Source organism: Proteus sp. G2673, assembly GCF_009915125.1.
Lineage (GTDB): Bacteria > Pseudomonadota > Gammaproteobacteria > Enterobacterales > Enterobacteriaceae > Proteus > Proteus penneri.
This window is the reverse complement of record NZ_JAABLT010000009.1, coordinates 1-57,671: the sequence shown is the minus strand read 5'-3', so window position 1 is coordinate 57,671 and position 57,671 is coordinate 1. Positions and strand designations below refer to the sequence as shown.

Genomic DNA, 57,671 nt, shown 5'->3' with positions numbered 1-57,671 from the left:
TTTGTCGAAGGCCAGCAGTGGAACAATGATTACACTGTTTTAGGAAAAACAGATGATAAAAATGTCTATATGTGGGAGTGCCCAGATTTCTTTCCTATTAGTCAAGAAAATGAATTTGCAATCGTCTTCTCACCACAAGGAAAACGTGCTGAAGGCTATCAATATCGCAACCTCTTTCAATCAGGTGCATTAATTGGCAAGTGGTCACCAAATCAACCGTTTAAACCACAAGGACACTTTATTGAACTTGATAATGGCCATGACTATTACGCGCCACAATCATTTATGACTCCTGATGGTCGTCGTGTTTCTATGGGCTGGATGGATATGTGGAATTCACCCATGCCATCAAAAGCAGAGTTTTGGGCTGGTTGCTTCACATTGCCTCGCGAAATTACCTTTGATAAGAGCAAAAATCGTTTACGTATGGTGCCAGTCAAAGAAATTGAATCATTACGCCAAGAAAAAAACACCATTAAACCTCTCACATTAAGCCATCAATCTATAGAGTTGATTGATAACACATCAGCTATCGAACTCGATTTAACATGGTCTTTAGACAGCCAAGCCGAGAAATTTGGCTTATGGCTAGGTGAAGGACTCGAGCTTTTTGTAGATAATCAATCAAATCGTTTAGTGCTTAATCGTCATTACCCTCAGCATAATATAAGTGGGGCTAGAAGCATTCCATTACCTGAAGGTTGTGAATTAAATTTACGTATTTTTATTGATCGCTCATCAATTGAAGCCTTTGTAAATAAAGGGGAATTCACCCTTAGTAGTCGATATTATGCTCAACAAGATATCCAAGCTTTACATCTTTTTGCTATGAATGGTGATGCAACACTGATTAATGGTGAATATTGGCAACTAAATAGTATTTACTGATATTGAGAAGATAAGTAAGACGTGAGTCTTTAAATAGACTCACGTTCAACTAATTGACAAGGTACGTGTACGATATCTCTATGGTTTCTTTCTTGAATGATATGCAATGTCGCTTCTTTACCTAATTCATAATGAGGAAGTTGTACTGTTGTTAATGGTGGATAAAACAACTCTCCTGTACCAATCATATTGTCGTATCCCAAAACAGCTACTTGCTCTGGAATACGTAACCCCATAGAAAGTAAAACTTGGTAAGCTAAAAATGCAATACGGTCATTACCACAAATGAGAATATCAAAGTCAGCTTTTTGATGAACACAATGCTTTTTCAATATTTCAATCACATCACGATAGTGCTCATCTCCAATTATCATCGTATATTGTTGCAGATCAGCCAATGGCAACCCAGCTTCTAGCCAAGCATCTTCGACCGCTTTACGACGAATAGGGCCTGCAACTGACTCTTCAGGTATATAAAAACACAAAGGACGGCGATACCCTTTTTCGATGACTTTTTTCATCGCAAAATACTGCCCATGATAATCATCGGGAATATAAGTTGGAAAAGCGTGCGTTTTATCCAAGCAGTTTGCTAGCACTAAATTCTTATCAAACAACTTTTCATGTACAGTGATTTCACGCAACCCCATAGTGGTATAGATGATACCATCTGGACGTTGAGCCAAAAGTTGCCAAATTGCATTTTCATAACAATCTTGTGCAGTCAAATTGACAACAAATGAACTCCAACCAAATTCTCTTGCAGTTTGTTCTATCGATAAAATCATTTCCACCGAAAATGGTGTCGTTGCGGTATCAATTGCTAGAACACCAATTGATGATACTTTTGTTCCTTGTCCACGAATTTTTCGTGCAGAATAATCTGGAACATAGTTAAGTTGATCAATCGCATCTTGGACTTGCTTCAGTGTTTCTGGTTTTAATAACTCAGGGTTATTAATCGCTCTTGAGACTGTCATCAAAGAAACGGATGCAAGTCGAGCTACATCTTTCAGTGACGCCATAGTATTGGCTCGATTGGTTTATTAAAAAGGGTCAATAGAAATAAAGTACTATTTTACAAGAAGTAAAGTCAAAAAGCCACAAAGGGAGTTGTATTGTAACCACCTGCGACTATTAATTAATTCATAAAAAGACACCTAAATATATTATTTTTTTACTTATCAATTGAGTTTAATATAGTTAAAATCACTTACTAGAAAAAACTTAGTTACAATTAATAATAGTTATTTCTCCCTTCATTATAGAAATTAATTATTCTTATCTATAAAATACAAATATTGAAACAAAACAAAGTTCTGATATTTTATCTATAATATAATACAGAAGTATTAACCATTTTTAATTTGATATATTCTGAATATAGCTCCGTTGCATGGATGTTACCCTACACAAAAAACTTATAAATTAGTCAAATTTCGTTACTCATTCACTTTTAGTGTAAGAGCAAAGTAAAATCAGGAGCAACATATGGAATCAATAATCCACTTAATCACTTTTGAAGAGGACAGTACAAAAGTTCAACTTAAAGCTGTTCTTTCTTCTTTAGCGGCTAATGTGAAAACCTATTCAAATGAACAGGCCTTCTTAAAATACTATTTTTCATCGACAAAAGGAGCTCATAAAGAGTGCATCATAATTAATACAAAAAGCAGTGCAGCCCCCTCAATTGCACTGATTAAAGAACTCAACAAATTGAAAAACATTATCCCTATAATTATTATTTCTGGGGATAGTTCCATTGAAAGTTGTCGTAACGCATTTAAATCAGGAGCTTTTGAATATTTAACTCGTCCTCTAAATGTGAATGAACTTCTTAATATTGTCTCGGAATCTTTTCTACATTATGAAAGTGAAGTTGAGCAATTCCGAACATATATATCTCTAAAAGATAAATTTAGTAAGTTATCTAATAGAGAAAAAGAGGTTATGGAGATGATCCTTGAAGGAAATACGAGTAAAGAAGCAGCAGAAAAACTTTCGCTATCGCCTCGAACAGTTGAAGTACATCGTTCAAACATGTATACAAAATTGAGAATAAGATCACTACCACAATTAGTTCAAGAATATGATTTCTTTAAGAAATATGACTTAAGAACAAACTAATTTACAATGTGACTTCTATTTATCAATAGGTTGTATTATCTAGCGATATAACGATATGACCTGTTTAACTTTCATTATCTTTTATTAATGAGAGAAAGCTGTACTTCTAAAAATATTCTATTTTGGATGAATTACACCTAATATGGGAATAATTAATACGTTAGACACCATTCTACGATATAAAGGGTGGCAACTTATTTTGATGCCCCCTTTCATTAGGGGTAGTTTAATTTCAATTTAAAACACTCGTATATCTCATTTTCATAATCTCTATTATTAATAACTATTATGATTTTCTTTATTAATAATAGAAACACAAGAAAAGATGAAAGCATTAATTTGATATAAATCATTTTTTACTTGTTATAAAGATGATTATTCTTATTTTTTAATTTCTCATTTTCTTTATTCTTATTTCACGAAGAAAATTATTAATGATTAAAAAATAACACAAAAGAAATCCTCGTCTCTTTTTTATACCCATTTAAAGACTATTTATGCGTTTTGATTTTAGCTCTAAAAAAGAGTTTCTTTATAAGAAAATTCTAACCAAAACGTTTTAATTGTAATTATTTAAACTGTAAAATAAGAAATAATAATAAGTATTTCCATTTATACTCAATTTTACTTAAGAAATTTATTCTCTTTATAGTTTAATTAATGTAATACATCATTTATTATTTTTACTTAATAACAGTCAAATAAAGAATATCATTAAATGATCGTCTTATGTAAGTATAATATACTAGTTGTGAACAAGTATTAACACCTATAAAAACAAATGAATATTAATGATTGTTTTATAATCTTAATAAGAGCATAACAAGAATAAATTAATCCACACAAAAAAACATAAGACAAACTTATACGTTTATTCTTATTCTCACTTTGTCCAAATGCCTTTATGCTATACCCTCCTAACTCGCTTTTTAAAAAGAAAAATGAACGCTCAAGATAAAAACCGCCGTCCTATAAAAGCAAGGCAAACAAACTGGGCCACAAAGTGTAGTCGCTACTTACAACAAAAAGGAGCAACCCCAAACGGTATTTCCGTATTTAGCGTCGTATTTGCATTACTTGCAGCCTTATCACTTTTTTGTGCTCTCTTTTACACATCTGGATTATTACGCTCAATCTTACTGATCCTTGGCGCGATCATGATCCAAGGTCGCCTCATTTGTAATTTATTAGATGGTATGGTTGCCGTCGAAGGAGGTATGAAAAGCCCTGTAGGTGCTGTTTATAATGAATTACCAGACAGAATTGCCGATACTTTAATTATTTTGGGTGTTGGTTATGGGTTATCTCCTGACTTTTCTATGGCCATTACGTTGAGTTGGGTGGGGGCTTTTTTTGCAGTAATGACCGCTTATGTTCGCGTATTAGGTGGAGCTTGTGGGTTAGAGCAACAATTTACAGGCCCAATGGCAAAACAACACCGAATGGCATTATTAACCTCTGTTGCTGTTATTGCTGCATTTATTCCCAGTCTTTGGGGAATATGGCTCTTTTTTATTTCATTATGGATTATTATTTTAGGTTCAACGCTGACCACAATTTTCAGAACCCGTCGAATTTTACGGGATTTAGCACAAGGTGTCTGATTAATGAAAAATGGAAAACTTGCTTTCGATGCAAAAGTGGTATCATCCGTCTTAGTCTCTATTTGTCGATTTTTAACAGGTATTCGCGCTAAACAAACCTCACCTATTGCAAAAGATACACCTTGCATTTATTACGCTAACCACTCTAGCCATCTTGATGGCTTAGTTATTTGGTCTTGTCTTTCGCCCAATATTCGCCCTTATGTTCATCCAGTTGCCGCTGAAGATTATTGGAATAAAAACCGCTTACGTCGTTATTTATCTCGTCGTATCTTTAGAGCCATTCTTATCCCTCGTCATGCTGCCAAAATGAATTTTCCACAAGAAGAAAATTCTTGCGAAGAGGTTGTAAAACAACCCGCTAATGACTCGGCATCATCTGCACCAAATAAAACCAATGCACTTGCTCTGATGCAAGAAATTTTAGACCGAGGGGATTCTTTAATTATTTTTCCAGAAGGTACTCGAGGTAATGGCGAATCAATTCAAGATTTTAAAGCGGGACTTTGGCATCTCTCTCGTAAAAATCCGAATGTGCAATTAGTCCCTATTTATCTGGAAAACTTAAATCGAGTCCTACCTAAAGGCTCTCGCTTAGTTGTTCCCGTTATTTGTAGTGCAATTTTTGGTGCCCCTATTGGATCAACTCATGAAAATGAAAGTAAACAAGAGTTTCTGGTAAGAGCAAAAAATGCGTTAGAGGAGCTACACAATGGAACGTATTAATAACGAAGTCCTCTGGATATTTATCGGACTCTTCTCTTTCTTAATTATCGCCAGCATTATTGGCGCTATTTTAGCGGCAGTAAAAGGCCCAACATCCACTATCAAAAATCTTAATTCAAGGATCAACGCATGGTGGGTAATGTGTATTATTGCAGGTGTTGCAATAGGGATTGGGGCAATCGGATCTGTCATCCTATTTGCTATTATCTCATGGCTTGCATTACGCGAACTTATCACCTTAACCCCCACACATCGTGGCGATCATGAAGCGCTCTTCTGGTGTTTCTTCGTTATATTGCCTCTCCAATACATTCTTGTTGGCGTGCAATGGTATAACTTAATGGCGGTATTTATCCCTGTTTACGCCTTCTTATTAATCCCAACACGCATGGCACTTTCAGGTGATACCCGCCATTTCTTAGAGCGTATGGCAAAAGTGCAATGGAGTGTAATGATAGCCATTTATTGCCTGAGTTATGCTCCTGCACTATTAATGTTGCCAATTGAAGGTTTTGAAGGTCGTAATATTAACCTACTGCTCTTTTTAATGATTGTGGTACAAGTTTCTGACGTACTCCAATATGTCTTTGGTAAATTATTTGGCAAACATCCTATCGTGCCTAAATTAAGCCCAAATAAAACAGTCGAAGGTTTTTTCGGCGGCATTATCTCGGCTAGTCTTATTGGTATGATGTTGTGGTGGGCAACGCCTTTCTCATGGTGGGCAGCATTTTTACTCTCTTTAGTTATTACATTGGCGGGTTTTGCTGGTGGTTTATGTATGTCAGCGATAAAAAGAGACAGTGGTGTAAAAGACTTTGGCACAATGATAGAAGGTCATGGTGGCATGATGGATAGAATGGATTCCCTCTGTTTTGCAGCCCCTATTTTCTTCCATGTTATTCGCTATTTTTACGTTTAGTTTTACTTTGTTTAATCAAAAGTAAACTATCCTATATAGACTAAAATGCCGATATTAAAACTATCGGCATTTTTATACTCATCTTTTTTCTCATACTAATTCAATATCACAAATTGACAATCATTATATAAATTAAACATTTGTTTTAATTTTAGATTAAAAATCAATACTAAGTATTTTACATATAAATCAAATAATTAAATAAAAACATTGTGAATAAAGAGGTCTGCTTTCTCTACTATTTTATTTATAATGATAGCCTAGAAGGCTGCTATCTTTTACCCTAGCGCTCCTTTTCATTTTAGCTCCTTTAAAATTATGATCACTTGGATACTTCTTGCTTTTTCTTTGTTATTTTTGGGTTTTAATCGCACTATTGCATTTATTACACTCATTTTTACAGCACTTAGCGCGTTTATAACAGATGTTATTACATGGCAAACTTTGCCGATTATCTTTAGTATTCTGTTATTAACATTTGCTTATTCCCGTTATAAAACACAACCACTGCTTCGGGCAATTATCATTTTTGCTCTTATTATCATTGCTAGTGGCTTAGCCTTTCATCTTATTCCTGGTTTTAACAATTTACGCTACCTTTCACATGCCATTATAGGGATGAAAAGCGCCCCTTTTTCTTTTTATTTCAATGCCGATAAAGCATTATTACCTTTTATTTTTCTGATCTTTATTCCTACGCTTTTTGTTTGCGAACCATTAAAAAAAGCAAATAAATTACAGTGGGCAATACTAATTATTGCTATTCCTGCATTGCTATTAATCGCTGTAAAACTGGGAGGATTAGCAATTGAATTGCATTTACCATCATGGTTACCTGCATTTATTCTCGCAAACCTCTTTTTTGTATCACTTGCTGAAGAAGCATTATTTAGAGGTGTTATTCAGCAAACCTTATCACGTTACCTTCCTCCTTATGTTGCGCTATTAATTGCAGCGATAATCTTTGGCCTTGCGCACATTGCAGGAGGAATACTATTAGTTATTTTCGCTTCGTTGGCAGGTGTTATTTATGGATTAGCTTGGATGTGGAGTGGTCGGCTTTGGGTTTCAACGCTATTTCACTTTGCGCTTAATCTGACTCACCTGCTCTTTTTTACTTACCCATTTAAAATAGCGTGATCTCTATTTTTTATTCTGATCTTCACTGCCTTTTACTGATATCTTAACTTCATCAGTAAAAGGATAAGTGAAACGTGAAAGCTATCACATAAATAGAACACAGATACTCTTATTTGCGCCCATCATCTGGTGAAATTTTTGTTAGTATGCTCTATCGCTTATCTATAAATAATCAAAACTTCATACGGCAAACAACAATAAGTCAAAAATAATAACATCCATTAACACGATAAGAAGTTGTCTTACTTTGCGGTATAGACCTAAGAAAAAATAGGTAAGCTTTGCTCTATTTGCTTTTTTAAATTCAGCATTCTCTGCTGATATTTTGCCTCTCTTATTACCAGGACAAAAGATATGTTAGACCAAGAAATGATCCGTACCTTTATTCAGGTTGCCGATTGCCAAAGTTTTACCAAAGCAGCAGATGTTCTTCACAAGACATCAGCTGCGATTAGTTACCGTATAAAAACATTAGAAGAAAATATCGGCACCCAACTTTTTAATCGCACCACAAGAACCGTGACACTCACGCCTGCGGGTGAATATCTATTAGAGAAATGTCGCCAATGGATTGTATGGTTAGAGTCAATGCCTGTGGAACTTCAGCAAATGAACGCAGGTGTCGAACATCAGGTCAATATTGTCATTAATAATCTTCTCTATGATCGCACTGCTGTTGCCAGTATGTTGGCTTGTCTTCATCAACGTTTTCCGTCTACCCAATTTCATATTACTCGCCAAGTCTATATGGGGGTTTGGGATGCGCTTATTAACGAAGATTATCATTTTGCTATCGGTGTGACGGGTAATGAATCCCTTAAGAATAATATTAACATATGTGCTATGGGCGAAATTCAATGGCAATTTGTTGTCGCGCCTAATCATCCTTTAGCCAATATCAGTGGTGTATTAAGTGATGATCAAATGCGTATGTATTCTGCAGTAAACGTCGAGGATACGTCTCGCCATCTTTCTAAACGTACAGCATGGCGCTTATCGGGTCAGCACGAAATTCGCGTTCCTGATTTACACACCAAATTAGCCTGTCATTTAAAAGGCGTCGGTATCGGATTTTTACCATTAAGTTTGTGCAAACCACTTATTGATAGTGGGCAGCTAATTGCCAAAGAAGTAAGAAATCGTCGTCATAATTCACCACTTTCTTTAGCTTGGTGTGAAGATAAAAAAGGTGCGGTAGTCAGTTATTTAGTGGAATTATTTAAGCAAAATCATCCCAGCGTGCAATCGTTTTACGATCCTTTAAATTAAAAGGGCAAACCGAAGTTTGCCCTTTTGCTGCTAATTCAGTAATTATCTGAATAAAGAATTACGCTTTTGCTTCTTCTTTATTATTGTTGCTTTCTTTAATAAAGAGGCTTGCCACAATACCAATACAAATCAGAATAGCGGCAAAGTAGAAACCTGAGTCCATACTTCCTGTTTTATCTGATAAGAAACCCGTTAGTGTTGGCGCAAAAACCGAACCCAACATACCAATACAGTTATAAACACCAAACGATGTACCTAACGCATGTCGTGGTGAGTTATCAGCAACTACAGCAACTAATACTGGGTTTGTACTGATTTTACCTACAATACCATAAAGGATCAGCGCACCAATTAACACAGGCATTGATTCTGACATTGGCACAGCCAAAATAGCGACTAATGACAACGGTAACATAATCAGTAATACCGGTTTACGACGACCAATTTTATCTGAAACCCAGCTAAAAAGAAGTGAACCAGGAATAGCAAACCACGGCATTAATGATGCGATAGTTGAAATTTGTGTCCCTGTAATTCCACGTTCAGTTTCTAAGTAGTACGGTAACCAAGTGACTAATACAAAGAAACCATAGATTGAACAGAAGATAGTGACATACGCAAGGTTGATATTGCGATTACCAAATAAATCTTTAAATGTCAGTTTAACTTTCTGTTTTGGTGCGCCAGCTTCTGTCGCAGGTTGTGCTTTGGGTTTATCTTTAATGATCCATAACATCACCAAACCAATAATGATAATTGGCACACCGATAATATAGAACGGCGCACGCCAGCTCATTCCCATCTCACCCACAGAAATACTTGAGATGTAATAACCAATAGACAGACCAAATGCCATACCACTATTAATAATCGCACTACCTAGCGTAATACGATGTTTCGGTATCGCTTCTGAAGATAAGCCATACTGAGGACCATAATAGAAGCCTTGGAAGATCCCCACCATGACCCATGCAAACATAAAGGTCACGTAAGTTGGCATCATACCCGCAATAATGGTGAACCCACCAAAGAGCACAACACCTGTTACTAATACTTTTTTCTTACCTAAATAGTCACCAATCATGCCTGATGGAATATTGAGTGCAGTATATCCGATAAAGAAAATACTCATGATAGAACCAAGTTGAGCTTTAGTAAGATCAAACTCAGCACCAATATTTACCATTAATGGGCCGACAATGGCGCGACTACCATAAAGTGCAATCCAACCAAAGAAGAAGATAATGGTCAGTTTGACCCAATAAGGGACTTTGCCTTTCTCATTCACTTGTGCATCGTTCATAATGACGCTCCTGAAAGAATTTTTATTAAGACTTATAAATTAAAGTGCCAGACTGACCTTCAATAACTTGTTGAATATTTTGTAATGCACCAATATGAGCTTGTTGCCCTGTTGCATTAACAAAATCACTCACCGCCATAATTTTTGGTCCCATTGCGCCATCAGCGACAGCCATTGGTGCAAGTTCTTCTGGTGTTGCTTCACGAATTGCAGCTTGTTCTGGTGTACCCCAATTTTTATAAATAGCATCAGCCTCTGTTAAAATAACAAAGTGTTCTGCATTTAATTCACGAGAAATTAAAGCCGCTGTTAAATCTTTATCAATAACCGCTTCACTACCAATAAATTCATTATTTGTGTTGTTAACTGGAATACCGCCACCACCACCACAAATAACAATATGACCTTTATCTAATAAAAGTCTTACTGCTTCGATATCAATAATCTTTTTCGGTGTTGGTGATGGCACAACACGGCGGTAATGTTTACCATCTTGTTTAAATGTCCATTGATACTTCGCAATTAATTCTTCTTTATCAGCTTCATCATAAATAGGGCCAATAAATTTACTTGGATCGTTAAATGCTTCATCATTAATATCAACAGAAACACGTGTCATTACCGTTGTAATAGCTTGATTTGGGTTATTTTGATTAATTTTTTGCATCATCATATAACCAATCATACCTTGGCTTTCAGCCACTAGAATATCCAACGGATAGGCTGGAACAGCTTGATATGCCAGGTTTTGTAGTGCAAGCAATCCAACTTGAGGCCCATTGCCGTGTACTAATACAACACGATACTCTTTAGCTAATTTATTAATTGTCTCTGACATCAATTCAATATTTTTATATTGATTTTCAGCAGACAAAATTTCTCCGCGTTGCAATAATGCATTTCCGCCTAAAGCAATAACAATTGTTTTCATAATTATCCGTATCCGAATGTTTATATAAATTCTTTTATTAAAAAAAATTAATAAATATGCTGTTGTTGTTTTTTAGTTTGGTAACCAATCCATAATCCCAGTAATGTATCTGCACCGGAATGATGACCAATAGAGAGTATTTCCAACATATCCTTAAAAATAATCTCTTTATTCTTTATTTTTTTACCTAGTTGAATGAGATAGGTAGAAAATATTCCCTGGGTGGCATATTCCAAATAATGCTTACTGACAACGGTGGTCAATTCAGATAAAGGCGGTGTGTTATAAAAAAAATTATTAAGTTTATTTTCTGGCTCTGCTAAATAATGCGCAAATAACATACCCACCAGCATATCATCTGAGCTTGGTGTTAACCCGGGGCCTTTCCCTGTAAAAATAGCCCAGTTAACAGCATTGCCTAATAACTGATTATGAAATAGCTTAGTTAATAATTTAATTTCATTAAGTTGCGCGATTTGGCGATAATTTTTTAATGGCCCATATAACCCTGTCGCAATCGAGGGTGAGAGCAGAGAAAAAAAACTTTCTAACCAACGCAAATCTAGTTCCGCTTTATCTTGTAAACGTAAATCCTCTCTCTGACCTGCGAGTAGAGTGAGTTTATTTGCAAGTATGGCTTGATGATCTTTTAGACTCATCATGACCGAGGGATGGCACTGTTTAGCAAAATAATCGAAATCATCTTGTTTCAATAACCATCCCATCGGGCTTAATCCTCTTCCTTCGCGATGAAAAGTGATTAAGCGTTGTTGAGGACAAATGAAATTCAAAGCATGATCATAAATGCCCACACATTTAATCTCACCTTCAAAGTCAGTGATATGCTGGCTGGTTTGAAGTGCTTGAATTTGCATAATGCCCCCTTTATTGCTGTGATTTATCGTTACAAAGCACGATTAAGCATCGATGCCTAACTCTTCTGCTAATGCAACAATCGCTTTTTCAAAGCAACCTAAAGGTGCGCGTACAGTACCTGCACCAATCTGGCCAACACCCGGCTCTTTATGTGCAATACCCGTGTTAATCAGTGGTGTAATACCCGTTTCAACAACGCGACGAGCATCTAATCCTAAACATGCACCTTGGAAATCCCAAGTTGGAATTTGCAACATCATGTTACGAGCAAGGTAGATCTCAGCCATTTCTTCAGTCACTTCACGTGCTGCATCCATACCACCTGATGCACCAACAAAGCGTGTTACACCCGGTGCGGCAACCATTGCTGCGCCACCAATACCGAAAGTTTCAGTAATTGCACTGTCACCGATATCTGGATTTGCATCTGCTTGACTAAAACCAGAGAAGAACAGACCTTGTGGTGTATTTACTGGGGCAGTAAACCATTGGTCGCCCATTCCACTGATTTTGATACCAAAGTTGCTACCATTACGGGTCATAACAGTAACGATAGTGCCTTGCTTGATTTGAGCACCTGCATCCATCGCCGCTTTACAGTAAGCCATTGCTAAGTTCAGGAAGAACTGATCTGTAATACTCAGGAATTTAGTCACTTTTGTGATTTCAGCATCTTCAAAATCTAATGTACTTAATACTGGTGCCAATTGACGCAGTAACAGGGCTGAAGCTGCGATATTACGTTGGTGGAATTCATCACCCATAGTAATTGCTTGACCCATAATTGCAGTCAGGTCAATACCATTTTCGAAAGTGGCAATCGCTGCTTTTAATACTGGCGCTAAGCTTTTTTGCATCCAATGTAGACGCTCTTGCACATCAGGGCCATAAGCTCCAAAGCGCATCACTTTACCGATACCTTCATTCATGTTGCAGTAAGCGTAGTTACCATGAATGTGATTTTTGATAACCAGCATTGGCATATGAGCAGAAGTAATACCACCCATTGGGCCTACTGCATTCACGTTATGGCAAGGAATAAACTCGATTTCCCCTGCTTCTAACATCGCTAATGCTTGTTCTTCCGTTTCTGCCCAGCCTTCAAATAAAGAAGCACCGATACATGCACCACGAACAGGACCACTCATTTCACCCCAAGTTACTGGTGGACCTGCGTGAAGTAATTTTTTACCCGTTTCTAAAACAGGAACAACTTCTTTTGCTAAGCTAACATCACACCAGTGAGGACGGGCTTCACGGATACGTTCGATAACTGCTTCATTCGCTTGTTCGATAGTTGAGTACATATCTGCAATTCCTTATTTCAATTTCTTTAATATTTCAGCCAGTTTTTTATTGCCACCTGCGACAGGTGCCCACTGATAATGCACAACAGGGGTGCCACTTGATTGCAGATCGTCTGCAAAGCTACGTAATCCTGCGTTGATCACAGAGATCCCGTTAAGCAGTGGTGGCACTTCAGCATGTGCTTCTGCTGGATGTGGCTGGATTAATTCTTTTGCTAATAAAACCGCTTCTGGCAACGTATCCATGACAATAATGCCCGCTTCTTTTAGCTGTTTTTGCTGTTCGCTGCGGTTTTGTGGATCGTCTTCAGTACCAGTGATCGTTGCGATGGTGATTAATGGATTAGCTTCGCCACGTTTTTCATTCAGTTTTTTGATTTCTTGAATTAACGCGCCGGCAGGATCTTGAGTTGCACCATAACCAATAACAAAATCAACCAGTAACACGCCAGCTTCTGTTTTATTACTTAGCTCACTGATAAATTTGTTACGAGTAGATGGGTCAATCATTGGGTGTGGTTTACCCTGTGTATAAAAATCATCACCCATATCGATGATTTTGTGACCATCAGCATCTAGCATCGTGCCTTGTTTATGCTCGTTATCGACTTCAACATTAAGTTTTTCAGATAACAACATGGCGCATTCAGCCGCTAACGTACCACCGGCATAAAGACCAATGATTTTCTTACCTGTAACTTTTGGTAATTCCGCTGCGATATCTTCAACACGTGCTAATTCAGCCGCAATGCGCGCCGTTTCATCTAACGTGCGAGTAAAATAGATATTGTCGTCTTGGAATTTCTCAGGTGTTGTACCTAAGAATTGCGCCACAATCGGTTTATTATGGCGTTTCATTTCGGCAATAATTTTTTGGCGAACAGCAGGCGCTGGTGGCTTAGAAACAAAAGCAATAACACGCGTATTAGGATCTGCCGCCAACATATTGATAGCAGTGATCGCACTGATACCACCAATTTGCTCTGTTAAATCACGACCACCTAGGCCAATTGAATGAGAAATACCTTGGCGCTGTAAAACGATTTGAGAGGTAATTTCTTGAATACCTGTCCCTGATGCGCCAACAATACCAATTGAGCCTTTCGGTGCAATGTTAGCGAAAGCAAGAGGAGCTCCTGCAATATTTGCCGTACCACAGTCAGGTCCCATCACAATCAGACCTTTTGCAGCTGCTTTTTCTTTTAATGCTTTTTCATCTGCGATAGAAACGTTGTCAGAGAACAGCATAACGTTACAACCATCTTCTAAGCCCGTGTCAGCCAATTCCGCGGCATATTCACCAGCAATAGAGATAAGTAACATATTGGCATTAGTGCTTTTTTGTTTAGCAGTACGCCAGCTACGTACTGTCGTTAATTTGTTACCACCTTTTTGACCACTTGCAATTTCTGCAAGAGCTTCTTCTAATGCCGTAGAAATCATATCGATAATGGCAGGATCGTCTGATTCCGCTTTAATCGAAACACAAATGTCATTCGGTGTTGCTTCGTTAAACATGTCATGCCAGAAACCGGTGACATCGAGAAGAGATTTATTCGCTGGTGTTCCCATCATGACGGAAATTTCTTCCACCTCTGGGGCTTCACTTAATTTTCGGGAAATAATCATCAGGCTTACTGAATCCTGAAAGCTCCCTTTTTTAATAAAAGCATGGATCATTATGATATCCTTAACGCATTTAATATATGTAATAGCACATATCTATTTGCATTTCGTTTTTTTGATAATAAGAAGCCTATTTGCTTAAATTATTAAGCAATATAAATAAATGTCTGATTTATTAATTTCTAATCTCTGCGTATAAACATACTGAAGAAATATTGAAAAGTAGAGTGACAGAAGTCACACTTATTTATTGTAAAAAATTTTTATTTAATCGAACGGTATTTATTAAATAAATTATGATGAGAAAAGTTTATTAATTCAGGAATAGAACCTAAAAACAAAGAGATAAATTTAACAACAAAGAAACATTTTTTGTAATAAAAAGCTTATGTAAAACAAATATAAACGATATTGGATTTACAATTTTATAACATACAATAGTAAGAAATTATTATCAACAAATAAAAAAACTATATTTTTATTTTAACTTTTTAAATTATCCATTATTTTTAATTTCATTTAAATCCATAAGATAAAACCTTGTATTTAACATGGATTTAAAATAAAAAGAATATAAATTTTATGATTTAAGTTACTGCTTAATAGTTTTAAATTAAATGCTTAATTTCATATTGTTAGTAAAACATTCACAGACAAACTGTATAGCTTATTCTTTTAAAAAAGTTAACTTAGTTACATCTTAATTGTTTTGGCAAAATAGCGTTGAAAAATATTATGCAAAACAATAAATCAGCAACCCAATGACTTTCAAAAATAGTAGAGACCATTCATTGTGTATCACCTATTAAGTTATTTTCAATATTTTACTGAATTGTTTCAGGTGCCGATATTACGTCAAAAAATAGTAGAAAATATTATTTCCGATTATTCATCCATTGTTAATAACATTATAATCACCCTATATTTTAATAACATTAAGTTACATAAACCTGCTTATTTTAAAATTAAGTTAATAAATAATTTTGTTTTTATGACACCAGTCAATGAATATTTAATAATATGTTAATAAGATTATCTTTAATAAAATACTTATTAACTTTACTTTTTACTTCTGATTATTTATTTAACCTGCAACTTAATGGAATAACCTGATGAATAAATTAACTCCATTACGTCCCATCTCTACATTAATCGCCGTTTCTATTACCCTCATTATCTGGTTTCTTATCCCCGTACCACAAGGTGTTGACCCCAATGCTTGGCATTTATTAGCACTCTTTGTCGGTACTATCGCTGCTATTATCGGTAAAGCACTTCCTATCGGTGCTGTTTCTATTATTGCTATTGCATTAGTGGCTGTTACAGGTGTTACTAATCCAAATTCAACTAAAGCTGCTATCGGTGATGCATTAAGTGGTTTTTCCAATGATCTTATCTGGTTAATTGGTATTTCCATTATGGTCTCTATGAGCCTAAATAAAACTGGGCTTGGTGCCAGAATTGGTTATTATTTTATTTCACTATTTGGCAAAAAAACGATTGGAATAGCCTATTCATTAGCCATTGCCGAAACAATATTAGCACCAGTAACGCCAAGTAATACTGCACGGGGTGGTGGTATTATTCACCCAATTATGCGTTCAATTTCAGACAGTTTTAACTCTAAAGTAGAAGATGGTACAAGTGGTAAAATAGGTCGTTACCTCTCTTTAGTGAACTACAATATAAATCCAATTACTTCTGCCATGTTTATTACGGCAACCGCCCCTAACCCACTTATTGTAAGTTTAATTATCAGTGAAACTGATCCTACACATGAGCTTAGTTGGTCTATGTGGGCAATTGCTGCGTTTGTGCCCGCTATTGTTTCATTAATATTAATGCCAATTGTTATCTATCTTCTTTATAAACCTGAAATAACCAGTACCCCGAATGCTCCTCATTTTGCTAAAGAGCGTTTAGCGCAATTAGGGCCTATTTCATTACCTGAAAAAATAACCCTTGCCGTCTTCGCCTTATTATTAATTATGTGGGCTGGTGTCCCAGCATTATTATTTGGTGATGGATTTAGCATTAATGCAACAACAGCAGCATTTATTGGTTTGTCGATTTTATTATGTACAGGCGTTTTAAACTGGGATGATATTTTAAAAAATAAAGGTGCATGGGATACCGTAGTTTGGTTCTCTGCATTAGTTATGATGGCATCCTTCTTAGGAAAATTAGGATTAATTAAATGGTTGTCACTCAGTGTTGGGGCAAGTATTGATAGTATGGGAATAAGTTGGGTCAGTGGCATGATATTACTGGTACTAATTTACGTTTATTCTCACTATTTCTTTGCCAGTACCACCGCGCATATTACGGCAATGTTTGCCGCCTTTTATGCTGCAGGTTTAGCCCTTGGTGCACCACCAATGTTATTAGGGCTGATTTTGGCATTCTCATCTTCATTAATGATGTCATTAACACATTATGGTACAGGTACGGCGCCCATTATTTTTGGTTCAGGTTATGCCACATTAGGTGAATGGTGGAAAACAGGCTTTGTAATGAGTGTAGTTAATCTTATCATCTGGATCACGCTTGGCAGCGTATGGTGGAAAGTATTGGGGTATTGGTAGGAATAAATTTCCCAAAATATATTAATGCCTAAGTATTCGTGATCACACCATTATTCAAATGATGAGTCACATCTTAGGCATTATTTTAAAAAAGCTTCATTGTATAAATAGCACTTCAGCCATGTAGCGATTCTTTTTACTATCGATTTTATCTTTCTCAAGCTTATTATCTTCAATAAGCAAATCACTTAAAAAGTATTCAGGTTCAACATCAAAAAAATAAGATAAACAATAGAGCGTTTCAGCGTGAATGTTCGTTTCCCCATTTTCATAACGTGATTGATGTTGTTGACTAATACCAAGTAATGCACCGAGTTCATCCCCAGTCATGCAATACATCTCTCTCAGACTTCGGATCTTTTTTCCAACTAATTTTGATATTTTCTTGTTCATAGCAAACGTCCTCATAAACAAATAAAATACAATATATTATTCATATAAAATATTGACTGTTGCGACTGAATTTGCTGTACCTGCAGTTATTTTATTGCCGGTCTTAATATAACGCGCCTTCCAGTTAAAAATATAATCACCAGAAGGAACATTATTTTGTAAATTAAGCTTTGTATTTAATTTAATTGGATTGTTATTACTATTAACTATTTGGATGCCAATACCTGTTGCACGGTTAGAACCCGATAAATTTAATTTTCCTGTATTTGCATCAATATATCCTGCACTACTTGTCACCGTTGCTTTAATATTTGTTCCAGCGGCACAACTCAACGTAATAGGAACATTAACATTTTGACTCACATCTCCAATATTTTTAAATTGTGTATCGTACCAAGTTCCTAAACTTATATTATAGTTATCTGATTTTGTTGTGCATTTTAAAGAATTTACTTTTATTGCACCAACTGGAATTCTTAATGTTGATAAAATCCATTGGTGATTAGCAGGTAAAGTATTATGTTGTATCATTCGTGCTAAATTTCCGCCCTTTAATACGGCCGATTGAGTTACCCTGCCTGTTTTTATTATTTCCACCGTCCAAGCAGGGTTAATAATCTGAAATTTCTCTATAATTGCATTGCTAGGCTGGTTAGCGCCAGTATATTTAAGATTGATATAACCCATATTATTCATTTTTACTTTTATTCCAATTCCTGGAATATTAGTTGCTGCTATCCGATTAGAATTAGGTATCCATCCATTAATAAAATCACCTTTAATAAAAGCATTTCTTCCGCACTCACCACTATTTCCTTTAAATGAAGTTATATTAGCCGGCCTATAATTAAGTGTAATTGTAGCAAGTGTTCTTGTCGTCAAATCATCATGTTGAATATTAAAAACACGATTTGGTACATCAACTATCACATTATTGTAATTTGGATTTTGTATACATGCCGCTGTAGAATAAGCAGAGTAAATTAATATTCCACCTAATAATAATGGCTTAATTATTATATTTTCCATTTTTAGCCTCACTCTTTTTTAACAGGATAGTTTTAATTTCATAATCATCTTTTTCATCCAAAATAAAAAAATCTTTTATATGAATATTAAATATTTCTGCATATTGATTAAGCCTATCCAGATTAATTCTATTAACTCCTCTTTCATATCTTGATTGTTGTTGTTGGCTAACTCCAATTAGTGCAGCCAATTCGTCTAATGAAATCCCCTTCATTTTTCTATAATAAGTAATTTTTCTACCTATTGCTTTTGATACTGGATAGCGATTAATCACTTTCCACTCCTAGGTTAAGTAGTTTTTAATTATAAATTAATGTAAACTCAAGATGACTTTTAAATGTTCCCGTACTTATTCCATCACCGGTTTTAATTAACCTTGCCGCTAATGGATATTCTGCCATTTTTGTTTGACTGTTAATTATCGCCTCTAATTTACTACCATTCTTTATTATGGTTTTATTTCTATTTTCAACTAAATTTAGTGCGATATTTTTTGCAGTTCCATTATTAATAAAATAATTTCCATTATTAGGATCTGCTGTTCCCGCTATCGTTAGCGTCGCTTTTTGTGTGCTTATTGGACAATTTTTTAGTTTTATTGAAAAATTGATCCAATCTGTGTTCTGATTATTTTTTAAATCTCTAATATTTACTTTTTTAAAGTCGATTAAATAGTTCTTATTCTCGATCACACAAGGAGATATAGTTACTTTTCCATAAATATTGATATTAACTGAGCTAGCCATGGCCATAGATGAAAAAAACAAAAATAAAAAGATCGTGGTTTTCATATTATTTCTCTTCTATAAATAGACGATATTTGCAGTTACTTTCGCTGAGATTGTTCCTGGCATTCCTTTTCCTGACGGACTAAAAGCGCGGGTTCGTAACCATAATCTGACATCGTTTCGTCCATTTAATGTAACAACCAATGATTTTTTGTTTCCAAGCTTTATTGAACCGGGCCCATTTTCTAATTGCACTGCAATATTTTTAGCAGTTCCTTGATTTTTATATAAACTATTTATATCAGCCGCATCAGAAATACCTGAAAAAGTAACACTAATTTGATTAATCGCTGTAGAGCAATCTGTAAAAGTAATATAAAAATCATTCCAATTAGAGCCAGAATTTGCCTGTTCAAAATTAGCAGCCGGTATATTTTTTAAATCAACATTAACGTTATCTCCATTAGAAATGTTACATGTAGCAACTCTAATATTGCCTGTAAAATTTAAGTTAACGCTGTCTGAAGCCCACGATGTTGAGCTTATTATTAGAACATTTATCAAAAATAACTTATTGATTATATTTTTCATTTTCATTTCCTACGCGTAGCAGATATCGACAGCTATATTTAAATTAGCTGTAATAATGCAATTAATTAATAAAATATTTATATCATTTATTTATGACAAACTACGGTAGTTTTATAAAGTCCTAAATAATGAGAGACGCCTAATAAGTTATAATTTGCACTACATTGTTTATTATTATATTTAACAATAAATTGTCCTTTTTCACTTAACCCAGATAAATAAACTTCACCATCATTACCTACGATGTTATTTAATTGTGGGTTATCTTTAAAAATAACTTGTGCTCCAAAAGGAACTAATTCACCATTTTCCAACGTCAATGCAATTAATGCACGATAACCAACATTTGCAGAAAAATTTGCTTTTACTAATGCACCACGACTAGGAGAAACAGTCTGGGTCGTTAACGCCAATTCCGTATTTTCTGGTAATGCTGAAGTATCAATATCAATCGTATTTTTACGGTATGGTGTAATATAAGGCACTAAAGCATAACCATAACTGTTAGTTTCTACCCCAGCCTGATTTAAAACAGCAACATCAGAAGCTTCAGGAATGTTCACAATCGCCGAGGTTTCACCAAGCTGTTGACCTAAAACAACACCGCCAGAATGCGCGACTAAACTACCATTAACACCATAATATAAATTATAATTATCTTTACTATATCCACTCCCTCCCGTCATTTCACCGTACTTACCCTTATACGATGCATTTAAATTTCCCGAAGATCCTTGATCTTGGTTTGTAAATGCTTGTTGTAGACTCCAATTTAATCGATTATTTAATTGAGATGCAGAAAGCCCCACACTTCCTGTACTTGGACTTTGACTACTGCTATTAGTGTTGAAGTTATAATAAAACGTATCATCAAAAACACTAAAAGGTACACTTACCGATAGCGCTAATTGGTGGTCATCACTACTTTTAGAGTAACTGCTCGATCTATAAGAATAATTATTTGTATTTTTATTATAGGTATAATTTAAACCGTAACTAATACCCTGCCAGCTGTTGTTATATCCCACAGTGGCTGACTGCGTTTTTCTATCACTATTCCAGTAGTTTTCTCTGACATATCCGATAGAAAGAGAACCGTATTGCTCTCCCAAATTCTGATTAATCGTAATTTCCGCTCGATTACGACGGCGTTCTATTTCGGGTGCACTGATACCATTTCGATATTCGTCAAAAACCTCCGCCAAACTATAATATCCGTCAGTTGAATAACGGTAGCCTGCTAGGGCTATATTCGTTCCAATCGTATTTAGATTTTTGTTATATCTGAAACGATAAGACTGCCCACGCGATGTATCACCATTATTTAATTTTGAGTTTGCTTGAGTAACATCTATTGAAATTGCACCTAATGCACCTAAGTTTTGTCCTACACCAATAGAATACGCTTGGTAATTGTTGCTAAGTTGGCTTCCACCATAAGCCGTTGCTCCATAAGGCAAACCATAAATTAATGTCAATTGACCAAATTTCTGTTTTTCAATTTCTTTATCATAAGCACGATATTCCCCTCCTGTAATACTATAAGAAACATAACCTTCACGTTGTAAAATGGGTAAAGAAGCAAAGGGTATTATTTGGTGTTGTTCACTTCCATTTGATTCTTTGATTGTGACATACAAATCACCGCTACTTCCTGTTGGATAAAGATCATTAATTTCAAAAGGGCCTGCTGCCACTTCTGTTTGATAAATGGTATAACCATTTTGTCTAATCGTAATCTGAGCATTACTACGCGCAATACCACGTACTACAGGCGCATACCCACGAACACTTTCAGGATACATATCATCATCAGTACCGAGTTGAATACCTCTAAAAGGAACACTGTCAAAAACAGAAGAAGGTGAGACTCCATCCCCTAAAACTAATTGGCTTTTAAGTTGATTGATGCTACGCGATAAATACGTATAAACAGTGTCCCATTTACTAGATTTATCATCACTATTAGACCAAGTTGTATAATTTCTCAAACGCCAAGGGCCTATATTGATTCCAGGTCTTAAATTAATATAGTTTGATGTTGTATTTGAGCCATTACTCTTACGATCATAATTTTTTGAACCGCTATAACTGTAATTTAATAACAGTGCAGTAATACCATTATCTATATTATTTAAATCAACAAATCCTCTAGGGTTTTTATTCATCGCTATTTGAGGAATACTTAAATACAAGCGTTGAGAATTAAATTTAAATTCACTTGTTGCATTAGGGATCGCTGACAAATTAACACAGTTATTTCCTTTTTCTTCTAACCCCTTGTATTCACTTGTTTTAATACCAAATTTAGTGAGATCGGATATTGATAAGCAGGGGATTAACTTGCCATTATCTATTTTCTCAAATTTTATATTTTCAGTACCAATTAAATTAGTATTAACATAAATATCAACATAATAATTACCGGGTAACTGCTCATTATTTTCAAACTGAGATAAATCAATTGAGCTTTTATTAGGTAATTCTAAAAAATCAGGATCAAAGTAAAGATTATCTAAATTAGACCCTTCCGCATACAGCGAGGCTGTATAGCCTAAATATAAAATTAGGCTAATACATATTTTATTCATTTTCATATTAAAACCTAAGTTTATAGAAGATTATATTTTGATCTCTGATAAATCAGTAACTGCACCATAATCATTAATAACTTCCCAATTAATAGTGCCATGTAGCTCCTCACTATTAATATCAAATGATTTTATTGAGTAAGGAGCAACATAAGAAACATCATCAACAGCCTTATTATTAAACTTAATTATCTGAAAATTGAAAAAGTAAGGTGTTGGGTTTTTTACATTTATTTTATTTCCTACTTTTGACCACTCTAACTTTTTCTGTTCTTCAATAAAATTAACATTCTTTAATTCTTTAGGTCTAAAAATTAATTTCATCTGCGTTTTAAATGCAATTTGCAAAGAATTCTCTGTTCTCTCTGTTGCAGGAATTGTTTTTATATTTAACCAAAAAAGAGATTCTCTATCGCTAGGTAAATTATTTTCAGTTAGAAATATTCTTAATGTATTAGTATTACTGCCATTTAATCTGAATAATGGAGGAGTTATAGTAAAATTTGATTGTTTTTTTTCATTAATATCATCTATCCAAGACTGAATTAAATAGGGAATATTGTCTGGATTTTCGACACTAATACTGACGTCTTTTTTTCCTTCATCATAAATAACACGAGTACCACCAATAACAACCCCCGCATTTGCGGTATTTAAAAAAATAAACAAAGAAATAAAAGAATAAATAATAGCCTTCATATCCCCACCATTAATTGAGTAAAAAGGTTCAAATCCCTTTAAACCTTTTTATTTTTTAATTAATCTTTAATTATAATTGATAGTAAATGTTGCATTACCATTTGCAAGACCGGCGGTTACGGTATCAGATTTAGCAATATAACGCGCACGGAAGTCCAAATTATTAACAACATTAGCCCCTGTTTTTAATGGGTATTTTTTCGATTCAGTAAATAACGGAATAACCTTATTTGTATCATCTGTAATTTGAATACCAACACCTTTTGCTACGTTAGCTTCATTTTTCAGAGCAATAACAGTATTATCACCAGAATAATTATCTGCATCAAATTTTACTGCTGCACTACTTGCTGTTGCAGGGCAATTAATTAGCTTAATTGTGAATTGTGTTGCCGAAGCCGTACTACCAGTAGTTGGTAATGCAGTTTTGGATACTTTACCTAAATTCACTTTTAACGCATCAGAACCCGATGCGAGTTCACAAGCGTTATCTATAATTTCACCGGTAAAATCAATAGTACCATCTTCAGCTAAAGCGTTATTAACTGCAAAAATAGAACCACTAGCAATGAATATTGCAAGTAAATTTTTCTTCATTTATTTTTCTCCAAAGAGTCATTATTAATATATTTATTAATATCATTTTAATATATTGATTAATTTATTTACCAATTGAAAATCAGCAATTAACTCAATATATGAGTATTATTATATTATTTTTTAAAATAAACAAGTTTTGGTTATAGCGGTATAATATACAAGAAGAAAAAATAAAACAGGATTTAAATCTGGTTAAACACTTTATTAGTTAATAATTAAAACTTATTTTTAATTAATTGTGTTATTCATATTTAGACACAACATTGTTAAGTAAAAATAAAATTTAAATACTATTTTTAATAATAAAGGGATTTTTTATCTTATTTTATAACTCATATTGTGTAAACCAAATAAATCATCAATCTCTATTTTTACTCTCTTATATAAATTCATCACATTAAAGAGCTAGCATATGTTTTTTATGAAATTTCAATTAAAATATTAGTTGAAAAAATAAACATAAAATGGATAGGAAATATTGCATATAAAATATATGATTTTGTTTTTCATTGTTATATACAAAAAAAGAGCAAAGTTCCCCTTGCTCTGATTTAGTATCGGAGTTTTTTTAGATATCTTTATAGAATAATAAGATTAATTTAAAAATTACTTCTTATTAAATCTTAATCTGCGACATTCTTATCTGGCAGATAAGAGCCAATGTTATAATCTTCTAATTTTGATGCTTTTTCAGAATTAAAATCAATAAATAAATTTATTGATCAAATTCTTACCCCTATCATTTTAAAGATATCAGCATATCAATATTATCATTAAATCGTTATCATACACACGTTTACCTCTTTCTATTCCCTATTGTTTAAAAGGATTTTATGCGTAGAACATTCTCGTCTTATCACCCTATTCTTTATACCTTGAGAGTGGCACAACGTCGTTTATTTCGTTCCCTTAGTTGGCGATTTTCAGGTCGAAAATACAGCAAAAATGTTCAACCAGAACAACGACTTTCATATCGTTACCTAAAACACACATCTAAATTAATTAGTCGCCGTGGCGAAAGTGATATTCAATTACAATACAATAAGATAACGAATCTTAAATTAGTTGAAAAAGCGTTAGATGGTATCGTAATAAAACCTGGAGAATATTTCTCTTTTTGTTATTTAGTCGGTAAACCTAGCTATAGACGAGGTTTTATTGATGGTATGCAACTCTCATATGGTGAAGCAAGAAAAGGCGTAGGTGGTGGAATTTGTCAGGCCAGTAATTTAATACATTGGTTAGCACTACACTCTGAATTAAAAGTGATTGAAAAGGCAAATCATAGTTTTGATCCCTTTCCTGATGAAGGTAGAGTACTTCCTTTTGGCTCAGGAGCCGCTATTTTTTATAACTACGTAGATTTAATCTTATATAATCCAACACATTATAATTACCAAATTAGATTACATGTCGCTGAACATCAATTAGAAGGTGAACTCCTTTGTAGTGAAGAAAGAAAATATCGTTATCATATTTATGAAAAGTCATCCTCTTTTATCAAAAAGGGAGAGCATGTATATCGTTGTAATGAAATTTGGCGAGATATTTACACTAAAAACAATGTAGGCGCTTTTCCTCAATTAATTACATCAGAATTACTTTATGAAAATAGTGTAGTTGTAAAATATGATATTTCAGATGAACAATTAAATTGATACATCACATTAACATACTAAAAATAGAGATAAAAATCTCACCCTCTCTTTGTAATAAAGAGGGTTTTGGTGTAAAACGAAAACAATATTTTGTATATATGACTTAATTACTATTCATCTATTGTTAGTCATTTAGGGATCACTATGAAATACCAAGATGTTACTAAATCACCTTGTGAGAATGCTTATTTTTTAGTTTTTAACCTCAACTACTCACCTGAAAACCGCGATATTCTAATCGATTTTTGTAATAATTTTTCTGGCCTAATACGTAGTATGAGAACTCGTTTTCCTGAATTGGAAACAAGTTGTGTAATGGGGTTCGGTGCAAATGCATGGACTACGTTATTTCCCAACCAGCCAAAGCCTAAAGAGCTAAATACTTTTAAAGAAATTAAAGGTAACACTTATACTGCAGTTTCTACTCCGGGCGATCTTTTTTTCCATATTCGGGCTCTCAAAGTTTCGGCTTGTTACGAATTAGCATCTATTATCAGCCAAAAGCTAAAAAATATTGTTGTGCCCGTTGATGAAGTTCATGGATTTAGATATTTTGACGGACGTTCTATTATTGGTTTTGTCGATGGAACTGAAAACCCAGAGTATGAAGATGAGCGAGCTTCTTATGCCGTTATTGGCGATGAAGATCCTGAATTTACAGGTGGTAGTTACGCCTTTGTACAAAAATATATTCACGATATGGAAGCATGGGAAAAACAGCCTCTTATCGAACAAGAAAAAGTCATTGGTAGACACAAATTCAATGATGTGGAGTTAACCGATGAAGAAAAAGAACCTGGTTCACATAATGTTGTAACCAATATTCAAGATGAGAACGGCAATGATTTAAAAATAGTCAGAGCCAACATGCCTTTTTCTAATCCATCAAAAAATGAATATGGCACTTACTTTATTGGTTATGCACGTTATTTTTCAACAACTAATCGAATGTTAGAAAATATGTTTGCAGGCACACCTGAAGGTCATACGGATAAATTACTGAAATTCAGTACCCCTATAACAGGTACATTATTCTTTGTTCCATCGCCTGAATTTCTAGATGATATAGCGTAATTTATTAAAAGTAGATATATAGGCTTGCTACTTATATATCTACTTTGATCGATCACTGCTGCCATTTTTGCTCATTATCATTCATCTCAAGTGTTAACTTCTCTGACTGAGCAAAATAGTTTTACTGACATCATTCAGGTTCCAATGGTAATAATCGTCTTCATCTTAGTGCATGTCAGTATTTTCTAATTCTAAATTGTAGTAAGACACTCACTCAATATACTATCTGCTTAAAATAACAGATTGCCATAATGTCCATATGATCATTTCCATTAGTGTAATAAAATATTATTTAAATCAATATGTAATAAATTAAAGCTAAAAAATTTTCAGAAAAAGTGCAGATTGTCATTAACGGTTAATCAACGATATTATAGTGAATAAAATTATTTCTCTTTTGGTCTAAAAAGATATTTGTATCATTAAAACAACAGACCGAAACCTTGTGATATGATCGAACAATGCTTGTGAAATAAAACGACATTCAGTGTAACAATAAATTTTCACAAATACCCAAAATTCAATACGTTAAGACAGACAACAACATGACTGACATTCAACATTTAGACTCCCACACACCAATGATGCAGCAGTATCTGAAAATTAAAGCAGAGCATCCTGAAATTTTACTGTTCTATCGTATGGGTGACTTTTATGAACTGTTTTTTGATGATGCTAAAAAAGCCTCTCGCTTATTAGATATTTCATTAACTAAACGGGGCCAGTCCGCAGGCCAACCGATCCCCATGGCAGGGGTTCCACATCATGCTGTTGAAAACTATCTCGCTAAATTAGTTCAATTAGGGGAATCCGTGGCTATTTGTGAACAAATAGGCGACCCTGCAACCAGTAAAGGCCCAGTTGAACGCAAAGTTATTCGTATTGTTACACCGGGTACTGTCACTGATGAGGCCTTACTTGAAGAACGCCAAGACAATCTTTTAGCCGCTATTTGGCAAGATAAAAATGGCGCATTTGGCTATGCAACATTAGATATCACATCAGGACGTTTTCGTGTTACGGAAATGCCCGATAGTGAAAGTATGCTTGCTGAATTACAACGCACCCATCCCGCTGAATTACTCTACCCAGAAACTTTTGAATCAATGGCACTGATTGAGCGCCAGCAAGGCTTGCGTCGCCGCCCTATTTGGGAATTTGAACTAGAAACTGCAAGGCAACAACTGAATCTGCAATTTGGTACTCGTGATTTAACGGGCTTTGGTGTTGAGAATGCATATTTAGCACTCTGCGCTGCTGGATGCTTATTACAATATGTGAAAGATACACAACGCACTGCATTGCCTCATATTCGTAACATCACTATGGAACGCCCTCAAGATTCAATTATTTTAGATGCGGCAACTCGTCGTAATCTAGAATTAACACAAAATCTTGCTGGAGGTACTGATAACACGCTGGCATCTGTACTTGACCTTTGCGTTACCCCAATGGGAAGCCGTATGCTAAAACGTTGGATACACACACCATTACGCCAACGTGAACAACTCGTTAAACGACAAGATGCAATTAGTGCATTACAACCTCTCTATTTTGAGTTACAGCCTTTTTTACGCCAAGTCGGTGATTTAGAACGTGTATTAGCTCGTTTAGCATTACGTTCAGCACGCCCTCGTGATCTTTCTCGTATGCGTCATGCTTTTCAGCAGTATTACGATATTCATCAAGTACTTGAACAAACTGATATGCCTTATATTAAAGAATTACAAAAGCGTATTAGTCAGTTTGATGAATTATGTGAATTACTTGAAAATGCCATTGTTGAAACACCACCTGTATTAGTCCGTGATGGTGGCGTTATTGCCTCAGGCTATAATGCTGAATTAGATGAATGGCGAGCATTAGCCGATGGCGCAAGTGATTACCTTGATAAACTTGAAATTCGTGAACGAGAAAAATGGGGTATTGATACACTTAAGGTTGGCTTTAATGGTGTACATGGCTATTACATTCAAGTCAGTCGTGGGCAAAGTAATTTAGTACCTATGCACTATGTTCGTCGTCAAACATTGAAAAATGCTGAACGTTACATCATTCCTGAATTAAAAGAGTATGAAGATAAAGTATTAACTTCTAAAGGTAAGGCATTAGCTATCGAAAAAATGCTTTATGAAGAGATTTTTGAAAAGCTATTACCTCACCTTACGGCATTACAAATTAGTGCTGAAGCTTTAGCAGAAACAGATGTGCTCGCGAACCTTGCTGAGCGTGCAGAATCATTAAATTACACACGCCCAGAATTAAGTGAAAAAACAGGTATTCAAATTATAGGGGGACGTCACCCTGTTGTTGAACAAGTTCTTAGCGAACCCTTTATTTCTAACCCATTACAATTGGCACCTCAACGCCGCTTATTAATCATTACTGGCCCGAATATGGGCGGGAAAAGTACTTATATGCGCCAAGCTGCATTAATTACCTTACTTGCTTATATTGGTAGCTTTGTTCCCGCAGAAAAGGCATTAATTGGCCCTGTTGACCGTATATTTACCCGTGTGGGAGCTTCTGATGATCTTGCTTCAGGTCGTTCTACCTTTATGGTGGAAATGACCGAAACAGCCAATATTTTGCATAATGCGACGGAAAACAGCTTAGTCTTAATGGATGAAATTGGTCGAGGTACATCAACTTATGACGGATTATCTCTAGCTTGGGCTTGCGCTGAAAACTTAGCAAATCGCATTAAAGCAATGACACTCTTTGCAACCCACTATTTTGAATTAACCACACTGCCTGAAAAACTTGAAGGTACTGCAAACATTCATTTAGATGCTGTTGAACATGGCGATACCATTGCCTTTATGCACAGTGTTCAAGAAGGCGCAGCAAGTAAAAGCTATGGTTTAGCTGTGGCATCGTTAGCAGGTGTCCCAAAAGAGGTGATCCGCCGTGCTAAACAGAAGTTAAAGGAGCTTGAATTGCTATCAGGTCACACTGGCGCTGGTCATGTTGAAACTTCACAACTGATGTTATTAACAGAAGCTGAACCCTCTGCTATTGAATTAGCGTTAGATAAAATTGATCCTGATGCCTTAACACCACGACAAGCGTTAGAACAACTCTATCGTTTAAAAGAGATGGTCAAATAAGACATAAATATGAAAAATGGCGCTATGTTTATTTTCTCAGCGCCATTTTAATAACAGTTCAATCAAAGATAAATATAACTCTACTTAATTAAAGCATGGCTATATTTCAGTCGTTCACCCAATAACAGTAAAGTGTCTTCATCGCTGTAATTGTCAAATAAACGAATAAATGAAGATAAAGCTGGATTAAACATCATGTCGTCATTAATTTTCTCATAAGAAGTATACTTTTTTGTTTTTAATGCAAAAACTAGCGTAACTTTATCATCGTTATGACCTTTATTTAAAATTAAATCATCATTACTTATTATCAAATCACTCAAATATTTATAACCACTTTCATAGAAAGTTTCTAAATTTCCATCAGCTTGACGTTGAACAACAGAATAGAGATCACGAGATGCTTGTTGAGCAATTAAATAAATCTCACCTTTATCATTTTGAGCAACCTCTTTAACACGCAATGGAAGCCAGCGTGTTTTTGTTACTTCTTTATTCACTAAATTTAACGTAATTTCTAACGTGTTTGTTGTGTAATGATGATTATAAAAAATAATAAGAGAATCCCCTGAAAGAGCATAGTGAAATTGTGTAAATTCACCGAAATCTTCAGCGTAATACTGCTTTACCAGATCTTCTGTATTAACTGAGTATTCCCAACTTTCACCTTCATCTAAACTTGTCAGTATCGTCTTATTATCAACTAAAATTAATTGTGATGTAGTTTGTGAAAAGAGTAATTTTCCGCCAATTAATGCTAAAGGGAAACGATAATAACCATCATTAGTCTCTTGCCAAGGAATTAAATCTGCTACTGTAAACTCTGCTAAATCTATATGTTGACGTCCCTGCTCTGTAAATAAAACACATTTATCAAAAGCACAATAAGCATTGTAAAAGCTACCTTGCCCTTGTAATACAAATCGTACGCCTTCTTTATCAGAATAGTACAGCGTATATTTTCTCTGATTATCTTGGCGATAAAGTCGACCATAAATATCTACATCATATCGCCCACTATCAGATTCAGTTTTAATTAGGATACCATTTGATGAATTAAAGGTTTTACGCCAATCATAACGAGAATAGGGGTATGACGATAATACCGAGGCGTTTTCATTTTTCCATTGCCACTTAGAGGCAAAACCATGAAAAAGTACACCATAAAAAAGTACTAAGCTTAAAATAAATAAGCTAGTGATAATAATAAAAGGCTTACGGAAAAAAGGATTCATTGACTTAACTCCGTAATATAAACCACTTTGTTATTTTCAACACATTGCTGTTGAAGCAAAAAATAGGTTTGATAACTACTATTACCTTTTTTTGATAACAAAATATAAAGATTTGAAAATAAGGCAATTAAAAAAGCAAATCCAGTGATAATTAAGCTGAAGATAATCCCCATTCCTAAAAAGGTATCACCAATAAAGAACCAATCCCATTTATCCCAATAATTACCATTATCGTAAACATCCGAAATAGATAAAATGGCAAAAATAGAAAAAATAAAGGCACTGATCAAGCCTGTAATTAACAACGATAATCGCTTAGTACGTTGATGCCCAATATACATTTGTCCTGAAATTGAATAAGCGCCATTATCTGTATGATTATAAACCCCTAAGACAACAGGCCCAGAGTTCTTATCTTCTGCTTGCCAAAAGAACAATTCAATATCATCACCATCAGTCAAAAATAAATTATGATCAGAATAAAATAAACGTTCTTTATAACTAAATATAAAAGGATGTTTATCAATCTGACAAGATATTTGCATCACCACACTCTCTGCATTACGGGTGTGTATTTTAATTCTATCAACATGATGAAGTTTTATTTTCCCTCGTACTCGCTGTACTTTACTTTGTTTGATATGAAAGGTTGGAGTTTTACGTGTTATATGCTTTAACAGTGGTATTGTTTTTATTTCGGGAATAATCAGTTGTTCACCATCTGGAGCAATAATATCTTGTTTAGCAATGACTTTATCTAACGCCTTTATTCTCTTTCTATGTTTAGGCCTGATACGCTGAAAGTAACGATAAGCCTTTTCTCCGATATAACTAATACCCATCATCATTGCACCAAATGCAATAACCGTAGAAACAACGATAAAAAAATTCACGTCAAGATGAAGAATCGAAAAATAACTCCAATAACTGCCAACAAACGTCAGAATAAATGCAAGCAATAACCATTTTTTCTGTTTAGTGGTAAGTTTAAAGGTTCTTTCTGGCTCAAGCCTTCCTTTGCTATTATGATAAATCCATTGCACCCATAAACTGCCATCTTTCAATAATTCGGCACAAATTTTAAGCTCATCACCTTGTTTTAAACGCTTCAGAAAATCATGAGAGTGAGTGAAATCATCTTCATTAAGATAAAACACTTTGCCTGATGCTATTAATCTCACCATTCCTTTCGGTGAGGTTTTATTTTGGTCAAAATGGCAACTCTCTAATTTGACGTTTAAAAAATAATCTTTCATATCTTCCTTTATCTTTTTTACCCAATTAACAAGATGCAACACCACGCGCTTGTTTTATCTTGTTAAATGACATAATACAAGATAAAGAAAAGCCGATTAGCAACTTACTAATCGGCTTTGGTAATAACAGTAGATCGGAAGCTGTAGATAGAAATAAAGGCTAGTTATGCTTTGAAAAGAGCTTCAATACATAACCCCTGACTTTGTAGAATGTCTTTTAAGCGACGTAGCCCTTCAACTTGAATTTGACGAACTCTTTCTCTTGTCAGACCAATCTCTCTACCAACATCTTCTAAAGTTTCTGCTTCATAGCCTAATAATCCAAAACGACGTGCCAATACTTCACGCTGTTTTGGATTCAATTCAAATAACCACTTTATAATATTTTCCTTGAGGTTATTATTTTGAATTGTTGCTTCCGGCCCTTCTTCATTTTCGTCAGAGATAATATCGAGTAATGCTTTATCTGAATCACCACCAATTGGAGTATCAACAGAAGTAATGCGCTCGTTTAAACGTAGCATCTTACTCACATCTTCAACGGGTTTATCAAGTGATTCTGCGATTTCTTCAACACTCGGTTCATGATCGAGTTTATGTGCCAACTCTCTTGCCGTTCTTAAATAAACATTCAGCTCTTTAACGATATGAATGGGAAGACGGATAGTACGAGTTTGGTTCATAATGGCACGTTCAATAGTTTGACGTATCCACCATGTCGCATAAGTTGAAAAACGGAAACCCTTTTCAGGGTCGAATTTTTCAACAGCACGAATAAGTCCTAAGTTCCCTTCTTCAATTAAATCAAGCAGGGCAAGACCTCGGTTTGTATAACGACGAGAGATCTTAACAACTAAACGTAGGTTACTTTCTATCATTCGTTGTCTTGAAGGAATATCACCTCGCAACGCTCTACGAGCAAAGAAAACTTCTTCTTCAGCAGTCAGCAACGGAGAATAACCAATTTCTCCTAAATAAAGCTGAGTTGCATCGAGCGCACGCTGGTTGACTCCTTCAATAAGTTCAATTTCATCTTGAGCATCAGACTCACTTTCTTCCTCTTTTGCAGCAACTTCATCGAACTCTTCCATGTTCTCTTCAATTTCATCTGTATATAACTCGTCTACTCTTAGCGTACTTTGGCTCATCAGCTGCTCCTACCCTTGATAATTTAGGTAAACGACTCATCACTAAAGTCTATTTACCAGTTTATCGCTGTGTCACGACACAACGGGTTTACTGATTTTCCCTTGTAACGAATTACAAAATAAAAGATAACATAATCTATTTTACTGTTAATTTATTCTTTCTTTACTCAATATATAACTTAACTATTGAGTGTAGGTTATTAACAGTTTTTTTTTATTATATTCCACGTATATTTATCTATACGTGAAAGTACTCTATTTGATGTACTATTTGTGACTATTTACATCTAAAAAAAACAAACAAAAACCCATGATAATATCTAATAATTAATATTACATACCATTATTAAAAAGATAATCGAATAAAAAAACACCACCTAAACAAAGGGTTATTCTATAGTCCATCTTTTAATAACAGTAAGTCTTTATTCATTTTTTATATAACAATTTTTAGCATACGCATTCATTGGTTGATAATCAACTGTCTAATTTTACGTTATCTATGATTTTATATTGACCTCTCATTTTTAATAACCTTCAAATAAGCAGTTGTACTTAGATTAAATTTATTTTTTTTCAATATATTAATTAATTACAGATAAAAAAAGCCCTCTTCTTTTTGTAAAGAAGAGGGCTTAACTTTAGGATTATTCGCTATACATGTAAAAAAACACTTATCTATTTCTTAGGTAAATAACTCATTGGGTTAAGTGATTTTTCTTTATAGCGTATCTCAAAGTGTAATCGGACAGAACTGGTTCCAGAGCTACCCATTGTGGCAATTTGCTGACCCGCATTCACATTCTGTTGTTCACGCACCAAAATAGTGTCGTTATGTGCATATGCACTGAGGTATTCGTCATTATGTTTAATAATAACGAGATTGCCATAACCACGTAATGCACTACCCGCATAAACCACTTTACCCGCAGCTGTTGCAACAATTGGTGAGCCTTTTGTACCACCGATATCGATGCCTTTATTGCCACCAGGAGCACTTGAGTAGCTTTCGATGATCTTACCTTGAGCAGGCCAAATCCACTTACCAGTAGACGCAGTTGGTGCCGGCGTTGCCGAAGTTGTAGTATTCGTATTTGTTGTTGGTGGCGGAGTTGTTGCCTTTGGTTGTGTTGTTGTTGGTTTAGTAATCAATGGTCCCATAGCACCATTGTTTGTTGGTTTGGTGTGTGCCGTTTGAACACCCGCACTACTTGATTGATTAATAACTGATGTGTTGACATTAGTATTAGTGCCCGTGTTGACCTGACGGTTACCGATATTCAACACCTGCCCTACGTTTAAGCTATAAGGCTCTGGGATGTTATTCATTGATGCTAGTTCTTTTACATCACTATCTGTTATCCAAGCGATATAGAACATGGTATCACCGCGTTTTACTGTGTACGTGTTACCATTGTAGTTTCCTTTCGGAATACTGTCATAGTTACGGTTATACACAATGCGACCAGAACCATCTGTGCTCACATTTTGAGTCGCTACTGATGTTTGTGGGCGAGGCTGATTTTGAGGCTGATATGTGCCTCCATTAGATGAAGCACTATTCACCTTAATTGAAGGAGGAGGTGACGATTGTAAAGGTGTCGTTCTTTCAATCGGTGTCGCATTACTGTTAGTCATCACAGGCGCGGTTGAAACCGTGTTATTTGAAGAGCTATCATTTACAGAGGTAATGGGTGCAGGACGATAAGGTGTATCTGCACAGCCTGTTAATGCAAATCCAATTACCGAACACATGATTGCCCAGCGGACATGCTTAATTGGGCTTTCTGAATTCATACTTCCTTCTCCCTTTAAAAAGGCATTAGCGTCTAGCAATTTGTCGAGTTAAACAAAAAGACTGCAATTTTTTGAAAATGTTTCATTTATTAGTGCAGATTACGACAAGCTATTAAAAAGCAGTAATAAAAAACGGTCAGATTTATCTGGAAGTTATGCTAACTCACCTGCGATTAAAGGAACAAATCTAACAGTTTCTATAGATTGATAGTGAAAATCATTACCTAAACGACGGATAAACTTCAGTATTTGTTGTTGTTCACCAACAGGTATTATCATCCTGCCACCATCAGCTAACTGCATCAATAACTGTTGAGGTACTTCTATTGCACATGCAGTCACTATTATGGCATTAAAAGGGGCTTTTGATGACCACCCTTCCCATCCATCACCATGACGTGTTGAGATATTATGTAAATCAAGATGTTTAAAACGTCGTTTAGCTTGCCATTGCAATATCTTTATACGCTCAACGGAACTAACATGATGGACTAAATTTGCTAATACTGCCGTTTGATATCCCGAGCCTGTACCAATTTCTAATACAGAATCGGTGCTTTGTAATTCCAATAGTGCTGTCATTTTAGCAACAATATAAGGCTGTGAAATAGTTTGCCCATTGCCAATAGGCAAAGCCGTATTTTCATAAGCCTTATGAGAAAGTGCTTCATCAATAAAAAGCTCTCTTGGTACTTTACTCATTGCTTCCAGCAAGCTCTCATCCTTGATGCCATGCTGTTTTAACATTGTCAGTAAGTCTTTCATTGACCGACTTAACATGTTTTTTTGACCTCTGCTTTATTTAACCAATTTTGTAATAAATCGAGTGCGTTATAGGCTGTTAAATCGACATGTAATGGAGTTATCGAAACATAACCTTCGTCAACAGCAGCAAAATCTGTATCAGGACCTACATCATTTTTTTCACCTGGAGGCCCAATCCAATAAAGACTATTTCCTCTAGGATCGGTATGTGTATAAACATGTTGTGAAGCATGACGACTACCACAACGCGTAATACGAAAACCTTTTACTTCATTAAGAGGAATATCAGGTACGTTAATATTGAGAATATTTCCTGCTCTTAAAGGTACTTGTTGTAACATTGCCAAAACGTCACAAGTCACTTGAGCGGCAGTCTCAAAATGCGTTTCACCATCAAGTGAAACAGCAATGGCAGGTAAGCCTAAAAAACGCCCTTCTGTTGCCGCAGCAACAGTACCTGAATAAATAACATCATCGCCCAAATTAGGGCCATGATTAATACCAGAAACCACAATATCAGGACGAGGACGTACTAAATGGTTTACCCCAAGATAAACACAGTCTGTTGGTGTCCCTTCAACAATCGCAATATCCCCATTCTCAAGTTCTTGCTTACGTAGAGGTCTGTCAATTGTTAAAGAATTAGATGCAGCACTACGATTGCGATCGGGTGCAACAACTTGTACATCATAACGCTGGCGCAATGCTTTAGCGAGGGTCTGTATCCCCTTCGCCATCACACCATCGTCATTACTCACCAATATTTTCAGCATCATCATTCCCTAATAAAATTAATTCACGTACAACGCTAGTTGCAAAGCTCCCTGCGGGTAAAAAGAATGACAGAGTAACAGTGGTGTCGTCTAACCAATTCCATGACATATTTTCTGGTAATACATTGATGGCGCGTCTTGTGTTATCAACTCGTTCTTGTCTAGCTAACGACCAGAAGGCTTCATATTCTGCCAGATTTTTAGTCTCAAAATCCAATGCTTGTGATTGTGTACCTAAATCACCTTTACCAGGTAAAGGAGCCGTAATATGAACATCATGCTCTTCATAACGAGTTTGTGTTTGAGCCAGTTCAGCCTCATCAACAACAAACCAGCTACCTCTTCCATGAAGTTGCATTGCATCACCGAGTATCACTTTTGAATATAAATCACATTCTAATCTTTTGCTGACGATATGATTAAACATCGCACTGCGTGCTGCTGAAAGATAAAAACTGCGTTTACCACGCTCTTTAACACGAATTTCATCGGTTGCCCAACGCATCGCTTGGCGTAAGTTTTCACCATTACGCCCAAATCGTTGAGCACCAAAGTAGTTAGGAATACCTTTCGCTTTTATTTGCGCTAATCGAGCATCAACAAAATTGCGATCAGAAATTTCTCGTAACACCAATGTAAAGTGATTACCTTTTAGCGTTCCTATGCGTAGTTTACGTTGTTGACGAGTTGTTTCTAGAATTTCACAACCGTCTAAAACAAACTGACTAAAATCGGGCATCTCTTTACCCGGCATACGCAGACAAAACCATTGTTCGGTGACAGCATTTCTGTCTTTTAGTCCAGCATAGCTTGCATCTCTAGGGTGAATACCCACAAATTTTGCCAGTTTTTCAGCAACAAAAGCCGTGTTACAACCTGTTTTTCTGATTTTTACCATGACATGCTCGCCTTCACCATCAAGAGTGAAACCAAGATCTTCACAGACAATAAAATCTTCAGGAATTGACTTTAATAAGCCTGTTGCTTGTGGTTTTCCATGTAACCAGTAGAGTTCAGGTAAATCACTCATTCAGATAATGACTCTTTCATTAATAAAACAACCGCTTCACAAGCAATGCCTTCTTTTCTACCAACAAATCCAAGCTTTTCTGTTGTGGTCGCTTTCACATTGATATCATCAATATGACAATGAAGATCTTCTGCAATATTGACGCGCATTTGTGGTGTATGAGGTAGCATTTTGGGTGCCTGAGCAATAATCGTGACATCTAAATTACCAATTCGGTAACCTTTTGCTCTTACACGTGAGAACGCTTCACGAAGGAGTACACGACTATCTGCGCCTTTGTATGCTGGATCAGTATCTGGAAACAATGTACCTATATCACCCATAGCAACAGCGCCTAGAATTGCATCTGTAACCGCATGTAATACAACATCGCCGTCAGAGTGAGCTATCAGTCCTTGTTCATAAGGAATTCTAACGCCACCAATAATAATAGGGCCTTCACCGCCAAATTTATGTACATCGTAACCGTGTCCAATTCTCATTTTATTATGTGTTCCTTATACTGGTGATTTGACGTAAGAGGAAAAACTCTGCAAGCGCTAAATCTTCTGGCTGAGTAACTTTGATATTATCCGCACGACCTTTAACTAATAAAGGTTCATATCCTGCAAACTCCATCGCTGAGGCTTCATCAGTGATCATTGCTTTTTGTGAGAGTGCATTTTCTATATTTTGTTTTAATAAAAAGGCAGGAAAGAATTGTGGCGTTAAAGCATGCCATAGCGTTGTTCTTTCTACTGTTTGTTCAATATGATTATCTTGTTGATGACTACGTTTCATTGTATCGCGAACAGGGGTTGCAAGAATGCCACCACAAAATTGTGGGTCCATAACGTTTTCATCGATTAATTTAATAAGATGATCAAGATCGCCAAAATGCAGACAAGGTCTTGCTGCATCATGAACTAACACCCATGTATTTTCAGAAAAATGTTGTGTGACATACTCTAAACCTGACAATACAGAGTCAGCGCGTTCACCTCCACCATTAACCGTAATTATTCTTTCATCTTGCGCTAAAGGTAAAGTGTGGAAATAGCTGTCATTAGGACTGATCGCCACGATAATTTGCATTATGCGTGGGTGTTTTAATAGGGCATTAATGGTATGTTCAAGAATAGTCAATCCGCCAATCTTCAAATATTGTTTTGGGCGGACTGATTGCATTCGACTTCCAATACCGGCCGCAGGAATAACAGCAACAATAGGAAGAGTAGAGTTTATTATATTCATTATGATATTTGTATCAGGACACACTATTAATTCAATAAATTAACGACGTGGTTGAGATTTATCGCTCACAATACGGAAAAATGTCTCATTAGGCTTTATCATTCCTAATTCACTACGAGCGCGTTCTTCTAACGCTTCTTGCCCGCCATTGAGGTCATCAATTTCTGCAAATAGACGATCATTACGCTCTTTTAACTGCGTATTTTGCGCCAATGCAGATTCAACTTCTTGAGTTACTTTATTGTAATCATGGATACCATTTTTACCTAACCACAATGAATATTGTAGCCAGCCAAGTAAAATCAGAAGTAAGACTGTTAATTTCCCCATTACCACCCCCAAGATTAATGGGCTAATCATCCCACAACTCAACCACAGACGCCACAAAAGTGCTGGAATATATTACATTATTATTCCTATTCTCCTCACTATAAACGTGGGCAACTTCTGTAAAATTCAGACAAAGGTTTGATTTTTTCTTATTAAAAGGCAGTGCTACGGGGTTCATTTATCAATAAATGAATGCTCAATTAAAGCGTGATTTGTATTTTAAAAGGCATACCGAAATAACTATTTTTTCCTCTATTGCATACATTATCTCTACACATTCCCCCCTTTTATGGAGGATTCGTGCAGAGATAATTTAATGTCATCATAAAATTAGCAGTAAATTTGTTTTTGCCGTAGATATGCGAGGATTTGTTGGATGAGTTCACTTATAGAAAGAGTGCCGTCTAAATGTAATTCAGGAGCAATAGGCTGTTCATAAGGCGAGTCTATACCTGAAAATTGCTTTATCTCACCCCGCCTTGCTTTTTGATAAAGCCCTTTCGGATCACGGGATTCACAAATAGAAAGTGGGGTATCAACAAAGATCTCAATAAATCTTCCTTTCTCAAAGCGATCTCTAACTTGTTGTCTGTCTTTTTGGTAAGGCGAGATAAAAGCCGTTAAGACAATAAGCCCCGCATCTACCATCAATTTAGCCACTTCCCCCACACGGCGAATATTTTCGTGCCTATCTTCTGCACTAAATCCAAGATCACAACATAATCCATGGCGTAAGTTATCCCCGTCTAATAAGTAGCTATGAATGGGAGAATGCTTTTGTGAATGCTGATAAAGCGCTTGTTCTAGCGCATCGGCAAGTGTGGATTTACCTGAGCCAGATAACCCCGTAAACCAAAGCACACATCCTTTGTGTGCTTGTTGTGATTCACGTTCACTTAATCCAATTTTATGAGGATGCCAAACAATATCGTTGCTAATTACCACTATTTTCCTCCAAGAAGATCTCTCGCTCCCCAATGGGGAAAGTGGCGACGAATAAGCTGATTTAACTCGACTTCAAAAGCATCATATTGCGTCATAGTTTGTATCGCGTTATCTCTCGTTTCTCGAATAAGACCAGCGCCTACGGTAACATTGCTTAGTCGATCAATCAGAATTAAGCCTCCAGTATCAGCATTAATTTGATAGTTATCCAGCACCTGCGGCTCTTCAAATGAGACTTCGACACTACCAATCGCGTTTAAACTTAAATTATCTGTTACTTGTTGAGTGAGTTTATTTACATCTACTTGATAATGAATATTCTCTATTTTGGCGCGGCTTTTTTTACCTGCGATCTTGATATCTAGAGTATGACCTTGGACTAAAGGTTGCTCTGACATCCACACCACGTCAATTAACGCATGAGTGCTAATCTTGGCGGTTGTATCGTTATCATCAACGATAATATCCCCACGACTAATATCAATTTCATCTGCCAAAACCAGTGTGATTGCTTGCCCTGCTTTGGCTTGCGTTAAATCACCATCAAACGTGACAATACGTTTAATCGTTGTATGTTTTCCTGAAGGTAATACTTTAATTTGCTGCCCCTGATAAAGCACACCTGAAGACACTGTACCGCTGTATCCTCTAAAATCTAAGTCTGGGCGATTCACATATTGCACAGGGAAACGCAGTGCCTGAACATCTGAACCCAATTTAACTGGTGCATCCTCTAATAATGAAAGCAATGTTTTTCCTTGATACCAAGGCATATTCAATGAGGGAGAAACCACATTGTCACCATCAAGAGCGGAAATAGGGACAAATTGAATAGTGAGATCCGTTGGAAGCTGCTCAGCAAAATGAAGGTAATCTTGCTGGATCGAATCAAAGATCGCTTGCTGGTAATCCATCAGATCCATTTTATTAATTGCAACAATCAAGTGACGGATCCCAAGAAGTGTACTGATAAAACTGTGTCGTCGTGTTTGTTCTTGTACGCCTTTTCGAGCATCGATCAACAGAATAGAAAGTGAACTTGTTGATGCACCTGTCGCCATATTACGGGTATATTGCGCATGTCCAGGTGTATCAGCAATAATAAACTTACGCTTTGATGTTGAAAAATATCGGTAAGCAACATCAATAGTGATCCCTTGCTCTCTTTCTGCCGCTAATCCATCCACCAGCAAAGCCAGATCGAGCTTTTCACCTTGGGTACCGATCTTTTTACTTTCATTTTGTAATGTAGAAAGCTGATCTTCATAGATCTGCCTTGTGTCATGAAGTAAACGTCCTATTAATGTGCTTTTTCCATCATCGACATTCCCACAAGTTAGAAATCGCAGTAATCCTTTATTTTGTTGAGTTTTAAGATAGCGCTCGACACCACCCTGTTGTGCGATTTCTCCCGCGACAAGTTGATTCGTTTTTACGGCTAAAAGTCCCATATTTCCTCCGATTAAAAATAACCTTGGCGCTTTTTCAGTTCCATCGAGGCAGACTGATCACTGTCAATTAAACGCCCTTGTCGTTCGCTGCTGGTGGAAATCAGCATTTCTTCAATAATGGCGGGTAGCGTTTCTGCTTGTGAAGGTATCGCACCCGTTAATGGCCAGCATCCTAAAGTTCTAAATCTCACTTTTTGCTGAGCGATCAATTCACCCGGCTTTAGATCAATTCTGTCGTCATCTACCATAATTAAGGTGCCATCACGTTCAATAACGGGTCTATTTTTGGCAAAATAGAGAGGAACGATGTCGATATTCTCTAAATAGATATATTGCCAAATATCGAGTTCCGTCCAATTAGATAGTGGAAATACGCGAATACTTTCACCTTTGTTAATCTGCCCGTTATAGTTTTTCCATAATTCAGGCCGTTGATTTTTCGGATCCCAGCGATGCTTTCTATCTCTAAACGAATAAATACGCTCTTTAGCTCGTGATTTTTCTTCATCACGGCGCGCACCACCAAATGCCGCATCAAAACCATATTTGTCTAAGGCTTGTTTTAGCCCTTCTGTTTTCATGATATCCGTATGTTTTGCACTACCATGAATAAACGGATTAATTCCAAGCTCTTCACCTTGTGGATTGCGATAAACCTTAAGATCAAAACCATATTCTTTAGCTGTTTTATCTCGAAACTCATACATTTCTCGAAATTTCCAGCCAGTATCAACATGTAGCAAAGGAAAAGGTAATTTAGCCGGATAAAACGCCTTGTGTGCTAAATGCAACATCACCGAGGAATCTTTGCCTATTGAATAAAGCATGACGGGATTTTCAAATTCAGCGACGACTTCGCGCAGAATATAAATGCTTTCTGCTTCTAATTGCTGAAGATGGGTTAATTGTGTTTCATTCATAGCAACCTCGTTTAGGCAAAATAAACCAAAGATGAATGGTGCGAAGGTAAAGACGGATATGCGTGTCTATCGCCAAACCACGCAAGTTGATGGTGTAATGCAGCCACCTCTCCCACAATCAATAGAGCTGGAGTCGGTGCTTTTTCTGCCAATTGCGCTAATTGCGTTAGATTTCCCGTGAAGACTTGTTGCTCACGACGTGTACCACAGCTAATCACCGCAATTGGCGTTAGTGGAGAACGTCCGAGTTTGATTAAACGCTGGCTAATAAACTCTGCTTTTGTCGTTCCCATATAAATCGCGAGAGTGTGATTAGCTTGCGCTAATGATGCCCAATCCGGTTCAATTCCATCAGCTTTACAATGCCCCGTCATAAAGGTGACACTTTGGGCATATTGACGATGCGTTAATGGAATACCAGCGTATGCACTTGCGCCACTTGCCGCAGTAACACCGGGAATAACTTGGAATGAAATGCCATGTTGTACTGCAATTTCTAGCTCTTCGCCACCACGGCCAAAAATAAAGGGATCGCCGCCTTTTAATCGGACAACACGTTTACCCAATTGCGCATATTTCACGATCAGTGCATTGATTTTTTCTTGAGAAACACTAGGGTGCCCCGCTCTTTTACCGACACAAATAGTGTCAGCATCGCGTCGTACAAGCTCTAAAACCTCAGGACTCACTAAACTGTCATACAGAACAACTTCAGCTTGTTGAATAACCTGTAAACCACGTAGTGTTAATAGACCAGCATCACCTGGGCCAGCCCCAACTAATGCGAGTTCACCTTGTTGGCTCTCTTTTTGTTTTAGTTGTTGTTCAAGTTGGGCCTCTGCTTGAACCAATTGATCACTCGCCACTAAAGTGGCAAATTTACCACCGAAGGCTTGCTCCCAAAAACGACAACGCGCTTGAAAAGTATCTAAGTGTTGTTTCACTTTATGGCGCCATTTTCCTGCTATTGTCGCCATTGTGCCTAATGAATTTGGTAATAAGGCTTCTAATTTCTCGCGGATCATACGCACTAAAACGGGTGCTTTTCCCGCAGAGGAAATCGCAATCAAAATAGGGTTTCTATCAATAATGGCAGGAAAGATAAATGAGCATTGAGGCTGTGAATCCACCACATTGACAAAAATATGTCGAGCTTGTGCATCAAGATAAACTTGCTGATTAAGCGCACTGTCATCAGTTGCAACAATCACCAGCATCATTCCTAATAAATGTTCAGATTGATATTTGGCTGATACCCATTCAATTTTCTCTTGCTGATAAGCAAGATGTAATTCATCACATAAATGAGGTGCAATCACTCTTAAGCAAGCGCCGGCTCTTAACAACAGCAAAGCTTTACGCGCAGCAACATGACCACCACCCACCAATAACACTGGGCGTTCTTTTAATTCCACAAATAAGGGTAGGTAATCCATACGCGCATTTCACCTTCGTTGTTCACTTTATAACTAACGACTATAAAAGGTGCTTTAGGGGTTATGAAATGACAAAAAGCTATGTGATGGAACAGAAAGGAATAAGGGAAAAACAAATAATTTCAAATAGTTAATTTTTTAAAATGACAAAAAGGGCAATAGACAAGCGCTATTCCCCCTATTATTTATTGGTAAATAATAACGTTACTCGTGTAACCCACACTCACGTTTTAAACCAAAAAATCGTGTTTCTTCTTCGCTCATACCTTCTTCCCATTTTCGGGTTGTATGAGTATCCCCTACAGAGAGATAACCTTGCTCCCATAAAGGATGATAAGGTAAGTTGTTTTCTTTAAGGTATTGATGAATTTGCTTATTATCCCAATCTACTATCGGTAAAAACTTAAAGATCCCTTTTGCGATTGAAAGCACAGGTAAATGTTCACGACTTTTAGCTTGTTGTCGGCGAAGACCTGCAAACCATGTTTGAGCCTGTAATGTTTTTAGTGCCCTTTCCATTGGCTCTACTTTGTTTATCTGGTTATAACGCTCAATACCGTCAATCCCTTCTAACCAAAGTTTTCCGTAACGCGCTTCTTGCCAAGATGAAGATAATTCAGCTCGATACACCTTTAAATTAAGTTGTAACTGTTGCGTCAATGTATCAATAAACTGATACGTCTCAGGAAACAAATAACCCGTATCGGTCAAAATCACAGGAATATCAGGATATTGCTGAGTGATTAAATGCAGGCATACTGCGGCTTGAATACCAAAACTAGAGCTTAATACATAAGCTTTAGGCAAATGAGCTAAAGCCCAAGTAATACGTTCAATAGCGGTGAGTTTCTCAAGTTGTTGATTAATTTCAGCTAACGTTTTTTGTTGTTCTTCTATCGTTAATAACCTTAGTTGCTCAAGCTGAAATATATTCATACTGCCTCCTGTACTTCATAAAAATCAATTGCTGAATTTAGTACAGGTTTAACAACATTAGTGCGAATAAGAAAATCACCGAAACCTTCATTGTTATGGCGAGAAATGGCCCAATCACCAATCAATGAATCAAGTATTGCTATAATTTCTTGCGAAGTAATATTTTCACGATACATTCTAGGGATACGTGTCCCAATACGATTACCGCCTAAATGTAGGTTATAACGATCGGGGGCTTTACCCACCAGCCCAACTTCTGCCAACATAGCTCGACCACAACCGTTTGGGCATCCTGTTACACGAACAACAATATGCTCTTCACTCACACCATGTTTTGTCATTAAGCTATCTAGTGTGTCGGTGAATGAGGGTAAAAAGCGCTCAGCTTCTGCCATCGCCAATGGGCATGTTGGAAAAGAAACACAGGCCATTGCATGTTCGCGCAGTGGGGTCACCTTGTCATCAATTAATCCATATCGGCGAGCAATAGCTTCAATATTTGCTTTCTCATTTTCAGGTACACCCGCCACAATTAAATTCTGATTAGCTGTAAGGCGAAAATCACCTTGATGAATTTTAGCAATTTCAGCAACCCCCGTTTTTAACTGAGCATCAGGTTTATCAATTAATCGGCCACTTTCAATAAATAAAGTAAGATGCCATTTATCATCAACACCTTTTAACCAACCAATTTGATCACCTCGATGGGTAAATTCATAAGGTCGAATAGCATCAAAAATAACACCAGAACGACGTTCAACTTCCTGCTTAAATGTTTCTATTCCAACACGTTCTAATGTGTATTTTGTTTTTGCATTTTTACGCTCAGTACGATTTCCCCAATCACGCTGGGTCGTCACAATCGCCTCAGCAATTGCTAAGGTTTTTTCAATAGGGATATAACCAAACTCACTGGCTAAGCGAGGAAAGGTATTCTTATCGCCATGCGTCATTGCAAGACCGCCCCCCACCAGCACGTTAAACCCAACTAGATGCCCGTTTTCAGCAATTGCAATAAAATTCATATCATTAGCATGAAGATCAACATCATTATGAGGCGGGATCACCACCGAGGTTTTAAATTTCCGCGGTAAATAGGTTTCTCCCAAAATAGGCTCTTCATCTGTTGTTGTAACTTTCTCTTTATCTAACCAAATTTCTGCATAAGCACGGGTGCGCGGTAATAAGTGTTCTGATATTTTTTTCGCCCACTCATACGCTTCTTGATGTAATGAAGACTGCACTGGGTTTGAAGTACATAACACATTACGGTTTACATCATTCGCTGTTGCTAGAGAATCTAGCCCTGTTGCTGCTAGCATTTGATGTGCGGGTTTTACATTGCCTTTTAAGATGCCATGAAATTGAAATGTTTGACGATTAGTAATACGAATGCTGCCATAAAGTGTATTTTCAGTCGCAAACTGATCAATGCGAAGCCACTGTTTAGGGGAAATAATGCCACCAGGTAAGCGACAACGTAGCATCATGGCATGACGCGGCTCTAACATTTGCTCTGCACGTTCAGCACGAATATCTCTGTCATCTTGTTGATACATGCCATGAAAGCGGATCAATAGAAAGTTATCACCTTCAAACCCACCCGTTAAACCATTTTGTAAGTCTTCTGTAATAGTGCCGCGTAAAAAGTGACTCTCTTTTTTCATGCGTTCACTATCAGCCAGTTTCCCTTCAACCACTAAGGGCGCTTGAGTCTGTGATTTCATTTAATAGACATCCCTCTGATAACGCCGTTCTAGGCGTAGCTCACTTAAATATTCATCTGCTTCTTCACTATTTTTATTGCCATACTCCATCACAATCTCTAACAACGCCTGTTCAACATCTTTTGCCATATGTGATGCATCACCACAGACATAAAGATAAGCGCCTTGTTGTAACCATTGCCAAATCTCATTACCACGCTCACGCAATTTATCTTGTACATAAATTTTATGTGCTTGATCCCGTGACCATGCTAAATCGATATGAGTTAACAAACCGCTTTTGACATAGCGTTGCCATTCCACTTGATAGAGAAAATCTTCAACAAAATGAGGATTACCAAAAAATAACCAGTTTTTACCTGTTGCACCGTCATTTTCGCGCTGTTGCATAAAGGCTCTAAAAGGTGCAATACCTGTACCTGGGCCAATCATAATGACAGGTGCTGTGTTATCTTTAGGCAAGCGAAAATGTGCATTTTTTTCGATAAAGACATTGATGCTATCGCCTTCTTTTAAGCTATCCGCTAAAAAACCAGAGGCTCCACCAGTATAAGCACGTGAGTTAACGTCATAGCGCACAACCCCTAAAGTAAGATGTACTTCGTCTTCTACTTCTTGTTGTGATGATGCAATAGAGTAAAGGCGAGGAGTTAGTGGACGTAAAATATCAACAAAATCTTGTGCAGTGGGTTGAGCACAATATTGGCGTACCATCTCATTAATAGGGTATTTATCTGCATATTGCTGAAGCTTGATTTTATCAGACACTAATGACAATAAATCTTCATGGCGCGTCAATTGCGCATAGGCTTTTACGATAGGTGCACTATTTTGAGTCAATTCACAATGATGTAATAAGGCTTCTTTTAAGGTGAATGTTTGAGATTTTAATGTGACAGGTTCATCACCTTTTAGCCACAATAATGCAATAAGTTCATCGACTTTTTCAGGCGAGTTATTAAACCAAACGCCCAGCGCATCGCCCGGTTGGTATTGCAAATCAGAACCTTCAAGGCTGATTTCAATATGGCGAATATCTCTATCTGAATTTCTACCTGTAATTTTTTGATTAGTCAGTAATGTGGCAGTAAAAGGCGCATCTCGATGATAAATAGAGGCCTCAATCGTATCCGTCGTACCTGACTGTGTTTGTTGTAAAACTTGTGTACTTTGTGCTGGTACTTTTGCTTTTAAGAGTTCAGTAAGCTGTTTTATCCATTCATCTGCAACGGTTTGATATTCAACATCGGCATCAACTCTTGGTAATAAACGTGTTGCGCCCAGTTGTGCTATGCGCTCATCAAAATCTTTACCTGCTTTGCAGAAATGTTCGTAAGAGGTATCGCCTAAACTGAATACCGCATAAGACGTTTCCTTCATTTCAGATGCTTTTTTAGAGTGCAGGTATTTATAGAAAGCAATCGCTTCTTCAGGAGGATCACCTTCACCTTGCGTCGATGCAATGATGATCAAGGTTGTTGTTTTATGGATCTGCTTAAATTTATATTCACCTGCAGAATATAGTTCTACATTCAATTTATGAGCAACCAGATGATCTCGTAACTGTTCTGCAAGGTGACGTGCATTACCGGTTTGAGAAGCAGAGATCAAGGTAATAGTTTCCTGTTCTGGTACTTGCACTGGCGTAACCGTTGTCGATGCAGATACGACAGAAGGATTAAGTTGCCCCCACAAATAGCCAGATAACCACGCAATTTGCGCTGTTGAGAGATCTTTTGTTGCGTCCTGTAATTTACTCAATTGCTCCAGTGTTAATGGAAGCATTGATAATAATGGAGGTTGATTGCTCATTTATCCTGCCTTAAAAAAGCGAAGCACTTATCTGTGCTTTATTGTTCTTCGATAATATTTCTAATATTGAGAGGGTATCCCACGACTAGAAGGTGAATTAAAGACCTGTTAGCTCTATCTAATAACCTTAAATGCTAAATTTATTTATTGGTTTCCTTTATCAATATAATGAATAAGCAAAAAGGAACATAATAAGCCATTAAGATTAAGGGGGATTAGGCGTGATACGCTAAATCGGCTACACTGGTAGCCTTCGTTCTATTTGTGTCTTTTTTTTACTAATTAAGTCAAGAGAGTTTTGATGACAACCACCATCTTTAAAGATTTTCAGTTTGAAGCCGCCCACCATTTGCCACATGTTCCTGAGGGCCACAAATGTGGACGTCTTCATGGGCACTCTTTTCTTGTTAGATTAGAGCTAACAGGTGAAGTTAATGCACATTCAGGTTGGCTTATTGATTTTGCTGATGTGAAAGCCGCATTTAAACCTACTCTTGAGCGTCTAGATCACTACTATCTTAATGAAATTGAAGGCCTAGAAAATCCGACCAGCGAAGTGCTGGCAAAATGGATTTGGCAACAAGTAAAACCGTCATTGCCATTATTATCTGCGGTGATGGTGAAAGAAACGTGTACAGCAGGATGTATTTATCGCGGTGAATAGATCTGTATTAATATTAAATCGTGATCACCTAAAAAAAGAAAATCAGCCTTTTATGGGCTGATTTTTTATATTAAAAACGCGATTATACAATATTTAAATACTTATGTGTTTGCATTGAAAAACGCCAATTACGTTCAATACAGGTTTTAATACATAATGCCGTCGCACTCTCTTTACAACTAATGGGTTGTAAGGCAACAATAGGTGCAGGGTGTTCTGTGCGTAATGTCAGTAAGGTATCCAATGCTTCAATATCTTTTTCACGCCCAACGGGATGTTTTATCTCATTAGCTCGATTAATGGCACTGGGTAATACTGTAAATCCCCCTTTCATGCCTACTTTTGGGGATAGTGTCACCCATGTTTTCTCACTACATAAAATATCATGAGTACCACTGGTTTCTATCTGGCAGGCAAAACCTGCTTGCTCAAGTCCTTCAGTTAAAGGACGTAAATCATATAAGCAAGGTTCTCCACCTGTAATAACGACATGTTTCGCACTATAACCTTGCTGTTGAAAAAGTGATAAAATCTGAGCAACGCTGGCTTCTCCCCACGTATCACTTTCTTGCGTTTTAATAGGAATATCGCCAAGAAGAACTTTTTTTTCGTCTTCTTTTTCCCAAGTATGCTTGGTATCACACCAACTACAACCGACTGGGCAACCTTGTAATCGAACGAAAAGCGCAGGAACGCCAGTAAAAACACCTTCACCCTGTAAGGTTTGAAACACTTCATTAATGGGGTATTGCATAAGAAACTCTGATATCCAATGAATGCTGATGATTATTACAGATAACTATCTCACCGTAAGAGGCTTTATGATAAGGTACATGGTTTGTTTTGAATAGCTAACGTGCGAGAAGACACTGAAAAAGAGGATAGAGTTCCTCAGTTGGACAGAGATGGGAATACTTTAGATGCAAAAAGAGAATCAACTTTCACGAGGATTGTCAGGGCGGCACATTCGTTTTATGGCGCTAGGCTCTGCAATCGGTACAGGTTTATTTTATGGCTCTGCGGCCGCTATTGAGAAAGCAGGCCCAGCTGTATTGCTTGCTTATCTTATTGGTGGGGCGGCAGTATTTATGGTTATGCGTGCATTAGGTGAAATGGCTGTTCATCATCCTGTTGCGGGCTCTTTCTCACAATATGCTAGCCATTATATGGGGCCCTTAGCGGGATTTCTAACTGGCTGGAACTACGTTTTTGAAATGCTGATTGTTTGTCTGGCTGACGTCACCGCATTCGGTTTTTATATGAAACTCTGGTTCCCAGATGTTGATCAATGGATATGGGTATTAGGCATTGTTTGCTTTATTGGCGCCTTAAACCTTTGCCATGTGAAGATATTTGGTGAAATGGAATTTTGGCTTTCTATCGTTAAAGTCACTGCGATTATCGCCATGATAATTGGTGGTATTGTCATTATGATGTATGGCTTTGGCCAACAAACAGAACATCCTATTGGTATTTCTAACTTATGGGAGTTTGGTGGTTTTATGCCAAATGGCATTGAAGGAGTTATCGCCTCTCTTGCCATTGTGATGTTTGCATTTGGTGGGATTGAAGTCATTGGTATTACTGCCAGTGAAGCGAAAGATCCTGAGAAAACCATTCCTAAAGCTATCAATGCCGTACCGTTTCGTATCTTATTATTCTATGTTCTAACAATATTCATTCTAATGTGTATTTTCCCTTGGCAACAAATCGGCCATAATGGTAGCCCATTTGTACAGATTTTCTCAAATCTCGGGATCAATTCAGCAGCAAACATCTTAAATCTAGTGGTTATTACAGCCGCAATTTCTGCGATCAACAGTGATATCTTCGGCGCTGGTCGTATGATGTACGGTATGGCTCAAGAAGGACAAGCACCAAAATCTTTTATGAAGCTCACCCGTAATGGTGTACCTTGGATGACGGTGCTAGTGATGTCTGTCGTCTTGTTGCTGGGCGTAGTACTTAACTACCTTATTCCAGAGCAAATTTTTGTTTTAATCGCCTCTATTGCAACATTTGCAACAGTTTGGGTGTGGTTAATGATTTTACTTTCTCAAGTTGCTATGCGTCGTAAGATGAGCGCAGAAGAGGTAAAAACACTGAAATTCCCAGTACCATTTTGGCCTGTTGCCCCCGCACTAACCATTGTCTTTATGGCGTTTGTTATCGCAATCTTAGGCTATTTTGAGTCAACCAGAATGGCATTGGTTGTCGGTATGGTATGGGTAGCAATTTTAACTATTGGCTACTATGTAGGTATCAAACCGAGAATGAACCAGAAATAAGTCGTATTTTTGAGTTAAACAATAAAGGCTGTGGATATTTTCACAGCCTTTTTCTTTATTATGATTATGTGATTTTCACTAAACCAATGCTTGCTTTAAATCAGCAATTAAATCTTCGACATCTTCAAGACCAATTGATAATCGAATTAAACCATCACTAATACCATGCCTTTGTCGTTCTTCTGCACTATAAGTGGCATGGGTCATTGTGGCAGGATGTTGAGCTAAAGATTCGCAGTCTCCTAAACTCACAGCTCGACTAAAAAGATTTAAACGATTGAGAAACTCTCTACCTGCTTTAATACCTCCTTTTAACTCAATAGCTATCATGCCACCGGCTAAACGCATCTGGCGTTTGGCAAGTTCATATTGAGGAAAAGAAGCTAATCCAGGATAATAAATCGTTTCGACTTTAGGATTATCTTCAAGGTATTGTGCTATACGTTGTGCATTTTCGCAGATCTGCTCCATTCTTATCCCAAGTGTTTTTATTCCCCGCAATATTAATGAAGCATCGTGAGGAGACAAACAAGCCCCTGTCATATCCTTTAAACCCTCAACACGTATTTTATCGGCTAATTCATGCGTTGTTATAATCGCGCCAGCCGTTACATCACCATGGCCTGATAAGTATTTGGTCATTGAATGCACAACAATATCTGCACCAAGTCCTAAAGGTTGCTGTAAATAAGGCGAGCAATAAGTGCTATCTACCATTACTAAAATATTATGTTGATGCACAATTTCTGATATTTTTGCTATATCACTGACACGCATATTGGGATTAGCAGGCGTCTCGAAGAAAATGAGCTTTGTTTTCTCTGTGATTGCTTCTTTTAATTTTTCAAGGTTAGTTAAATCAACATGCTTTATTTTAACGCCGAATTTAGCGAGCCCATGATTGAAGAACGCAAAAGTACAACCATAAAGCGTCATATCTGCAATTAATTCATCGTCAGGTTTTAGTAACGACCAGCAACCAGAAGTAATCGCCCCCATTCCTGAAGAAAAGACAATCGCGGCTTCTCCTTTTTCTAATTGAGCTAGACGCTTTTCCAATAAATCGAGTGTTGGATTTGAGATCCGAGAATAAAAATGTCCTTTCTCTTTACCTGCAAAACAATCAGCGCCGTATTGTGCCGTTGGAAAAACAAAAGTGGATGTTTGAAAAATAGGAGGCACTAATGCCCCCTGAGAATCTAACGGAGAATAGCCATAATGTATTGCTTGAGTATTAAAATGTTTACTAGATTGTCTCATAATATTTCCTCACAATTAATTTTCTATTTATGGTTATTTTCTCCAATAATTTGAACTGTTCTTAGAATAATTGAGATCCCTTTGAGGGTATCAGGATTTTTTAACAATGCGAAAGTTGAACCTAAAGTATATTTTTTATCTTGATAAAGAGATTCTTTCTTTGCCATATTATAAGCAGTACTTAATTCCCATACTGGTATTAATGTTTCTTCAAACGCAACCGAAAGTTTTTCAACTGTCGCATTATCTATAATATCTATTGAGTCAGATATTAAAGATAATAAATCGACGATATTATCAAAACGCTTTAATGCTAATAATGGTCTTGCTTTTTCTAATAAATGTTGAAGATGTAATTTGTCTTCGTCAGATAATAATTGAATATCTGCTGGGCTTAAATTATTTTCACTCATTATTGTATCCCCTATAATAATCCTCTAACGGTTGCCCAATATAAGCCTCGGTTATAACTATTACGTAGTAACCCGCCCAGCTTTGTTGGTGGTGTAGGAGTTACGTCATGTTTATAGTCATACTGTAATGGCATACCTGCTGATAATCCCATTTGTGCAACTGCTTGCACGCGACCATCATAAATTGCAGCAGGATAACCATAACGAAGTTCACCACAGATATTATTTGCAATTACGCCCGCTTGATTATGACAACTACCACCGGCTTTACTAATCGGTAAATCAACCGTATCACCAAGAACATACACTTGATTTAATCCATAGACCTGCAATGTTTCAGGATCAGTAGGTAACCAGCCTTCACCATTATTATGTTCACTTAAACCTGTATTACGGATCGCCTCAACGGCAGTAATAGGCGGTGTACTCATAAGGATATCAAATGGCTCTGCCTCGCCTTCTTTTGAGTAAGCTATTTTCTTATCAGGGTCAACATGGCTCAACGTAAAGCCTCGTTTAGCTTTAATATCTCGCTCAGAGAATACAGCAGGAAGCACTTCACAAACCTCTTGTTGCATAAACAGACAGTTTCTTAAAAGTTGAGCAACCGTAGGATAGGTATAAACAATTTCAATATTATTTCTCACCCGACGCTGGCGAAGAAATTCATCCAGCATCAATGTGGTTTCCATTGGCGCGATCCCACATTGGTGAGGTACATTTGGCGTTTCAGGGAAGCTAACCGTAATAAATACACGACCCTTTTCAATTTTAGCTAATTTATCAGCAAGTGTTCTAGCCGCTTCATATTGGTAAAAATGATTTCCCGCTTCTTTTAAGCCTTCAATTCTATGAGGACTAGGAACACAACCTGTTGCTAATACTAAAAAATCATAGTTATATTTTTTAGTAGATTCGCAGTAAATCACTTTATTATTAAAGTCAAAACGTTCTGCTTTATCGATAACAAATTCAATTTCAGGTCTTAATAAACTTCTTTCTGATCGCATTAGCTCTTCTTTTAAAAAAAGATTAAATGCAATATACATAAATGCAGGCTTGTAATAATGATTAGGATTATCTGAAATAAGTGTAATTTTAATTTTATTTGAAAATATTTCTTCATTTAATTTTTTAGCTAGGATATTAGCAAGAATAGTTCCGCCGGTACCACCGCCAATAATAACTATATTTTTTGCTGGCATTTTATTTCCTATATCTAGTGATATTAGATAGACAAAAAAAGTATAGTAAATGATGTTAATATAACAAATAGATTAAATAGATAGGTTAATTAAGTCTAATATAGTTATATTAATAAATAATAAATATAGTTATATAACATTTAAATATTATTAGCTTAATATTTATTACTGTTATCATAACCAATTAATAGAATGTCGCAATTAAAGGATGATGATCGGATGCATCAGTGATCAACACTTCAGCATTATTTAACGATAGTCCGCGATAAAAAATATAATCTAACGGTTTGCCAAAGGCTTTGGTACGCCAATCATTGTCAAAAATAACTTCTTTAAGTCCTAATCTTCTCGCAAAGCGTTTTAATACATTGATTCTTGGACGACTCCACGCATTAAAATCTCCTGCTAAAATAACCGGCCCTTTATGATGCATGATATGAACAGATAAATTGCTCAATTGACGCTGATAAACATCAACTCCAAAACTAAAATTAATCGCATGTACATTAATGACCATTAAATGATCACCCGTAATTAATGGATATACCGTAATTAATGCTGATTTGGACAATCGTAAGAAGGGTTCCTTCTCTCTGAGAGGACAGCAATAGATAGGATGAGAGCTTGATAATGTCATCACTCCTGCAGGATGTTGTTGAAAAGCCAAGGCAGGAACTTGGTCTGCTATTAGATGATGAGCCCCAGCAAAACGGACAAGCTCTGGTGTAGTTTGCGCTTCTTGTAACAAAAGCAAATGTGTATCTGTCGAAAGTATTTCCAACATATTGCGCCAATTGGGACGTTGCTGTTTATAGATATTCCAAACCGCAATTTTTAGAATGCCTTCGGTGTAAAGAGGCATTCCAATAGGTAAAATATCCTTTCTTTCACTTAAAGGCGGGCTAGGTTCAATCCGCTCAACAGGTTGACCTGCCACAAAACGCACTGAATAAGTCGGTTTTTTCGCCATTAGCAACCTCAGGTAAACAGCAAGATCTCTTGCTATAGCTAAAGTATACCAAAGGCAAGCCTCACTCTCACCCTTTAAAAGGACATCATTATCAACAAAAGTAATTATTTTTATACATAATAGTTATATTTACTTAAAATTATCTGATTAATTTATACTTTTTTCTAAATTTTAAGCAAAAAAAAACCTAAGTCTAATGACTTAGGTTTCTTAATGTTGGCGGAACGGACGGGACTCGAACCCGCGACCCCCTGCGTGACAGGCAGGTATTCTAACCAACTGAACTACCGCTCCGCGTATTCTTTTCGCGATTAATGTTATTTAACATTAACGCTTTAATTGATGCCTGGCAGTTCCCTACTCTCACATGGGGAGACCCCACACTACCATCGGCGCTACAACGTTTCACTTCTGAGTTCGGCATGGGATCAGGTGGGACCGCTGCGCTATGGCCGCCAAGCAAATTCGATTTTATTACCCGCTTCTTTCCTTTCGGTCAGTCGCCAGCAATATTCAATCTTAAACAAGCCTACTTCATTAATCTTTGTCTCTCAGACAAAACACCTTCGGTGTTGTCAGGTTAAGCCTCACGGTTCATTAGTACTGGTTAGCTCAACGTATCGCTACGCTTACACACCCAGCCTATCAACGTCTTAGTCTTAAACGTTCCTTTAGGTCACTCAAGGTGACAGGGAAGACTCATCTTGAGGCAAGTTTCCCGCTTAGATGCTTTCAGCGGTTATCTCTTCCGCACTTAGCTACCGGGCAATGCCATTGGCATGACAACCCGAACACCAGTGGTGCGTTCACTCCGGTCCTCTCGTACTAGGAGCAACCCCTCTCAATCTTCCAACGCCCACGGCAGATAGGGACCGAACTGTCTCACGACGTTCTAAACCCAGCTCGCGTACCACTTTAAATGGCGAACAGCCATACCCTTGGGACCTACTTCAGCCCCAGGATGTGATGAGCCGACATCGAGGTGCCAAACACCGCCGTCGATATGAACTCTTGGGCGGTATCAGCCTGTTATCCCCGGAGTACCTTTTATCCGTTGAGCGATGGCCCTTCCATTCAGAACCACCGGATCACTAAGACCTACTTTCGTACCTGCTCGAGCCGTCACTCTCACAGTCAAGCTGGCTTATGCCTTTGCACTAACCGCATGATGTCCGACCATGCTTAGCCAACCTTCGTGCTCCTCCGTTACTCTTTAGGAGGAGACCGCCCCAGTCAAACTACCCACCAGACACGGTCCCCGACCCGGATTACGGGCCTAGGTTAGAACATCAAACGTTAAAGGGTGGTATTTCAAGGTTGACTCCATGCAGACTGGCGTCCACACTTCATAGTCTCCCACCTATCCTACACATCAAGGCTCAATGTTCAGTGTCAAGCTATAGTAAAGGTTCACGGGGTCTTTCCGTCTTGCCGCGGGTACACTGCATCTTCACAGCGAGTTCAATTTCACTGAGTCTCGGGTGGAGACAGCCTGGCCATCATTACGCCATTCGTGCAGGTCGGAACTTACCCGACAAGGAATTTCGCTACCTTAGGACCGTTATAGTTACGGCCGCCGTTTACTGGGGCTTCGATCAAGAGCTTCTCCCTAAGGATAACCCCATCAATTAACCTTCCAGCACCGGGCAGGCGTCACACCGTATACGTCCACTTTCGTGTTTGCACAGTGCTGTGTTTTTAATAAACAGTTGCAGCCAGCTGGTATCTTCGACTGGCTTCGGCTCCGTCCGCAAGGGACTTCACTTACCGCCAGCGTGCCTTCTCCCGAAGTTACGGCACCATTTTGCCTAGTTCCTTCACCCGAGTTCTCTCAAGCGCCTGAGTATTCTCTACCTGACCACCTGTGTCGGTTTGGGGTACGATTGTTGGTAACCTGAAGCTTAGAGGCTTTTCCTGGAAGCAGGGCATCAATTGCTTCACCACCTTAGTGGCTCGTCATCACACCTCAGCATTAAGTGACCGGATTTGCCTAATCACTCTGCCTACATGCTTGAACCGGGACGACCGTCGCCCGGACAACCTAGCCTTCTCCGTTCCCCCATCGCAGTTACCACCAGTACGGGAATATTAACCCGTTTCCCATCGACTACGCTTTTCAGCCTCGCCTTAGGGGTCGACTCACCCTGCCCCGATTAACGTTGGACAGGAACCCTTGGTCTTCCGGCGTGCGGGTTTTTCACCCGCATTATCGTTACTTATGTCAGCATTCGCACTTCTGATACCTCCAGCATACCTCACAGTACACCTTCGCAGGCTTACAGAACGCTCCCCTACCCAAC

At 37.0% G+C, this 57,671-nt stretch carries 49 protein-coding genes, 1 tRNA gene and 2 rRNA genes (1 of these 52 running past the window's edge); 13 read left to right on the top strand and 39 right to left on the bottom strand.

Translation table 11 applies throughout. The annotated features are described in order from the left end of the window. A protein-coding gene (locus GWI59_RS05070; RefSeq protein WP_161724148.1) for a glycoside hydrolase family 32 protein crosses the window boundary here: on the top strand, window positions 1-888 show its 3' portion. 579 nt of this gene lie to the left of the window's left edge; only the last 888 of its 1,467 coding nucleotides appear in the window; the start codon falls outside the window, past its left edge; it ends in the stop codon at window positions 886-888. Window positions 889-917: 29 nt separating this feature from the next. Here the strand turns inward: GWI59_RS05070 and GWI59_RS05065 are convergent, their stop codons facing one another. Beyond that, on the bottom strand, window positions 918-1,913 hold the full coding sequence (locus GWI59_RS05065) for a LacI family DNA-binding transcriptional regulator (RefSeq protein ID WP_161724146.1): 996 nt from the start codon (window positions 1,911-1,913) through the stop codon (window positions 918-920). A 466-nt stretch (window positions 1,914-2,379) separates the two neighbouring features. Between GWI59_RS05065 and GWI59_RS05060 the strand changes: the two genes are divergently transcribed. From GWI59_RS05060 to allS, 6 genes are all read left to right on the top strand, one after another. Further along, window positions 2,380-3,015, top strand: coding sequence for a response regulator transcription factor (locus GWI59_RS05060; RefSeq protein WP_109400190.1), 636 nt, complete (start codon window positions 2,380-2,382; stop codon window positions 3,013-3,015). Window positions 3,016-3,956: 941 nt separating this feature from the next. After that, window positions 3,957-4,619: a CDP-alcohol phosphatidyltransferase family protein gene (locus GWI59_RS05055; protein ID WP_161670805.1), complete on the top strand. Its 663-nt coding sequence runs from the start codon at window positions 3,957-3,959 to the stop codon at window positions 4,617-4,619. A 3-nt stretch (window positions 4,620-4,622) separates the two neighbouring features. Continuing rightward, window positions 4,623-5,345, top strand: coding sequence for a lysophospholipid acyltransferase family protein (locus GWI59_RS05050; RefSeq protein WP_072065119.1), 723 nt, complete (start codon window positions 4,623-4,625; stop codon window positions 5,343-5,345). Further along, window positions 5,332-6,267 carry a phosphatidate cytidylyltransferase gene (locus GWI59_RS05045; protein WP_109400192.1) on the top strand — a complete coding sequence of 312 codons (936 nt, stop codon included), beginning with the start codon at window positions 5,332-5,334 and terminating at the stop codon, window positions 6,265-6,267. The genes GWI59_RS05050 and GWI59_RS05045 overlap by 14 nt, the downstream gene beginning before the upstream one ends. A gap of 318 nt (window positions 6,268-6,585) precedes the next feature. Next, window positions 6,586-7,407: a CPBP family intramembrane glutamic endopeptidase gene (locus GWI59_RS05040; protein ID WP_161670804.1), complete on the top strand. Its 822-nt coding sequence runs from the start codon at window positions 6,586-6,588 to the stop codon at window positions 7,405-7,407. A gap of 354 nt (window positions 7,408-7,761) precedes the next feature. Further along, entirely contained in the window at window positions 7,762-8,676 is a 915-nt protein-coding gene (gene allS / locus GWI59_RS05035; protein WP_006534047.1) for an HTH-type transcriptional activator AllS, read from the top strand. A 58-nt stretch (window positions 8,677-8,734) separates the two neighbouring features. On the opposite strand, the gene GWI59_RS05030 is transcribed toward allS, so the two are convergent. Genes GWI59_RS05030 through GWI59_RS05010 form a run of 5 tightly spaced genes read right to left on the bottom strand, consistent with a single transcriptional unit; the run spans window position 8,735 to window position 14,773 of the window. After that, the gene (locus GWI59_RS05030) at window positions 8,735-9,979 is read right to left on the bottom strand and encodes an MFS transporter (protein WP_006534048.1); all 1,245 of its coding nucleotides are present in this window, start codon (window positions 9,977-9,979) and stop codon (window positions 8,735-8,737) included. Between the two features lie 25 nt (window positions 9,980-10,004). Then, window positions 10,005-10,910 (bottom strand): carbamate kinase, encoded by a 906-nt coding sequence (locus GWI59_RS05025; RefSeq protein ID WP_109400195.1) that lies wholly within the window; start codon window positions 10,908-10,910, stop codon window positions 10,005-10,007. A 47-nt stretch (window positions 10,911-10,957) separates the two neighbouring features. Then, window positions 10,958-11,785, bottom strand: coding sequence for a DUF2877 domain-containing protein (locus tag GWI59_RS05020; RefSeq protein WP_072065123.1), 828 nt, complete (start codon window positions 11,783-11,785; stop codon window positions 10,958-10,960). Between the two features lie 42 nt (window positions 11,786-11,827). Continuing rightward, window positions 11,828-13,093, bottom strand: a complete 1,266-nt coding sequence (locus GWI59_RS05015; protein WP_006534051.1) for a DUF1116 domain-containing protein — start codon at window positions 13,091-13,093, stop codon at window positions 11,828-11,830. Window positions 13,094-13,105: 12 nt separating this feature from the next. Then, the gene (locus GWI59_RS05010; protein WP_072065125.1) at window positions 13,106-14,773 is read right to left on the bottom strand and encodes an acyl-CoA synthetase FdrA; all 1,668 of its coding nucleotides are present in this window, start codon (window positions 14,771-14,773) and stop codon (window positions 13,106-13,108) included. 1,058 nt (window positions 14,774-15,831) lie between these two features. Here GWI59_RS05010 and GWI59_RS05005 point away from each other — a divergent pair. After that, a complete protein-coding gene (locus GWI59_RS05005) occupies window positions 15,832-17,304 on the top strand; it encodes an anion permease (protein ID WP_109400198.1) in 1,473 nt (490 codons plus the stop codon). Window positions 17,305-17,400: 96 nt separating this feature from the next. Here the strand turns inward: GWI59_RS05005 and GWI59_RS05000 are convergent, their stop codons facing one another. From GWI59_RS05000 to GWI59_RS04965, 8 genes are all read right to left on the bottom strand, one after another. Further along, window positions 17,401-17,697 (bottom strand): helix-turn-helix domain-containing protein, encoded by a 297-nt coding sequence (locus GWI59_RS05000; protein ID WP_072065127.1) that lies wholly within the window; start codon window positions 17,695-17,697, stop codon window positions 17,401-17,403. Between the two features lie 36 nt (window positions 17,698-17,733). Further along, a complete protein-coding gene (locus GWI59_RS04995; RefSeq protein ID WP_109848354.1) occupies window positions 17,734-18,726 on the bottom strand; it encodes a fimbrial protein in 993 nt (330 codons plus the stop codon). Next, window positions 18,707-19,000 (bottom strand): helix-turn-helix domain-containing protein, encoded by a 294-nt coding sequence (locus tag GWI59_RS04990; protein ID WP_082147392.1) that lies wholly within the window; start codon window positions 18,998-19,000, stop codon window positions 18,707-18,709. Before GWI59_RS04990 ends, GWI59_RS04995 begins: the two co-directional genes overlap by 20 nt. Window positions 19,001-19,025: 25 nt before the next feature. Beyond that, the gene (locus GWI59_RS04985) at window positions 19,026-19,517 is read right to left on the bottom strand and encodes a fimbrial protein (RefSeq protein WP_109848355.1); all 492 of its coding nucleotides are present in this window, start codon (window positions 19,515-19,517) and stop codon (window positions 19,026-19,028) included. A 12-nt stretch (window positions 19,518-19,529) separates the two neighbouring features. Then, window positions 19,530-20,045: a fimbrial protein gene (locus tag GWI59_RS04980; RefSeq protein ID WP_109848356.1), complete on the bottom strand. Its 516-nt coding sequence runs from the start codon at window positions 20,043-20,045 to the stop codon at window positions 19,530-19,532. Between the two features lie 86 nt (window positions 20,046-20,131). Continuing rightward, the gene (locus GWI59_RS04975; RefSeq protein WP_161724144.1) at window positions 20,132-22,642 is read right to left on the bottom strand and encodes a fimbria/pilus outer membrane usher protein; all 2,511 of its coding nucleotides are present in this window, start codon (window positions 22,640-22,642) and stop codon (window positions 20,132-20,134) included. A 24-nt stretch (window positions 22,643-22,666) separates the two neighbouring features. Next, the gene (locus GWI59_RS04970; RefSeq protein WP_115065586.1) at window positions 22,667-23,335 is read right to left on the bottom strand and encodes a fimbrial biogenesis chaperone; all 669 of its coding nucleotides are present in this window, start codon (window positions 23,333-23,335) and stop codon (window positions 22,667-22,669) included. Between the two features lie 66 nt (window positions 23,336-23,401). After that, window positions 23,402-23,932, bottom strand: coding sequence for a fimbrial protein (locus tag GWI59_RS04965; RefSeq protein WP_006534062.1), 531 nt, complete (start codon window positions 23,930-23,932; stop codon window positions 23,402-23,404). An 836-nt stretch (window positions 23,933-24,768) separates the two neighbouring features. On the opposite strand from GWI59_RS04965, the gene GWI59_RS04960 reads away from it, so the two are divergent. The 3 genes from GWI59_RS04960 to mutS all read left to right on the top strand — a co-directional run bounded on the left by GWI59_RS04960 (window position 24,769) and on the right by mutS (window position 29,777). Next, complete coding sequence (locus GWI59_RS04960; protein WP_195496151.1) at window positions 24,769-25,593, top strand: VanW family protein; 825 nt, start codon at window positions 24,769-24,771, stop codon at window positions 25,591-25,593. 144 nt (window positions 25,594-25,737) lie between these two features. Further along, a complete protein-coding gene (locus tag GWI59_RS04955; protein ID WP_109848360.1) occupies window positions 25,738-26,667 on the top strand; it encodes a Dyp-type peroxidase in 930 nt (309 codons plus the stop codon). Between the two features lie 545 nt (window positions 26,668-27,212). Continuing rightward, a complete protein-coding gene (mutS, locus tag GWI59_RS04950) occupies window positions 27,213-29,777 on the top strand; it encodes a DNA mismatch repair protein MutS (RefSeq protein WP_161724142.1) in 2,565 nt (854 codons plus the stop codon). A gap of 80 nt (window positions 29,778-29,857) precedes the next feature. On the opposite strand, the gene GWI59_RS04945 is transcribed toward mutS, so the two are convergent. The 17 genes from GWI59_RS04945 to cysJ all read right to left on the bottom strand — a co-directional run bounded on the left by GWI59_RS04945 (window position 29,858) and on the right by cysJ (window position 48,571). Then, window positions 29,858-31,012, bottom strand: a complete 1,155-nt coding sequence (locus tag GWI59_RS04945; RefSeq protein ID WP_161724140.1) for a hypothetical protein — start codon at window positions 31,010-31,012, stop codon at window positions 29,858-29,860. Then, complete coding sequence (locus GWI59_RS04940) at window positions 31,009-32,268, bottom strand: hypothetical protein (protein ID WP_161724137.1); 1,260 nt, start codon at window positions 32,266-32,268, stop codon at window positions 31,009-31,011. The genes GWI59_RS04945 and GWI59_RS04940 overlap by 4 nt, the downstream gene beginning before the upstream one ends. 164 nt (window positions 32,269-32,432) lie before the next feature. Further along, entirely contained in the window at window positions 32,433-33,416 is a 984-nt protein-coding gene (rpoS, locus tag GWI59_RS04935) for an RNA polymerase sigma factor RpoS (RefSeq protein ID WP_006534072.1), read from the bottom strand. A 678-nt stretch (window positions 33,417-34,094) separates the two neighbouring features. After that, window positions 34,095-35,213 (bottom strand): murein hydrolase activator NlpD, encoded by a 1,119-nt coding sequence (gene nlpD / locus GWI59_RS04930; protein ID WP_109848383.1) that lies wholly within the window; start codon window positions 35,211-35,213, stop codon window positions 34,095-34,097. Between the two features lie 153 nt (window positions 35,214-35,366). Next, entirely contained in the window at window positions 35,367-35,993 is a 627-nt protein-coding gene (locus GWI59_RS04925) for a protein-L-isoaspartate(D-aspartate) O-methyltransferase (protein ID WP_161724135.1), read from the bottom strand. Further along, window positions 35,987-36,751, bottom strand: coding sequence for a 5'/3'-nucleotidase SurE (surE, locus tag GWI59_RS04920; protein WP_072065141.1), 765 nt, complete (start codon window positions 36,749-36,751; stop codon window positions 35,987-35,989). The genes GWI59_RS04925 and surE overlap by 7 nt, the downstream gene beginning before the upstream one ends. Then, window positions 36,729-37,781: a tRNA pseudouridine(13) synthase TruD gene (gene truD, locus GWI59_RS04915; protein WP_109848385.1), complete on the bottom strand. Its 1,053-nt coding sequence runs from the start codon at window positions 37,779-37,781 to the stop codon at window positions 36,729-36,731. The genes surE and truD overlap by 23 nt, the downstream gene beginning before the upstream one ends. After that, on the bottom strand, window positions 37,778-38,263 hold the full coding sequence (gene ispF / locus GWI59_RS04910; protein ID WP_006534077.1) for a 2-C-methyl-D-erythritol 2,4-cyclodiphosphate synthase: 486 nt from the start codon (window positions 38,261-38,263) through the stop codon (window positions 37,778-37,780). The genes truD and ispF overlap by 4 nt, the downstream gene beginning before the upstream one ends. Before the next feature lie 4 nt (window positions 38,264-38,267). Continuing rightward, entirely contained in the window at window positions 38,268-39,014 is a 747-nt protein-coding gene (gene ispD / locus GWI59_RS04905) for a 2-C-methyl-D-erythritol 4-phosphate cytidylyltransferase (protein ID WP_161724133.1), read from the bottom strand. 39 nt (window positions 39,015-39,053) lie between these two features. Then, window positions 39,054-39,344: a cell division protein FtsB gene (ftsB, locus tag GWI59_RS04900; protein WP_036913758.1), complete on the bottom strand. Its 291-nt coding sequence runs from the start codon at window positions 39,342-39,344 to the stop codon at window positions 39,054-39,056. Window positions 39,345-39,674: 330 nt separating this feature from the next. After that, entirely contained in the window at window positions 39,675-40,289 is a 615-nt protein-coding gene (cysC, locus tag GWI59_RS04895) for an adenylyl-sulfate kinase (RefSeq protein WP_082147393.1), read from the bottom strand. Next, entirely contained in the window at window positions 40,289-41,740 is a 1,452-nt protein-coding gene (gene cysN, locus GWI59_RS04890; RefSeq protein ID WP_115065587.1) for a sulfate adenylyltransferase subunit CysN, read from the bottom strand. The genes cysC and cysN overlap by 1 nt, the downstream gene beginning before the upstream one ends. 11 nt (window positions 41,741-41,751) lie before the next feature. Then, a complete protein-coding gene (gene cysD / locus GWI59_RS04885) occupies window positions 41,752-42,660 on the bottom strand; it encodes a sulfate adenylyltransferase subunit CysD (RefSeq protein ID WP_161724131.1) in 909 nt (302 codons plus the stop codon). 11 nt (window positions 42,661-42,671) lie between these two features. Next, window positions 42,672-44,096, bottom strand: a complete 1,425-nt coding sequence (gene cysG, locus GWI59_RS04880) for a siroheme synthase CysG (protein WP_161724129.1) — start codon at window positions 44,094-44,096, stop codon at window positions 42,672-42,674. 204 nt (window positions 44,097-44,300) lie between these two features. Then, on the bottom strand, window positions 44,301-45,032 hold the full coding sequence (locus GWI59_RS04875; RefSeq protein ID WP_109848389.1) for a phosphoadenylyl-sulfate reductase: 732 nt from the start codon (window positions 45,030-45,032) through the stop codon (window positions 44,301-44,303). Then, window positions 45,029-46,759, bottom strand: coding sequence for an assimilatory sulfite reductase (NADPH) hemoprotein subunit (gene cysI, locus GWI59_RS04870; RefSeq protein ID WP_161670791.1), 1,731 nt, complete (start codon window positions 46,757-46,759; stop codon window positions 45,029-45,031). The genes GWI59_RS04875 and cysI overlap by 4 nt, the downstream gene beginning before the upstream one ends. After that, a complete protein-coding gene (gene cysJ / locus GWI59_RS04865) occupies window positions 46,760-48,571 on the bottom strand; it encodes an NADPH-dependent assimilatory sulfite reductase flavoprotein subunit (protein WP_161724127.1) in 1,812 nt (603 codons plus the stop codon). Window positions 48,572-48,869: 298 nt separating this feature from the next. Between cysJ and queD the strand changes: the two genes are divergently transcribed. Continuing rightward, complete coding sequence (queD, locus tag GWI59_RS04860; RefSeq protein ID WP_109400217.1) at window positions 48,870-49,235, top strand: 6-carboxytetrahydropterin synthase QueD; 366 nt, start codon at window positions 48,870-48,872, stop codon at window positions 49,233-49,235. An 82-nt stretch (window positions 49,236-49,317) separates the two neighbouring features. Here the strand turns inward: queD and queE are convergent, their stop codons facing one another. Further along, window positions 49,318-49,989, bottom strand: coding sequence for a 7-carboxy-7-deazaguanine synthase QueE (gene queE / locus GWI59_RS04855; protein ID WP_161724125.1), 672 nt, complete (start codon window positions 49,987-49,989; stop codon window positions 49,318-49,320). Window positions 49,990-50,155: 166 nt separating this feature from the next. On the opposite strand from queE, the gene GWI59_RS04850 reads away from it, so the two are divergent. Next, a complete protein-coding gene (locus GWI59_RS04850) occupies window positions 50,156-51,523 on the top strand; it encodes an amino acid permease (protein WP_006534096.1) in 1,368 nt (455 codons plus the stop codon). A gap of 78 nt (window positions 51,524-51,601) precedes the next feature. Here GWI59_RS04850 and GWI59_RS04845 read toward each other — a convergent pair whose 3' ends face one another. From GWI59_RS04845 to GWI59_RS04815, 7 genes are all read right to left on the bottom strand, one after another. Continuing rightward, window positions 51,602-52,783, bottom strand: a complete 1,182-nt coding sequence (locus GWI59_RS04845) for a methionine gamma-lyase (RefSeq protein WP_161724123.1) — start codon at window positions 52,781-52,783, stop codon at window positions 51,602-51,604. 23 nt (window positions 52,784-52,806) lie between these two features. Then, window positions 52,807-53,196, bottom strand: a complete 390-nt coding sequence (locus tag GWI59_RS04840) for a hypothetical protein (RefSeq protein ID WP_161670788.1) — start codon at window positions 53,194-53,196, stop codon at window positions 52,807-52,809. An 11-nt stretch (window positions 53,197-53,207) separates the two neighbouring features. Then, window positions 53,208-54,401 carry an NAD(P)/FAD-dependent oxidoreductase gene (locus GWI59_RS04835; protein WP_161724121.1) on the bottom strand — a complete coding sequence of 398 codons (1,194 nt, stop codon included), beginning with the start codon at window positions 54,399-54,401 and terminating at the stop codon, window positions 53,208-53,210. Window positions 54,402-54,585: 184 nt separating this feature from the next. Beyond that, window positions 54,586-55,371 carry an endonuclease/exonuclease/phosphatase family protein gene (locus tag GWI59_RS04830; protein ID WP_072065154.1) on the bottom strand — a complete coding sequence of 262 codons (786 nt, stop codon included), beginning with the start codon at window positions 55,369-55,371 and terminating at the stop codon, window positions 54,586-54,588. Window positions 55,372-55,588: 217 nt separating this feature from the next. Next, window positions 55,589-55,665 (bottom strand) — tRNA-Asp (locus GWI59_RS04825). Window positions 55,666-55,715: 50 nt separating this feature from the next. Further along, a 5S ribosomal RNA gene (rrf, locus tag GWI59_RS04820) occupies window positions 55,716-55,831 on the bottom strand. A gap of 116 nt (window positions 55,832-55,947) precedes the next feature. Further along, window positions 55,948-57,671, bottom strand: a 23S ribosomal RNA gene (locus tag GWI59_RS04815); the annotation flags it as partial.

Bases quoted from the DNA above. Each gene is read 5' to 3' on its own strand.
- cysI (WP_161670791.1), bottom strand. From the start codon at position 46,759: ATGAAATCACAGACTCAAGCGCCCTTAGTGGTTGAAGGGAAACTGGCT.
- mutS (WP_161724142.1), top strand. From the start codon at position 27,213: ATGACTGACATTCAACATTTAGACTCCCACACACCAATGATGCAGCAG.
- GWI59_RS05055 (WP_161670805.1), top strand. From the start codon at position 3,957: ATGAACGCTCAAGATAAAAACCGCCGTCCTATAAAAGCAAGGCAAACA.
- queE (WP_161724125.1), bottom strand. From the start codon at position 49,989: ATGCAATACCCCATTAATGAAGTGTTTCAAACCTTACAGGGTGAAGGT.
- GWI59_RS05040 (WP_161670804.1), top strand. From the start codon at position 6,586: ATGATCACTTGGATACTTCTTGCTTTTTCTTTGTTATTTTTGGGTTTT.
- GWI59_RS05000 (WP_072065127.1), bottom strand. From the start codon at position 17,697: ATGAACAAGAAAATATCAAAATTAGTTGGAAAAAAGATCCGAAGTCTG.
- ispF (WP_006534077.1), bottom strand. From the start codon at position 38,263: ATGAGAATTGGACACGGTTACGATGTACATAAATTTGGCGGTGAAGGC.
- cysD (WP_161724131.1), bottom strand. From the start codon at position 42,660: ATGAATGAAACACAATTAACCCATCTTCAGCAATTAGAAGCAGAAAGC.
- ispD (WP_161724133.1), bottom strand. From the start codon at position 39,014: ATGAATATAATAAACTCTACTCTTCCTATTGTTGCTGTTATTCCTGCG.
- GWI59_RS05015 (WP_006534051.1), bottom strand. From the start codon at position 13,093: ATGTACTCAACTATCGAACAAGCGAATGAAGCAGTTATCGAACGTATC.
- GWI59_RS05005 (WP_109400198.1), top strand. From the start codon at position 15,832: ATGAATAAATTAACTCCATTACGTCCCATCTCTACATTAATCGCCGTT.
- GWI59_RS04975 (WP_161724144.1), bottom strand. From the start codon at position 22,642: ATGAAAATGAATAAAATATGTATTAGCCTAATTTTATATTTAGGCTAT.
- cysG (WP_161724129.1), bottom strand. From the start codon at position 44,096: ATGGATTACCTACCCTTATTTGTGGAATTAAAAGAACGCCCAGTGTTA.
- GWI59_RS05010 (WP_072065125.1), bottom strand. From the start codon at position 14,773: ATGATCCATGCTTTTATTAAAAAAGGGAGCTTTCAGGATTCAGTAAGC.
- GWI59_RS04875 (WP_109848389.1), bottom strand. From the start codon at position 45,032: ATGAATATATTTCAGCTTGAGCAACTAAGGTTATTAACGATAGAAGAA.
- nlpD (WP_109848383.1), bottom strand. From the start codon at position 35,213: ATGAATTCAGAAAGCCCAATTAAGCATGTCCGCTGGGCAATCATGTGT.
- GWI59_RS04960 (WP_195496151.1), top strand. From the start codon at position 24,769: ATGCGTAGAACATTCTCGTCTTATCACCCTATTCTTTATACCTTGAGA.
- GWI59_RS04970 (WP_115065586.1), bottom strand. From the start codon at position 23,335: ATGAAGGCTATTATTTATTCTTTTATTTCTTTGTTTATTTTTTTAAAT.
- GWI59_RS05020 (WP_072065123.1), bottom strand. From the start codon at position 11,785: ATGCAAATTCAAGCACTTCAAACCAGCCAGCATATCACTGACTTTGAA.
- allS (WP_006534047.1), top strand. From the start codon at position 7,762: ATGTTAGACCAAGAAATGATCCGTACCTTTATTCAGGTTGCCGATTGC.
- surE (WP_072065141.1), bottom strand. From the start codon at position 36,751: ATGCTGAAAATATTGGTGAGTAATGACGATGGTGTGATGGCGAAGGGG.
- GWI59_RS04995 (WP_109848354.1), bottom strand. From the start codon at position 18,726: ATGGAAAATATAATAATTAAGCCATTATTATTAGGTGGAATATTAATT.
- cysN (WP_115065587.1), bottom strand. From the start codon at position 41,740: ATGGGACTTTTAGCCGTAAAAACGAATCAACTTGTCGCGGGAGAAATC.
- GWI59_RS05050 (WP_072065119.1), top strand. From the start codon at position 4,623: ATGAAAAATGGAAAACTTGCTTTCGATGCAAAAGTGGTATCATCCGTC.
- GWI59_RS04980 (WP_109848356.1), bottom strand. From the start codon at position 20,045: ATGAAAAATATAATCAATAAGTTATTTTTGATAAATGTTCTAATAATA.
- cysJ (WP_161724127.1), bottom strand. From the start codon at position 48,571: ATGAGCAATCAACCTCCATTATTATCAATGCTTCCATTAACACTGGAG.
- GWI59_RS05065 (WP_161724146.1), bottom strand. From the start codon at position 1,913: ATGGCGTCACTGAAAGATGTAGCTCGACTTGCATCCGTTTCTTTGATG.
- GWI59_RS04985 (WP_109848355.1), bottom strand. From the start codon at position 19,517: ATGAAAACCACGATCTTTTTATTTTTGTTTTTTTCATCTATGGCCATG.
- GWI59_RS05060 (WP_109400190.1), top strand. From the start codon at position 2,380: ATGGAATCAATAATCCACTTAATCACTTTTGAAGAGGACAGTACAAAA.
- GWI59_RS05045 (WP_109400192.1), top strand. From the start codon at position 5,332: ATGGAACGTATTAATAACGAAGTCCTCTGGATATTTATCGGACTCTTC.
- GWI59_RS04845 (WP_161724123.1), bottom strand. From the start codon at position 52,783: ATGAGACAATCTAGTAAACATTTTAATACTCAAGCAATACATTATGGC.
- GWI59_RS04955 (WP_109848360.1), top strand. From the start codon at position 25,738: ATGAAATACCAAGATGTTACTAAATCACCTTGTGAGAATGCTTATTTT.
- GWI59_RS05030 (WP_006534048.1), bottom strand. From the start codon at position 9,979: ATGAACGATGCACAAGTGAATGAGAAAGGCAAAGTCCCTTATTGGGTC.
- GWI59_RS04940 (WP_161724137.1), bottom strand. From the start codon at position 32,268: ATGAAAGATTATTTTTTAAACGTCAAATTAGAGAGTTGCCATTTTGAC.
- rpoS (WP_006534072.1), bottom strand. From the start codon at position 33,416: ATGAGCCAAAGTACGCTAAGAGTAGACGAGTTATATACAGATGAAATT.
- GWI59_RS05025 (WP_109400195.1), bottom strand. From the start codon at position 10,910: ATGAAAACAATTGTTATTGCTTTAGGCGGAAATGCATTATTGCAACGC.
- GWI59_RS04840 (WP_161670788.1), bottom strand. From the start codon at position 53,196: ATGAGTGAAAATAATTTAAGCCCAGCAGATATTCAATTATTATCTGAC.
- ftsB (WP_036913758.1), bottom strand. From the start codon at position 39,344: ATGGGGAAATTAACAGTCTTACTTCTGATTTTACTTGGCTGGCTACAA.
- GWI59_RS04835 (WP_161724121.1), bottom strand. From the start codon at position 54,401: ATGCCAGCAAAAAATATAGTTATTATTGGCGGTGGTACCGGCGGAACT.
- GWI59_RS04965 (WP_006534062.1), bottom strand. From the start codon at position 23,932: ATGAAGAAAAATTTACTTGCAATATTCATTGCTAGTGGTTCTATTTTT.
- GWI59_RS04830 (WP_072065154.1), bottom strand. From the start codon at position 55,371: ATGGCGAAAAAACCGACTTATTCAGTGCGTTTTGTGGCAGGTCAACCT.
- truD (WP_109848385.1), bottom strand. From the start codon at position 37,781: ATGAGTGATTTACCTGAACTCTACTGGTTACATGGAAAACCACAAGCA.
- GWI59_RS04850 (WP_006534096.1), top strand. From the start codon at position 50,156: ATGCAAAAAGAGAATCAACTTTCACGAGGATTGTCAGGGCGGCACATT.
- GWI59_RS04945 (WP_161724140.1), bottom strand. From the start codon at position 31,012: ATGAATCCTTTTTTCCGTAAGCCTTTTATTATTATCACTAGCTTATTT.
- GWI59_RS04925 (WP_161724135.1), bottom strand. From the start codon at position 35,993: ATGTTAAGTCGGTCAATGAAAGACTTACTGACAATGTTAAAACAGCAT.